The following is a 57278-nucleotide window of genomic DNA, read 5'->3' on the forward strand; positions in this document are numbered from 1 at the left end:
CTGGGGTTTTCAAGCAGACGCTCAATACACTGGCGTCAACCGTTCATCCCAACCATGAGACGGCGGCCACCGGAGGTGCATACGCTCACGATCTCGCCCTGCTGACGCGGATGGATTTACGACCGTGTCGACGAAAACGCGACGCACCTGATTGTGATGAAAATAAGCATCCTGTGGATGTTCTACTGTTCCACGGAGCAGCCATCCAGGACCTTCGCAACCGAGAAAGCGGGTGGACATCGAGGAGGCGCGGCGAGCATGAGGAACCCGCGCACGCAATTCTACACCCAGGCTGGCGAGATAAGACTCGGCGACCACCCCTCGCGAGAAAAGACTGCCACGGATACCACCGAGCAGGCCATCCCACAATCCGCCGCCATCCATATGCAGTGCTTCAAGTTTGATCTCAGTACCCCCGATCGCGAGATTTACCCCGCAGACCACTCCGCGATCCCATTCAGGTCGGATTCTCATCCCAAAAACATAAGGGATCGCGAGGGCACCCAGGTCAATGTATGAGGGACTGAGGATTTCCACCTCCTCCGCATCCCATGGACCTACCCTCCCATCTCGCACAGCAGGACGAATCTGCGAAGGGACAACGTCGAAGGCAGCAAACCGCTCATCCCCGACCGCCTGTTTCACATATTCCGCTTCTGAACCCTGCAGAAATTCCGCGGCGAGCGCGAGGCGATTCGACACGTCAGTGTCCGACATCCCTTCGTATCGATATTCTGACGAGAGAAGGGCGAGCCAATTACTCACGCGCCCCAAACTTCGGCTGCTCGCCTCAACCGCAGCCTCTGCATCAGCAGTGAAAGAGCGTGCAACGAGCATCGCCTCGGCGAGCGGCAACTCCACACCGACCTCGTCGAGCACCGTTTCCAACGGCGCTTGATCCACCCGATCTTCCAGTTCAGCCATCCAGCCACCCAGGTCCACCGCGAACAAGGAAGCCGGAGGGAGTTGACCCTCGTCTGCCCGCCGAGACTTCCTCTCCTCCTCCAGCGGAAGGAATCGATCAGACTCGTATTTACGCCAGAGCTCCCACGCATCACCCAGCATCGCGGCTTTCATCTCCGTCTCAATCTTCTCATTATGTTGTAACCAATCACGCCTGCTGTCATGGCGACAGGGGTAACCGGCTCGGCACCCTCCAGACCACCTACCACAGGAGAAACGTCCTGCACGGTGCTAGATACTCGACCAGGTGCTCCCGAAATCGCACTTACGCGTTCATCTCGTCGGTCACGTACTTCTTCAACCCTTACCCTGCGCTCGCCGCGTCGCCGGATATTCGTCCCACCATCAGGGCCATCGTTCAGACGGTCAGTGGTTCAGGTCATCGCCGCAGGTTTGCGCGTTGCCGCCGCTGACGCCACTGGGGGATCCCCTGCCGCAGTCCAGGCCCAGGCCGACGGGACTCCTACAAGATCGTGTTACGAGCTCATAGCCTTCCCAGTAGCACGGCGACTTCGTCAGCTCAGTTCGGTCGGCCAGCGCAAGACGACCGCTCCCCCAGTGGCGTAATCTGCATCCCGCAGATCGACCACTGTATTGGTAAAGAAGAAATGAATCCTTCCATCGATGACATCCGACGAGACTCCGATCCCGGACTCAATACCTCTCAGAATCCACCCAGGGCCATCACAGCCGACGAATCTGAACACCTGCGGCTCTTGACCCTTGAGTCCAGGAAGAGTTGCTGTAACCTCTGGACCTAGAGCCTGGATCGCCTCTGCGGCCTCTCCTCCCTTAGCTGCGGCGCTCTCGATGATGCCCTGTCTGGATGAATTCCATGTCCTGCTTGATGAGCCGACCTGGAATGCCTGCACAACAAATCTCATGCCAGCCAGTTTTGCCACTGCACCTACAATCATGCCATCTACCCGGTACGGCAGGATGTCGACTCCGGGTATACGCGGCACCAGCAACGAGCCAAGGTTAAGACGTTCGACATCTGGTCTCCAAGATTCCGAGACATCCCAAGGTCCATATTCGCTGCTGCGGATTCGAGGCTCCACCAGGAGGCCACTTTCCAGAATTTCACGACACTTGACTTCCGCCCTCTCCAGCAGGTCATCAAGCTCTGCCGAAGAAATCTTTCGGATACTGACGACTCCTCCGAGGAGGCGGAATGCCGCATCCCAGGTAATCCCTTCCGGGCCGCCCAGGCGGCTCGATCGGACCACATCCGCAAGCAGCAGCCCTTCGATGTCGACGCCCTCAAGGTCCTCCAGCCCTCGTGTATGGGCGACTACCTCATTCAGCAGTCTGCCCACGCTGCCGTCTTCGGGGATACTTCCTAACGCATCCACGACGGCCACATGGATGGCGACCAGTGTGAGCAGTTCAGGCGTGGTGCGGTCCCATGCCGCCGGGCGCACATCCCGTGGGGATATGCGCGACAGATCGCCTTCAACCTCAAGGCGCCCCAGTATCTCCTTGACCTGCGCTACCGATTCTGACATGGGAGATCCCCTCAGAGGCTCCGCCGCTTTATCTCTCCTACAGAGCACATCGTAGGCCACAATGGCCGTTGTAACGAGCGATCCATCGGGATCCGCTGCTGATACGCCGTTATCGACAACGTCACCCACTCGCTGCCCGAGGTTGGGAGACTCTTCTACGGCGTCTCTTCGGAGCACTGCTCGTCGCTGCCTCTCTTCCTGAGCCTGAGCAACTTCTTCTGCGGCTTCACCAGGAGTAAGGGAGGAATCCCCAGAAGAATCTGGGATCTCTTCAGGGCAATTACTACTGTTGTGAACGAGAACCGCGGCCAGCCCCGCCAGCACATAGTACGTGTGCTACGCGAAGTCTTCGACCTGCTTTTTCACAGGTGAAGTGCGGTTTGCTGGTTTTGCCGTCGCTACTGCCGTCCGGCGGTTCAGCCCAGGTACGGCTTCTCGCGGTGTTCCAGGAAGTGCTGGAGCCTGAGTCGTTGGGTGTGGTGCATCGGCAACTGCTCGATCTCGTCCGGCGGCACGAACCGGAGCTCGGTGGACTCGTCGGAGATTGCCAGTTGGCCCCCTGTGATGCGGGCGTTGAAGCAGACGTTGAACTGTCTGCGGACCTCACCGTCGGTGTAGGCGATGATGTGTTTCGGGTCGGTGTAGGTGCCGACCAGGCCGGTGATCTGGACGTCGAGGCCGGTTTCTTCTTTGACCTCGCGGACGGCGGTGCCGGGCAGGGAGTCGGTGAGGTCCATGCCGCCGCCGGGCAGTGCCCAGAGGTCGTTGTCGCGGCGGCGCTGGAGGAGGATGCGCCCGTGATCGTCGGTGACGACGGCGGATGCGGCGACGACCATGCTGTTCGGCTGGGGCGCGTTCGGGTCGTCGTAGTACTCGGTGCGGGCCACGGTCAGCCGTCCTCTCATGCGGGCGTTGCCGTCGCCCACACAGCGTCGAAGCTCTCGGCGTAGGTGTCGAACATGCCGCCTGCCTCGTGTCGGCGAAGATGCCATACGGGGGCGGCGTAGGCGTTGACGCCTCAGACGTGGGCGTTGACGAGTTGCTGGTCGTCGGCGCGGTAGAAGGAGTTGTAGAGCGTAGTTGCGTGGGTGCGGACTTCGAGGCCGGGGGTGCCGGCGAGCGGCCTGTAGCGCATGAGTGCGAGGCCTCAGCGGGATTCGATGCCGTGGCCGAACCGCTCCTCCTGACCGCGGGCTTGGACGTTGTCGCTGTCGGGGTCCCCGATCGCGATGCGGACGGTGTGGCCGCCTGGAGGGCGGTGGCACGACGTGGGATACGCCCGAGGTTCACCCAGCGCTCGACCGACTTGGGGTCGACCTCGACCTCCTGGGCAAGAGTCGCGTATGTCCAGCCTCAGGCTGCCATGACGGCTCGTACTCTCTCGTTCGGCACGAGTCTCCCTCTACATCTCAGGACGGCACCAGGGACGTTCTGCACGGTGCGGGACGTCCCGGATGGGGGTTGGGTGGAGGTTCCTTCGTCCCGGTGACCGGCGTGAGGATCGGTGCCGACCCTGCGGCACCGACGGACCCAAGGGCACGCACCATGCCGCCGAGGAGCGTCACCGTGCGAATGAGCGCCACCCCATGTGTTCCCGCCCTGCGACTGGACGCCCGGTCGCGCGCCGCCTCGCCGGGGTGGTCACGATGACGGCCCCTACCTCTGGTACCGGCGGGCACACCATCTTGCCCGATGTCGGCGCCCTGGTGGTCGACCGACGGAACGGCAAGGTGGGCGCGGTGATGGGGCACGTGGGGCCGTACGCACAGCCGGGAGTGGGACGTGCCGCCCGTACCCGCCCACGCCCTTACCGACTCGAACAGGAAGCCGTCCCATGACCACGCCCCGAGACATCAGTTTCTCCCGCCGCGTACGCGCCAACGGCGACGCAACCGTCTACCAGCGCCAGAACCGCCGCTGGGAAGCTGCCGGATACGTCCTCGCCCACGGCAATGAGGTCTCGTTCGGCGGTGGCGGGCGCCAGCGCCAGCGCGTTGCAGCGGACCGGTTGACACCTCCGAGGTCCGCTGCAACGTTACGAACGGGACAGTGAAGCCTGCGGCGCAGGCCGCGCCGGGGGGCGCACTGCGGACTCTGGGGGAGATTCATGAGGGCTGTGAAACGCCTGCTTGCCACGGTGGCCGGACTGGTGCTGGTGTCGGGTGCCCTGACCGGTACGACCGCCGCCGCTGCCACCGCGTCCGAGGGGGCGACGGCGGGTGTCCAGGGGGCGTGCTACGACGGGGCGGGGAGCTTCAGCAAGGGTTCGGGCGGCCATCTGGCTCCCGGCTACGTCCTGACGACGTCGAGCAACTGCAACGACATCAACCTGTACATGACCAGCGGTAACCGTTACGTCAAGGTGTGCTTTTACCCCAGCTCCGGCAAGGACTACTGCCAGAGCAGCTACAAGTACGCCAAGCTGGGCGCGTGGAAGGTGATCGCGACCGACGTGAAGGACAGCACCAAGTACAGGTTCTTCTTCAGTTCCACCGGGTCGGCTTCCGGCTGGTACGCGGACTGAGCAGCGGGTAACTGCCGGGCGCCCGACGCCGGCCGGTGCGGGTCGAGCCTGGCTCGGCCCGCACCGTTCGCCGTTCGGGCGGGTGGTGCGGGCTCCGGGGCGGCGGGTACGTTCCTCGTGTGGGTGACCGGGGTGGGCCTCAGGGGCCGGAACGCGCCGCGGGGGGTCTGGAAATGGCCAGGGTGGCCGAGGTCCTCGTCGGCTCTCCGGCCGGTACGGACGGACGGCCCGGTGCGGGCGGGCGGCGCGGGTCCGGGTACCGGGTCGGCGACCGGTTCGTCCTGACCGCCGGGCATCTCGTGGCCTCGCCGGTGGGCTCCCTGCGCGTCCGCTTCCACGCCGACCGGCCCGGGGAGTGGACCACCGGGGCCGCCGTCCGCCTCTGTTCCGAGGCCGCCGACCTCGCCCTGCTGGAGCTCGCGGCGCCGCGGGGCACGGCCGTCTACCCGCCGCGGTACGCGGCCGTCCCCGACGCGGACGTGGTGCTGCCGTTCACCGCGGTCGGCTTTCCGCTCTTCAAGCTCCGCGAGGACGGCGGCGGTTCACCCGGCCGGTACCGCGACACCTTTCACGCCTCCGGCACCGTCGCCGCGCTCTCCAACCGGCGCGAGGGGACCCTCGAACTCGCCGTCCAGCAGCCCGCCGAGCCGGTCGGGTCGGACCGCTCCCCCTGGCAGGGCATGTCCGGCGCCGCCGTCTGGTCGGACGACGCCGTGGTCGGCGTGGTCGCCGCCCACCACCGCGCGGACGGCCCCGGCCGGCTCGCCGCCACCCGGGTCGAGCGCTGGTACGAGGTGCTGTCCCCCGCCGACCTGGACGTCCTGCGCGGCTGCGCCGGCCTGCCGCCGCGGGAGGAGCTGGCCGGGGGCGGCGGGCGGGCGGCGGTGGCGTCGCTGGTGGGGCTGCCGCCCGGCCTGGCCATGGGCGACCTGAAGGACCTCGTCGCGGCGCTGGCCGAACTGCCCACGCTGCGCCGGCCCGGCGGCCTGGAGACGGTGCTGGACGACGTCGACCCGCGGATCGACGGCAACCGCGTCCGCGCCACGACGCTGCGGGCCGAGCTCTACGGCGTGCTCCGCGCCTGTCTGCGCTACCCCGGCACGCTCGACGAGTTCCTGGCCGCGTTACGGGTGTGGGAGGAGGGGTCCGCGGAGATGGCCCGGGTGTCCGCGGAGGCCGCCGCTCTGGCCCGACGGCACAGGTGACGTGTTTGCCGACTGGCTGACCCGCGGGGTTTCGACGCCTGCCCGGCTGGGTCATCATTGGCTAAGGCAACGGCGCCGCGTACATGCCACCACACGACCGGGAGGGGATTTGCAGCCATGGAGTCGGAGATTCCTGACGCAGAGTCCGCGGTCCTGGACCTCTCGGGGGTCTCTCTCGAATCGCTGCGCGCTATGCAAGGGCCGGCCATCGCGGCGTCTCTGGAGCGGCTGATGCACCACATCGACCACCCTCCGGCGGTGCTGGCGGGCGGCTACGGAGGCGACCGCGCGCGTATCGACTGAGGCCGGGGTGGGGACCGCCGACGGCCGACATGGGGAGACCTGGTGCCCGCAGAGGAAAGTGCACCGCAGGACCGTGCGGCCTTCCACCGGCTCCCGGAGGCCGCCCTGGATGCCCTCATCAGGGGCGACGGTGACCGTGAGGTCGTCGGAGAGCTGCGCAACGCGGAGCTGAGCCGCCGGAAGTTGCTGCTCCGTGCGCTGCTGGACCAGAGCGGCGGACAGGCTTCGGCCGACGCGTGGGCCCTGCTGGAGGAGGCGCAGCGGCGGGCGCCGGAGGTGGTCGACGACCTGCTGTTGGCTCCCGGTACGGGCATCTGGCTTTCCACCGCGCTGCGCCGGCTGCGCGGTCAGCCGGCGGAGGACGCGCCGGCCTGGGTGACCGCCGGGCACCTGTCCGCCGTGGCCGCGGCCGCGGCCGGGCGGGCGGGGGTCGGCTTCACCGCCACGGTGCCGGTGCGCCGGGGGTACGTTCCCCTGCCCACGCTGGGCTGCGCCGTGCTGCCCGCGGACGCGGACGGGTGGGGCACGGCCCGGGTCACGGGCCGGGAAGGCGGCGGCCTGAAGTTATCCGGCCACCGGGGAGAGGCCGTCGTCGCGGCCGGCGGGGACCGGCGGAGCGCGGAGTGGCTGCCCACGCGGCGTCTCACGGTGGGACCGCCCGGGCGCGAACTCGCCCTGACGCTGGAGGAGTGCGACCCCTACCGCACGTACCTCGGCACCAGCCCGCCGCGCGTTCTGCCGGACGCCGAGGCGGCGCAGTGGGAGGCGTGCGCCGGCGAGGCGTGGAGCATCCTGTTACGCGACGAACCGGTCGCCGCCGACGGGATGCGCCGCGGCCTGCTCTCGATCACGCCGACGGGGCCGAGAGAAAGGTTTCGGCCCTACAGCAGTTCCACGGGTGAAGCCTTCGGCGGTATGAACGCCTCCCTGCCGGACGGCGCTTCGCACTTCGCCGCGACGCTGGTGCACGAGTTCCAGCACATCAAGCTCGGCGCGCTGCTGCACCTGTACCCGCTGCTCCGGCCGGCCGCGCCCGGCGACGGGGCGGAGCCCGAGCTGTTCCACGCCCCCTGGCGGGACGACCCGCGCCCCCTGGAGGGCCTGGTGCAGGGCATCTACGCGTTCTTCGGCGTGGCGCGCTTCTGGCGCACCCACCGGCACGCCGTCGACCCGGCGGACGCGCCGGTGGCCCACTTCGAGTACGTCTTCTGGCGCGACGAGGTACGGGCCACGCTGGCGGCGGTACGGGGCCACGAGCGGTTCACGCCGCTGGGATCCCGCCTGATCGCCACGCTCGGCGAGCGCTGCGACCGGTGGGCGGCGGCCGACGACGTACCCGCGGAGGTGTCCCGGCTGGCCGAGGAGGCGGCGTCGGACCACCTGGCCCGCTGGCGCGAGCACCACCTGCGGCCGCCCGCGCGGGCCGTGGACGAGGCGGCGCGCGCCTGGATCCGGGGAGCCCGGCGGCCACCGTCCGCGCTCGCCGCCGAGCCCGCGACGGTGCCCGACCCCGCGGTGGCGTTCCTCGACGTGGCGGGCGTCCTCGCCCGGCACTCCCTCGGCAAGACGGGCGGGGACCGGACGGGCCCGGCCGAGGACGTGAGCGGAGCGGGTGCCGCCGACGTGCTGCTGGCCCGGGGGGACCGGACGGCGGCGGAGCACGCCCTGCGGGCACGGCTGCGCGACGCGCACGTTCCCGTCGGGACCTGGGCGGTCCTGGGCCGGGCGCTGGCCGGCGACCCGGCGCACCGGGCCGCGTCCCGGGTCCTGCGGCGGTTCCCCGAACGGGCGCGGGCGCTGCACGAGGCCCTCCGGGCGGCGGGAGAGGTATCGGCGGATCCCGTGGCACTCGCCGGCTGGCTGGGCGCCGGGGGCACGGCGGACTGACCGCGGCCGAGGGCCGCGGCGGACGGACCGGGCCGCCCCGGCCGGCCGCGCGCGGGCCGGCCGGGGCGAGGCGGGCGGCTCCCGCCCCGCCGTCGTCCCGGGTTTACAGCGGTGCCGGGTCGATGTCGCAGTCCGCCCGCAGCCCCGCGGTGAACGCCAGGATCGCCGGGTGCGTCGTGGGAACCTCACCTTCCAGCGGCTCGGGAGCCGCAAGCGCCCGCCGGAGCCGTTCCAGGGTGTCCTGGCGCAGCGCGGTGGCCTCTTCGACGTCACCGCTCGCCGCGAGGTCCAGCGAGAGGTTGCCCGCGCAGGCCAGGGTGGTGGGATGGTCTGTGCCGAAGACCTCCTGGCACCGGCTCAGGGTCGGGCGCCCCCAGCGGAGGGCTTCCTCGTGGTCGCCGAGCGCCGCCATGTCGCTGGCGAGGTTCACCGCGGCCACCAGGGTGTGCGGGTGGTCGTCCCCGAGGACGTCGGTCAGGGTGCGGATCGCGTGCTCGTCGAGGCGGCGGGCCTCCTCCGGGCGGCCGAGGAGGCGTTCGGAGAGGGCGAGGTCGACGTCGGCGGCCAGGGCGTACGGGTGCTCTGCGGAGTACACGTGCCGGTAGCCCTCGCACGCCTTGGCGCCGCGGACCCGGGCGGCGTCCAGGTCGCCGGTCTGGCGCAGGGCGATGGACAGGCTCAGGGCGGCGGCCAGCGACCGGGGGTGGTCCTCGCCGTACCGGCGGGTGAAGCCCTCGTGGGCCTCGATGGCCAGCTCCAGCGAGCGGGCGTGGTCACCCGCCTTCCGGGTGGTGATGCTCAGCTCGCGCAGCGCGTGGAAGGTGAAGGGGTTGCGGCTGCCGAGGATGTCCTGCCGGGCGGCCACGGCCGTTTCCTGCAACGGCAGCGCGCCGACGTAGTCGCCGCTCTCCCGTACGTCGATGGCCACGGAGACCTCGGTCGCGAGGCTGCGCGGGTCGTCGCGCCCGAAGAGCCGCTGCCGCAGCAGCCAGGTCTGGCGGTCCAGCTCCAGCGCGCCCTGGAAGTCGCCCATGAGGCGCAGGCTCACGGCGTAGTTGTGGGCGACGTTGAGCGTGGTGGGGTCCTCCTCGCCGAACGCCTGGAGGGCCCGTTCGTGGGCGGCCTTGTCGATCTCGGCGCCTTCCGCGAAGCGTCCCTCCGCGCGCCGGACGGCCGCCTCCAGCTGGAGGGCTTCGAGCGCGTCCTCGCTGTCCGCGGGCTGGGTACGGTCGTAGGTCTGCCGCAGCTGGCCCACCAGCCGGGCCGCGTCCCCGTACCGTCCGACGGCCCAGTACATGAAGCCCAGGTGCTGGCCCATCAGCAGGGACAGCGAGTCCTCCGCCGAGAACAGCTCCGTCCAGGCGCTCCACGCCTCCTCGGAGAACTCGACCGCGGCGTCGTGGTCGCCCCAGCGGTAGAGGTACCGGGCGACGTTCAGCACCAGCTGGCGTACCCACGGCTGGTCCGACCTGACGGCGTCGGAGGCGATGACATGCGTGTACAGCTCCGCATACCTCGGCCAGTTCGACGGGTCGTTCGGTTCCTTGGGGTCTGCGGTGGCCATCAAGGAGTGAGCGCCTTGGCGCATGCGGTTCTGCTCCTCCGGACTCATGCGGTTCACCAGTACGAGCTGCACGAGTCGGTGCATCTCGATGGAGTTCGTGCGGTGGTCGATGCGGGCGAGTGAGTAGCGGTTGATCTCCCGTATGGCGCGGGCGAGCTTCATCGGGTCGTTGAGGGCGGAGTCCAGCTCGGGGTAGATGCTCTGCGGGCCCGGGCCCTTGAGGACCGAGCGGGAGATCGGGTCGGGGGCGAAGTAGGAGCACAGCTCCAGCAGCCGGAGGGCCGTCGGGCTGCGCTGCTCCAGGTGGTCGAGCGAGACGTTCCAGGCGGCGGCGACCGGCAGCTGGTAGTCCGGCGGCGGGGCGGTCTCCAGGAGTTCGTTCTTCTTGTCCTCGAACAGCCGCAGGTACTCGGAGGTCGGCATGCCGGTCTCGGTGCGCCAGGCGGCCGCCTGCACCAGGGCCAGCGGCAGGTCGCCCAGCGCCGCGGCCAGCGCTTCGGCCTCCTCGTCCGCCAGCTCCGGGCCCGACCGGCTCAGCAGCTTCTTGCTCTCCTCGCGGGTGAAGACGTCCACGTCGAGGGAGCCGCCCACCAGGCTCCAGCGGCGGTTGCGGGAGGTGACCACGATGGTCCCGGTGCCGCCGGTGGGGAAGTAGGGGCGTACCTGCTCGGGGCTGTCCGCGTTGTCGAAGATCAGCAGCCAGCGGGCGTACGGCTTGCCCTCGCGCAGCGCCTCCCGGACGACGGGGGCGGCGACGTTGACCTCGGAGGTGGTCTCCAGGCCCAGCCGTTTGGCGAGTTCCACCAGGGACTGGCCGATCTGGCCCGGCCGCTCCGAGGGAATCCACCACACGATGTCGTACTCGTCCTGGTGGCGGTAGGCGTACTCGATCGCCAGCTGGGTCTTGCCGACGCCGCCCATCCCGTGAATGGCCTCGGGCAGGACCGTCGTCGTCCCCTCCTGCAGCCGCTGTTCGAGCAGCGCCAGAAGTTCGTCCCGGCCGGTGAAGTTCTGGTTCCGCGGCGGCAGGTTTCCCCAGATCCGCGGCCGTCCGGCGCGCTCTGTGTCCAGGGTGCGCTGGGACGTGGTCGACATGGACGGTGCTCCTTCGCCTGCTGCGGATACGGGTGGTGCTGTCGGCGATGCGGTGGGCGGAGCCTCGGGGGAACGGGCCGCTTTCCACTGATCGTGCCATTTCAGGGCTTTCCGCAGAATCGCGGCGCGCTGAGGGAATGAGCCGGACAGGGCGGACAGGGCGGCCAGCTCCACCCGAAGGAACGCGGCACTCCGCCTGGTGACGGCCGGGACCGCCGACTCGTCCAGCGGGGCGGCGAGCGGCGGCAGCAGCGTGGCGCTGCCCGGGTCCGACGCCAGGACCGCGTGGACGTCACGCAGGGTACGGGCGGTGGCGCTGCGCCGCCCGAGGGCGAGCAGCTGCTCGCGGGTGCCGGGGGTGAACTCGTACGCGAGGGCCCCCGGGGCGTCGTCGTGCACTCCGGTGGGGCGCACCAGCCCGCTCATGAAGAACTCGGCGGCGTGCACCGGCCCCGCGACGGGCGTGGACTCCACCACCCGGCGGATGACCGGCAGGCTCAGCGGTGCCGCGGCCAGCCGGGTGGCCAGCCGGAACGCGGTGGGCGAGGCGGCGGCACGGAAGTCGAAGACCCGGTCCGCGGCGGGCTGCTGCCGTGTCCCGTCGGGGGGTTCGGCCAGCCAGGGCAGCGGCCGGGCGAGGTCCGGCCGGTTCTTCCAGCGGTGGGCCAGGAAGGCCGGCAGGTCGACCCAGCGGTGTGCGTCGCCGGACAGCAGGTGCGCCAGGGCCCGCGCGCCGTGGTGGGTGAGGGAGAGCACGGGCATGACGGACGGTTCGCCCTCGGCGTCGTCGTCCGGGTGGCCCGGTGATGCGGCGGGGACGTCCCGCTCGCGCCACTCCCAGGTGCCGTTGGCGGCCCAGGCGTGGTCCGCCCGGACCCGGAGGCGGGAGACGGTGAGGCCGGTGCGGTACCACAGCGGGGGCGGGAGCAGCTCGATCACGGCGACGGGCAGCTTCCGTCCCCACTCCCGCAGCAGTTCCTGCACGACGCCCAGGTGCCAGCCGGCGGCCAGGCCGTCGGTGGCGACCAGGACCACGGTCCGGGCCCCCGCCGGGCGCGCCGGGTCGAGCGGTACGTCGGTGTGCACCCTCGCGGGCGCCGTCTCGTCGGTACGGAGCAGGCGCAGGCTCCGTACCTCGGCGAAGCTGTCCGTCAGCACCCGCCGCAGCTGAGCCAGCTGCCGGCCCCACACCTGCACCGTGACGTGGGCGTCGACGACCAGCAGCACCCGGTGCGGTGCGCCGCCGTCCCCGGCGGGCCAGCTGTCCCACAGCGGAGTCAGATCCGGTCCGTCCGCCCACGTGCCGCCCGGACCGGCCGGGTCCGCCGCGGGCCCGGACCGCTCACCCTGCGCGTCGTCATCGGGCATGGGCAGCACCGCCCTCACGGCACCTTGGTCGCGGGGCACCGGTGCCCGGCCGCCCCTCGTCGGGGCGGTGGCGCATGTCTGCCGACGTACTCCACGTCACCGCGTGCCCTCTCCTTCCCTGCCTTCATGCCTCACCGCCTCCGGTCGGGGCCGCCCGTGTCGGGACGGCTCGAAGGTCCGGGTATGCGTTCGGGGTCGTCCAGCAGCACGGCCAGATGACGCCCGACGTGGCCGTCCCAGTTCTCCCGGCCGAGCGAGAGCGCCTGTCTGCGCCAGACGCGGGTGCGCTCCAGCAGGCCGGCGAGACTGCGCTCCTGGAGGATGTCGGCCGCCGCCTCCCGGAAGGCGGGATCGGATGCGCCGCGCTGCCAGAGCATCGCCGGGATGCCCGCCCGCAGGGCCGCGGTGAACTCGTCCTGCGCGGTCTCCGAGTCGCTGCCGGGGACCTCGTTCAGTACGAGGCAGACGATCTGGTCGTCCTCCTGGAGCTCCCGTTCGAGGTGGAACGCCGACTGGCCGGGTCTGCTCCAGTGCGACCGGCTCTCGGCCGGCGTGTCCCGCAGCTGCCGCCAGCGGTTGTTCCACGGCCGGTACCAGGGCTTGCGCAGCCGGTCGAGGGACCGCAGCACCACGGTGTAGTACATGACCAACGGGGTCGGCTGCCGCGCGTCGGACTCCTTGTTCCACCACTCCACGGGCTCCCGGAGGAGTTCCCACGGAAGGATGAACTCGATGACCACCGGCTGCCGGAGGTCCGCCCAGCGCGCCTCGGCCTGTTCGACGAGCCGCTCCACCTCGACCTCAAGGTCGTTGCGGCGCACGTTCAGGGTCTCGCCGGGGACGGGGTGCCAGCCGTCCGCGTCGGCCTGGCGCCAGTGCGACAGGTAGAAGCGGTCGGGGTCCACGCCGTCCGGCTCGCACTGGATGAGCAGGTACGCCGGGTGGAGGGAGGGTTCGGCGGACGGCGACGTACGGACGCGCTGCTTGGTGGCGGCCCAGTCGGCCTGGACGTCGAGGAGCCCCCTGGCCCGGGACTGCCGGCGGGCCCAGCGGCGCAGCTCCTCCGCCTCGCCGTGGCGCCCCTCCTCCACCAGGAGGTCCGCGGCCAGGTCCAGGTACGCCAGGCAGGGCGGCAGTTCGTCCTCGGTGGTGTTGTCGCCGGCCAGCCGCAGGAACACGTCCCAGCCGGTCTTGCACCACGCCTCCAGTTCCTGCGTGCGGGAGTGGCTGGCCCGGCGGGCGAGGGTGAGCAGGGCGTCCGAGGGGAGCTTCTGCAGCACGGGCCGCAGGGGGTGCAGGTCGTCGAAGCGGAAGAAGACCGCCGCCTCCCACTCGTCCAGCAGCCGCGCCAGCTCGTCCATGAGCACGGACTGCTGTTCCACGTAGCCGAGGCAGCGCGCGAGGCCCTGCAGCCCTTCGTCGACGTCCGCGCAGATCCCGACGAGCCGTAACAGCCAGACGCGCAACGGCTGGTCGGGGCGGGGCGGCTCCAGGGGCGTCTGGAGCTCCGCGGCGACGGCCTGGAGGACCATCTCCATGCTGGCCGGGCGCCGCATGGTCTCGGCCTCCTGGAGCACGTCGACCATGGAGGCCAATAACTCGTTGCGAACCCGTGCAGGACTGCGTCCCTCCACGCCTGTGCCCCCAGTTGCTCTCGCCTTCGTCCGCGCGCCGTGGGAACAGGGTACGGCCAGCAGTCCCGGCGAGCCATCGTGAGGACGGGCGCGGACGGTCGTCTTTCGGCTACTTTCACGGCGCTTCACCGGGCCCCCCTCTCTCCGTGTGCGGGCGATGCTATCGGGGATGCGCGGCGCCACGCGGTCCGTTGCGGAGCCGCTGACAAGTACCTGCCCGCCCGCGCTCGGGCCGAAGCCGCGCGGGATGCGTGCCCGGGTGCGGAGGGTGGTGACCGGGACGTCGCGTACGCCCCCTCAGGCGGCCGCGGCCATGTCGGCGAGCGTGTCGTCGAGCGGGGTGGGGCTGAGGTCGAAGGTGCGCTCGGTGTGGCTGGAGTCGAGGACGAACGGGCGGCGGAACTGGTATTGGACCTCGGGCAGTTCCCGTACCAGCGGCGAGAAAAGGCCGCCGGCGCGGAGCATCCAGCCGGGCATCGTCCGCAGCTTCGGCGGCCGCGCCCCGGCCACCCGCGCCAGCCGCGCGGCCAGGTCCCGTACGGACTCCGGCGGCGGCGTGGGGGCGTGCCAGACGCCGCCCCGGGCGGTCCCGTCCCCGGCCACGGCGACCAGGGCCCGGGCGGCGTCCCGGGTGGCCGTCCAGCTGTGCGGGGCGTCCAGGTCCGCCGGCACCAGCGCCGTCCGGCCCGTCAGCACCCGGGGCGCGACGCTCGCGGTGAAGACGGAGAGCGCGCCGACGCCGATGAAGTCGGAGGCGCGGACCGTGGCGACGCGCACCCTGCCGGCCTCGTGCGCGGCGAGCGTCTGCCGCCAGACCTCGGCGCGGACGCGGCCCTTGACGCTGTTGGGGGCCGGCGGCAGATCCTCGGTCATGGGGCCGTCGACCTGTCCGTACGCGTAGGCGTTGTCCAGGAGTACGTAGTCGGCGCCGGTCCGCTCGGCCGCGGTGAGCTGCGCCGCGGCCAGCGGCGGGAACGCCTCGGCCCAGGTGTGGTAGGGCGGGGCGGCGCAGTTGAGCAGGGTGGCGGCGCCGTCGGCGACCTCGGTGAGCCGGTCGGCGTCGGCGGCGTCGGCGGCGACCCGTTCCACGCCCGGGTGCCCGGGGCCGGAACCGCTGCGGGTGACGAGGCGGACCCGGTGGCCGCCGTCCGCGAGCAGGCGCGCGGCGGCGCTTCCGGTGGCTCCGGCACCCACCACGATCACAAGGGACATGGTCAACTCCTCGAATGTCGCCTGACTTCCGGTACGGATCCCGTGCGGTCCCCGTCGCTACTGCGGCCAGCCCGCGGACGGCGGCGCGGTGTCCTCCCCCGCGTACCGCTCGGCGCAGCGCCTGCGCACTTCGGTCTCGACGAGTTTCCGGGCCGCCGCGGCGCCGTGGGAGCGCCGTTCCCGCTCGGCCAGTTCGACGACGTCGAGCAGGATCGTGTTCTGTCCGTCGGACAGGCCCTTCTGCTGGTAGTCCGACTGGCTGCCGCCTCCGGGCTTGAGCTGGTCGTGGGCCCAGTACGTGAGGAGCCGGACGCAGACGGCCTCGCGCGAGGTGGCGCTCGGGGAAGGGGAGTCCGGCCGCCCGCCGCGGCCGTCCGCCGCGTGAGAGCCGCCGTCGCAGGCGGTCAGGGCCGCGGCGAGCAGCGCGGCGGCCCCGATCAGCGGCCACGCCCCCGGGCCCGGCCCCCGTCGCGCACGCGATCGCGTGCGCTCGCGCGTCGTCGCCCCACCCATGGCGACGACCGTACGCGAACGCGGCGGCCGCGGCCCTGTGTATCCGCTTTGTATGGCCGCCTCCTTCAATCGCCGGGACACCGACGACAAGGGGAGAACCATGCGCAGACGTTTCCGCCGAGTGCTCGCCTCCGTCGGCGTGGCCGCCGCCGTGGCCGTGGCGGCCCCGGTCGCCGTCGCCGCGCCGCAGGCGGCCGCGTCGTCAGAGGGCGCGGTGCCGCTGGCCCGGCCGGCGTTCAGGATGCCCTTCCTTTGCGGGCAGGTCTGGCGCGGCAACAACTGGCGCGGGCACAGCCCGGCGCACTCAATCGACTGGAACCACTACAACGCCCAGGGCGTCCCCGACGACCGCGGCCGCCGCGTCCTCGCCAGCGCGGGCGGCAAGGTCGTCGCGTCGTACTACTCCCGGAGCAACGGCTACGGCAACACCATCGTCATCGCGCACGGCGACGGCTGGCGGACCCGGTACGCGCACCTGAAGGAACGCACCGTCCAGCGCGGCACGCACGTGCGGCGCGGCCGGGTGATCGGGCGGGTCGGCGCCACCTCGGCGATCTACAACATCAGCCCGCACCTGCACTACGAGCAGCTCCACAGCGGCTCCGTCGTCGTCGCCGTCGTCCAGGGCGTCCGGTGGTACGACTACCTGGACCGGCGGCTGAAGAGCACGAACCGCTGCTGACGCGCGTACGGCAGAGGTACCCGCGTCCGGCACGCGCACGCGCGCCGCGGGTGCGGCCGCTCCTCGCCGCGCCCGCGCTACGCGCGTCACCCCTGGCCGGAGTGGAGCGACCGCAGCTTCGCGTGCACCGACTCGGCCCGGTCGTGCACCTCCAGCCGGCGCCAGGTGGACAGCGAGCGGTGGAAGTAGTCCCGCGCGGTCTGCACCCGGCCCGTCGCCCGGTGCAGCTCGCCGAGGAGGCAGGCGAGGCTGGCCTCCGCGCGCCGGTCGCCCAGCTGCCGCTGCACGGCCAGCGCGTCGGCCAGCAGCGCGGACGCCTGGCCCGCGTTGCCGCGGCGCAGGCACAGCTCGCCGATGCTCTCCTGCACGTACGCGGCGCAGTGCGTGTCGGCGAGGTCGCCGAAGATGGCCAGGGCCCGCTCCAGCTCCGCCTGCGCGAGGTCCGGTTCGCCGCGCAGGTCGTGCAGGACGGCGATGCGGCGGCGCACCTGCGCCTCGCGGTGCCGGTCGCCGAGGTCCCGGGCCAGCGCCAGCGCGCCGTCCAGCCAGGACGCCGCGGCCCACGGGTTCTTGCGCTCCAGCCATACGGAGGCGATGGCGTTGCGCGCGACGGCCTCGCCGTGCCGGTCGCCGACTTGCTGGAACCCGCGCAGCGCGTCGGTGAACGTCGCCAGCGCGGCGTCGAGGTCGCCCAGGATCCGATGGACGGATCCCTCGCCGGCCGCCGCGACCGCCTCGCCGGCGGGGTGGCCCGCGGCCCCGAAGATCGCGCGGGCCCAGGCGAAGGAGGCGCGGGCGTCGGCGTAGCGGTCGCGGTAGAGGTGCAGTTGGCCGATGTTGCGGAGCAGCGCGGCGGCCCGCGCGTCGGACGGGGCGGGGAGGGCGTCGAGCACCAGCTGGTGGGTGCGCAGCCAGTCGCCGTAGTAGCCGCGCAGGTCGAAGAAGCTCGCCAGCTCCAGCGCGAGGTCGGCGGCCCGGGCGACGCGGCCGAGCCGCAGCGCGGACTCCACCGTGGCGACGAGGGTGGGGCGTTCGGTCTCGAACCACTCGACGGGGCGGGCGCGCACGGCCCGGGTGATCTCCGCGCCCGGTCCGCCCGTCGGGGCCGGTTCGCCGGGCGCGCCGCTCCCGCCGGTCACGCCGAGGAACCGGGTGGGCATCGCCGCGTTCGCGGAGCGGGCGAGTGCGGTGAGGGCGTCGACGATGCGGAGTTGCTGCCGGCGGCGCACGGTGAACGTGTCCGCGTCGGCCAGTTCGCGCGCGTAGCAGCGGAGCAGGTCGTGCATGCGGTAGCGCTGCATCCCGAGCGCGTCGGTCCCGACGGCCTCGATCAGGTGCCGGTCGGCCAGCGTGGCGAGCGCTTCGGCGGCGTTGTCGGCGTCGGCGGCGTCGGCGGCGGCGTCGGCGGTCGCGGCGGTGTCCGCGTCCGCGGCGCCGCCCATGGCGACGGCGACGAGCCAGCCGCCCACCGGCCCGGCCGGCAGCCGGCCGAAGGCCCGGAAGGCCGTGGCCGCCGCCTCCGGCAGGTGCCGGTAGCTCAGCTCCGCGCTCGCCCGCACCTCCAGCTCGCCCGCCTGGAGCTGGTCGAGCCGTCCGCGCTCGTCCTGGAGCAGGTCGGCCAGCGTCGTCGCGGTCCAGGCCCGCCGGTTCGCCAGCCGCGAGCCGGCGATCCGTACGGCCAGCGGCAGCGAGCCGCAGCCGGCCAGCACCCGGTCCGCGCCGGCCGCGTCGCCGTCCAGCCGGTCCGGCCCGGCGATCGCGCCGAGCAGGGCCCGCGCCTCGTCCTGCCGCAGCTCGCCGAGCGAGAAGTGGTGCGCCGGCAGGTCGGGCATCCGGTGGCGGGAGCTGACGAGCACGGCCGAGCCGCCGGTGCCGGGCAGCAGGGGGCGTACCTGCGCGGCGTCGGCGGCGTCGTCGAGCACGATGAGGAAGCGGCGCTGCGCCAGCCGGGAGCGCAGCAGCGCGGCCCGTTCGCTCCGCTCGGCGGGGACGGTGCTGTCGACGACGCCGAGGCCGCGCAGCATCTCGGCCAGCACGTCGGCGGGGTCGCGCGGCCGGTCTCCCAGCCCGCCGAGGTCGACGAAGAGCTGGCCGTCGGGGAACGCCGCCCGGGCCCGGTGCGCCACGTGCACCGCCAGCGCGGACTTCCCCGACCCCGGCGGGCCCGACACCGCCACGACGACGGGCCGCCGGTCGGCCGCCGCCAGCAGCTTCTCCAGCGCGGCGGTCTCCGCCGCGCGGCCGGTGAAGTCCGGTACGTCCATGGGTAACTGGCACACGGGCGGGAGCGCCGCCGCGCGCCGCAGGCCCCCGTACCCGGACACCTCCTCGCCGACGGCCCGCAGCGGCCTGCTCGGCTCGGTGCCGAGTTCGGCGGCGAGGACGCGCTCGGCCTCGGCGTAGGCGGACCGCGCCTCGGTGGTACGGCCCGAGTCGTGCAGGGCGCGTACGAGCATCCGCCACAGGTCCTCGCGCAGCGGGTCCTCGCTGAGCCGGGTGCGCAGCTCGGCGAGGAGCAGCGCGTAGTCCCGCAGCCGGAGCCGGACCCCGAGGCACTCGTCGACCGCGGTCCCGCGCAGCTCTTCCAGCCTGGTGACGGCCGGGTCCCAGACCACGCTGGCCGGTACGTCCTGGAGCACGCCGCCGCGCCAGAGGCCGAGGGCGGACTCGTAGCCGTGCAGCGCGGCGACGTCGTCGCCGCGGTCGCGGGCGGCGCGGGCCCGGTCCAGGCGCCGCTCGAAGAGCAGGACGTCGACGTCGCCGGGCGCGCTGTCGAACGCGTAGCCGGACTGTTCGGTCCGCAGCCCCGCGGGGGAGATGCCGGCGGCGGACAGCGTCCGGCGGAGGGTGCGGACGTAGGTGCGGACGTTGGCGACGGCCGACGGGGGCGCCCCGCCCGGCCAGAGCACCTCGGTCAGCACGTCCACGGAGACGAAGCGGCCGGGCTGCAGCAGCAGGGCGGCCAGCACGGCCCGCGGCTTCGGCCCGCCGATCCGGATCGGGACACCCGCCGCCCACACGCGCAGCGGCCCCAGGAGTCCGAAGGTCGGCTCCCCCATCCACGTACCTCCGTGTCGGCGGCGTGTCGCCGGCGGCGCGCCCCCGGTCCGGAGTCGCACCACCGACGGCCTCGACAGTCATGGACATGACCCACGGTGTCAACCCCGCCCCGAACCGCCGGACCGGGGCCGGAGGCGGGGACTGGGGCCTGCGGAAGGGGATGCGGGCGTCAGCCGGGGACGCGGTCGAGAAAGCCGAGCACGGTACGGATCCGGCCGTCCTCGGCCAGCGTCACGACGTCGAACCCCTGCACCGGCGCCGACCCGTCGGGCGCGACCAGCTCCCAGGTGAAGCGGGCGGTGTCGTGGTGGCCGTCGACCGCCCCGAGGAGCCGGAACTCGAAGCCCGGGAACTGCTCCTGCGCCCCGGCGATCGCGGCGGCGAGCCCGGCGTGGCCGCCGACCTCGGCCAGCGGGTCGGTGTAGGTGGCGTCCTCGGTCCAGGCGGCGGCGACCGCCTTGTCCCGGGCGGCGGGGTCGGCGGCGTTCCAGGCGGCGAAGTAGCGGCTGACGGCGGTCTCGTAGACGGACATGCGGGTGACCTCCTGAAAGGCGACTGCTGATCGGTGACTCCACCTTGCGGGGCACCCGGGTGCGGCGTCGATTACCGCGGAGGTAAGGCGGGCCGGCGGCCCCGTCCGGCGCCGGCCCGCCGCTACCGGGTGAGCGGGGCGGGGCGGTCGAGGCGGGTGAGCTTGTGCGGGTTGCGGACGAGGTAGATCCGGCTGACCTTCCCGTCGGCCGGCTCCAGGCTCACCGCGGCCGGCTCGCCGGCGAGGTCGAGCCGGACCGCGGGGGCGCCGTTGAGCAGGACGGCGGCCGTCGCCAGCGGCACCCGGTGCGCGGCCGCGAGCACCTCCGCCACCGGCCCGGCCCCGTGGACCGGGGCCGCCGCGGCGGCCACGACCCCGCCGCCGTCCGCGATCAGGACCACGTCCGGCGCCAGGACGTCCAGGAGGTCCTGCACCTCCCCGGTGCGCAGGGCGGCCAGGAACCGCTCCAGCACCCGCCGCTGCTCGGCCCTGCTCACCCGCACCCGCGGCCGGCGGGCCGCCACGTGCAGGCGGGCCCGCCGGGCGATCTGCCGCACGGTGGCCGGCGGCTTGCCGACGGCGCCGGCGATCTCGGCGAACGGCACGTCGAAGACCTCGCGGAGCACGAACACGGCCCGCTCGGTGGGCCCGAGCGTCTCCAGCACGGTGAGCACCGCCATCGACACGCTCTCCGCGAGCACGACGTCCTCGGCGACGTCGGGCGTGGTCAGCAACGGCTCCGGCAGCCACTCGCCGACGTAGTCCTCGCGCCGGCGCGCCAGCGCCCGCAGCCGGTTGACCGCCTGGCGGGTGACGATCCGTACGAGGTACGCGCGCGGGTCCCGCACCCGCGACCGGTCCACGCCGTCCCACCGCAGCCAGGACTCCTGCAGGACGTCCTCCGCGTCCGCCGCCGACCCGAGGATCTCGTAGGCGACGGTGAACAGCAGGCCGCGGTAGGTGACGTAGGGGTCGTCGGCCGGGTTCGTCATGCGGCGGCGGGGGTCTCCCCGCGCCCGGTGCCGCCGGGGCGCGCGGCGAGCGGGATCTCGCAGGCGTCGGAATAGCCCTGCGAGGCGATCCCGTGCGCCACGTTGGACCGGGTCGCCAGGTTGACGTAGCCGATGAAGAGGGTCAGCTCGACCAGCGCCGCCGGGCCGAGCTGCGCCAGCAGGGACGCCGACTGCTCGTCGGTGACGGCCGGCGGCGTGGCCGACATGTCCTCCGCGTACGCCAGCACCTCCCGCTCCAGCGGCGAGAACACGTCCGACTCCCGCCACCGCGGCACCTGGCTCGCCTTGGCCAGGTCCAGGTGCTCGTTCTGCGCCTGGAAGTAGCCGGCGTCGAGGCACCAGCCGCAGCCGATCTGCGCGGCCACCGCCATGTGCGCGAACGACTTCAGGCTCGCGTCGGCGGCGTTCCACCCGGCCACCCTCGCGGAGAACTCCAGGTTGGACGTGGCCACGTCGGGGCTGTTGAACAGCACTTCGACGGGCTCGGGCAGGGCGGCGAACCGCTGCGCCATGGCCTCCTTCAGCTCGGCGGGAACGTCTGCCTTCGGAACGCGTACGGTCACGGTCTCTCCCTCGTCGGTTGATCCGGTTCCCCTACAGACACCGCTCGCGGCCCGGGCGTGACATCCGAGGCACCCTTCTCCGGGCCGCGGGCGCCCGGGAGGTCCCGCGGCCTCCGCGTTCCCGCCGGGGTCCGCCGCGGAGTCCGCCCCGCCGTGGCGCGGCGGGGTCGTCCCGGTCGCCTGCGGAGCCGCACGTACGGCTCAGGCGCCCTCTCCGGTTTCCCGTCCGCCTTCCAGGCCGGCGACCTGGGCCGCGGCCCTGTCGGCCGCCCGGCGGGACTCCCGGGCGGCGCGGGCGGTGCCGGTCAGGGTGCGCCGGGCCCGGGCGAGGGCCTCGCGGGCCTCGGCCTCGGTCTTCTCGGCGGCGCGCAGCCGGTCGGTCAGTTCGCCGACGCGGTCGGCCGCCTCCGTCAGCCGGGCCTCGGCCTCGTCCCGCCGGGACTCGTCGCGGCGCCGGGCCTTGTCGCGGTCGCGGGCCTCGCGCTCGGCGGCCTTGGCTTCCCTGCGGGCCCGGGCCAGCTCCTCGGCGCGGGCCTTGCCGGAGTCCGGGACGGCCTTGAGGTGCCGCTTGCGGGCGGGACGGGCAGGGCGGGCGGCGGGGGCGGCGGCCGCGGCGGCGCCGGTGCCCGGGAAGCCGGTCCGGGCGGTGAGGGGCTTGGCGAGGTGGCCCGTGGCCCAGGCGCGGGCGGCGTCCGGGTCGGCGAGTACGGCGTGGAGGGTCCCCTCGACCTCGTGCTGGACGGCGTCGCCGACCGGCTGCCCGGCCTCGGCGGCGAGCCGGCGGGCCTCGCGGGCGAGCTCGGCGACCAGCACGTTGCGCTGCCGGGTCAGCTCGCGCAGCTCCTCGCCGGCGAGCCCCTCCTGCGCCGCGCGCAGGCCCTCCCCCAGCCGGCGCAGCGCGTCGACCTGCTCGGGCGCGGCGCGCACCAGCAGGTTGCCGGCCCACGCGGCGAGCGTCGGCCGGCGCAGCGCGGCGATCTCCTTGGCGAGCGCGGGCTCCTTGGCCGTGCGCGCCGCGGCGACGTGCCGGCCGCGGGCGGCGACGAACTCGCCGGGCGGCAGCGCGTACAGCTCGTCCGCGACGCTCTCCAGGTCCATCGCTGACCCATTCTCCTCCCCCGTCGCCTCCCGGGCTTCTAAAGAAGCCTTTCTAAAGCTATCTTTAGAAGCATGCCGGACCCCATCGAGCGCCCCGACCGCGTCGACCTCACCGACGCCCGCGCCCTGCGCGCGTACGCCCACCCCACCCGCATGGAGCTGGTCGGCCTGCTCCGCAGGCACGGGCCGCTCACCGCCACCGGGGCGGCGGAGCTGACCGGCGAGTCGGTCGCCGGGTGCTCGTACCACCTGCGGATGCTCGCGAAGTACGGGCTGGTCGAGCAGGCCGGCGGCGGGCGCGGGCGGGAGAAGCCGTGGCGGGCCACGGCGCGTACGACGCACTGGGAGGCCGTGTACGACGACCCCGCAGCGACGGAGGCGGTCGGGGACCTGACGATGGCGCAGGTGGAGGCGTACGTGCGGAAGCTGGGCGCCGCGCTCGCCGCCCGCGAGCGGCTGCCGCGGGAGTGGCAGGCGGCGGAGTTCTCCGGCGACTGGAGCCTGTACCTGACGCCCGCGGAGCTGACCGGGCTCACCGAGGAGATCACCCGGCTCATGGCCCGCTACGACGACCGCTTCGAGGACCCCGCGCGCCGCCCCGAGGGTGCCCGGCTGGTCAGCATGCTCCGCCTGGCGTTCGTCGACCCGCCCCACCCGGCGGACGAGCCGGACGCGCCCGACGCGGCCGACCGAGCGGACCCGCCCGCGCCGCCCGGGCCCACCGGCCCCGGGTCCCCGCCGAGCCCGTCATGACCCTCGCCGGCCGCCTCCCCGCCGTCCCGGAGCTGCTGCGCGACCGCCCCTTCCGCCGCTACTGGACCGCCCAGAGCGTCTCCGTCCTCGGCGACGAGGTCCACCGCATCGCCCTCCCCCTCGCCGCCGTCCTCCTCCTCGGCGCCGGCGCGGGCGACATGGGCCTGCTCACCGCCGCCGCGCTGCTGCCCGCGCTGCTGTTCTCGATCCCCGCCGGCGCCTGGGCCGACCGCCGGCACAGCCGCCGCCGGGTGATGATCGCCGCCGACCTGGGCCGGCTGGCGGCCGTCGCCTCCATCCCCGTCGCGTACGCCCTCGACGCGCTCACGCTCACCCACCTGTACGCGGCCGCCTTCGCCGTCGGCACCCTGGGCGCGCTCTTCAACGTCTGCGCCGGCACCGTGTACGTCGCGCTCCTGCCCGTCGAGCGCTACGTCCAGGGCAGCTCGCTGCTCAACGGCAGCCGGGCGTTCGCGTTCACCGCCGGGCCGGGGGTGGGCGGCGGTCTGGTGCAGCTGGTCACGGCGCCGTTCGCGCTGCTGCTCGACGCGCTCAGCTATCTCGTCTCGGCGCTCCTCCTGGGCCGGATATCCCCCGCCGAGCCGCCCCCCGCCGCCCGCGGGAAGAGGCACGCGACGGCCGGCATCCGGTGGGTCCTCCGTACGCCTGCGGTGCGCGCCTGTGTCGCCGCGACCGCGACGCTCAACTTCTTCAACTTCATCTTCCAGGCCCTCTTCGTGCTCTACGCGACCGAGGAGCTGGGCCTCGGCCCCGGGCTCCTCGGCCTCGCCCTCGGCGCCGGCGGGGTCGGCGGCCTGCTCGGCGCGGCCCTCGCCGGCCGCGTGGTGGCGCGGTTCGGGGTGGGACCGTCGATGACCGCGGGGTTCGCCGGCTTCAGCGTGCCGCTGACGCTGGTCCCGCTGGCCGGCGGGCCCACGCCGGCGGTCGTCGGGATGCTGCTGGCCGCCGAGTTCGCTTCCTCGTTCGGCGTGATGATCCTCGACATCTCCGCCAACTCCTACTTCGCCGCGGCCATCCCCGACGCCCTGCGCTCCCGCGTCATGGGCGCCTTCCAGACCGTCAACTTCGGCGTCCGCCCGCTCGGCGCGCTCGCCGGTGGGGCGCTCGGGAGCGCCCTCGGGCTGCGCCCGACGCTGTGGGTGGCGACGGCCGGCGCGGCGCTGTCCGTGCTGTGGCTGCTGCCCTCCCCGGTGCCCCGCACCCGGCGGCTGCCGGACCGCGCCGCGGCGGGCGGGGGCTGAGCTGAACACCCCCGCTCCGAACGGGGCCGTCGCGGCCCGTCACCGGGCCGGACCGGCTGGGTGCGGACCTAGAGGGAGCGCTCGCAGACGGACGCGGGCCAGCGGCCCGCCATCACCCTGCTGAGCATGTCGCGCAACGTCTCGCGCTCACTGTCCGTCAGCGTGCCGAAGAAGCTCGACTCGACCTCCGTGGCCACCTTCTCCGCCGCCGCCAGCGCCTTCCGGCCGGCCGGGGTGACGTGGAGTTGATAGCGGCGCCGGTCGGCGGGGTTGCGCTTGCGCTCGACGTGCTGGTTGCGCTCCATCTCGTCGATCACCGTGACCACCGTGGTGGGGTCGAGATTGAGCAGCTGGCTCAGGTCCTTCTGGGACAGCTCGGGCCCGCTGGCCATCGTGGCCAGCAGAAGGAAGTAGCGGCTGCGCATGGCGACGCCGGCCACCAGGTGCTTCTCGACGTCCTCGTCCAGAAGCATGGCCGCCTTGTGGAGCAGGTACCCGGGGCGCTCGGCGACCCGGAAGTCGCTCCGGGGCCGCTGTGCCTGCTCCTGCCCGGCGGTGCGGTAGCGCGCCACAGGCCGTACTCCCCTCAACTGATTGGAATCTCCACGATCGAAGATACCAAAGGATTCTCGCAGGTAAACACCCTCGCCGATCTTGCGGAGCGCACCGGACGCACGCCCGGCACGCCCCGGACCATACCCATTTGACGGACGGACTATCGACGATCTATTTTTCCATCAATCGACTCACCACTCGATTGACAGTTCCGTCGATTGGAGAACCCACGCATGCCCGAGGAACGCACGCCGTCGCCCACGAGGTGGTGGACGCTCGCCACCGTCTCGCTGGGCACGTTCATGCTGATGCTCGATCTGAGCGTGGTGGCCATCGCGCTGCCGCAGATCCACGACGATCTGGACAGCAGCTTCGCGGACCTGCAGTGGGTGTTCGACGCCTACGCCCTCACGCTGGCGATCTTCCTGGTGGCCGCGGGCACACTGGCCGACCGGCACGGCCGCAAGCGTCTCTTCCAGATCGGCTTCACCGTCTTCACCGCGGCGTCGCTCGCCTGCGGGCTGGCCGGTGACGCAACGGCGCTGAGCTCCTTCCGCGCCGTCCAGGGGGTCGGTGCCGCGATCATGTTCGCGGTCGGTCCCGCCATGCTCGGCCACGAGTTCCGCGGCAAGGAACGGGCAACCGCCTTCACCGTCTTCGGCGTGGCGATCGGCCTCGCGGTCGGCACCGGCCCGCTCATCGGCGGCTCGCTGATCGAGGCCATGTCGTGGCGCTGGATCTTCTACATCAACGTTCCGATCGGCATCATCGCCCTGCTCGTCGGCGCGCTGCGGGTGCGTGAATCGCTCAACCCCCGCGCACACCCGACCGACTGGGCCGGCCTCACCACCTTCAGCATCACGCTCGCCGCGCTCGTCTTCGCGATCATCCGGGCGCCCGAAGAGGGCTGGACCAGCGCTCCCACGGTCACCCTGTACACGATCAGCGCGGCCTTCCTCGTGGTGTTCCTGTCGATCGAGCGGCGCATGGGCGAGCGCGCGATGATCGACCTCGCCTACTTCCGCAACCCCACTTTCGTGGGCATCTCCCTGGTCGCCATGATCGGCAACGCCGCGGCCCTGCCGTCGGTGTTCTTCGAAACCAGCTACCTGGAGAACGTGCTGCACCACGACGCCTGGGAGACCGGCCTGCGCTTCCTGCCGCTGACGGGCGCGATGTTCCTGGCCGGTGCGCTGATCGGCGCCATGATCGGGAAGGTGCCGTTCCGGGTACTGCTGGGCGGCTCCACCCTGGTCATGGCCATCGGCCTGGTGTTCCTCGTCAGGGCGGAGGCCGACTCGGCCTGGACCGTCCTCCTCCCGAGCCTGATCATCGCCGGTTTCGGCATGGGCGCCTTCAACCCGGCCCGGGCCGCACTGGCCATCGGGGTGGCGGAGCCGGCCAAGTCGGGCCTGGCTTCCGGCATCAACGAGACGTTCCAGCAGATCGGGATCGCGGTCGGGATCGCGGGCGTCGGCGCCTTCTTCCAGCACACCGTGACCGAGGAGTTCGCGGCCTCCGCGGTCGGCGAGCGGATGGGGTCCGACGCCGCGGAAGAGGCCGCCCACGGCATCAGCGCCGGCAGTATCGACACCGTCGCCGAGGAGGCGGGCGCGATGCAGGACCCCGTGCGGGAGGCGGGACTCGATGCCTTCATGTCGGCGTTCCAGGACGCCATGGTCCTCTGCGCCGGCCTCGGGTTCCTCGCCGCGCTGATCGGCTTCCTCCTGCTCCGTACAAAAGACCTGCACTCCAGCGCGCTGTCGACCGTTCCGCCCGAGGTCGACGAGGACGGCAACGCCCTCCGGCCGGACGAGCCCAGCGGTGACGTCGCGGTGGGCGCGACGACCTGATCCCCCCTCGGCGAGCGCCGCGGCGGTCGGACGGCCCCGCGCTGCGGCGTCACCCGACCGGCCCGGACGTACGACTCCACGAGGAAGGGAACGGAAACCCATGACGGACGCCGTGCGTCTGCCCGCGCCTGTCCTGTGCGGCCTCGGCACCTGGCTGCCCCCGCGTGTGATCACCAATGACGATCTCAGCAGGGAGCTGGACACCTCCGACGAGTGGATCAGGACCCGCACCGGCATCGGCAGGCGGCATGTGGTCCAGCCGGGCACGGCGACGTCGGACCTGGCGGTGGAGGCGGGGCGGCGGGCGCTGAAGTCGGCCGGCGTGGCCGCGGTGGACACGGTGATCGTGGCCACCACCACGCCCGACCGGACCTGCCCGGCCACGGCCCCGCTGGTCGCCCACGAGTTAGGGCTGGGCACGGTCCCCGCCTTCGACGTCGGCGCCGTGTGCACCGGTTTCCTCTACGGTCTGGCGGCCGCGGCCGGTCTGCTGGCAACCGGTTCCGCCGGCACCGTCATGGTCATCGGGGCGGACACCTACTCCCGCATTCTCGACCCCGGGGACCGCTCCACGCGCGCCCTGTTCGGCGACGGTGCCGGGGCGGTCGTCCTGCGCGCCGGGGACGCGGGGGAGCCGGGCGCCTGGGGCCGGGCGGCGCTCGGCAGCGACGGCAGCGGCAGCGACATGATCATGGTCCCTTCGGGAGGTTCGCGCGACCCGATCCGCCCGGAGACCGCGGACAGCGCCGACCCCTACTTCCGCATGCAGGGAAAGAAGGTCATGCGCAACGCGGTCGAGCGGATGGCGGAGGCGTCGCTGACCGTGGCGCACCGGTTCGGCTGGGGCGTCGACGACATCGACCTGTTCGTGGCCCACCAGGCGAACATCCGCATCGTGCACGCGGTCGCCGACCGGCTCGGACTCGGGCGGGAACGCTGTCACGTCCACCTCGACCGGGTGGGCAACACGGCGGCGGCCTCCATTCCGCTCGCCCTCGCCGACGCCGCCGCGGCGGGCCGTCTGCACGCCGGCGACCGCGTGGTGACCACCGCCTTCGGCGGCGGCCTCACCTGGGGCGCCGCCGCACTCCACTGGCCGGACCTCAGTCCTGCCTGACAAGCCGACTCACCGAACTGAACGATTCGAACCCTCATCGACATCGAGATCTGGAGTAGTCGCCATGAATGACGTGTACGAGCGCTTTGTGAACCTGCTGGGCGGATTCGGCGTCCAAGCCGACGAGGTGCGGCCCGAGAGAACCTTCAACGACCTCGACTTCGACTCCCTGGCACTGGTGGAGATCGCTCTCGTCGTCCAGTCGGAGTTCGGCGTGTCCGTCGACGACGACGAGCTCACGGCCGAGGCCACCGTCGCCCGGGCCACCGAAGTGATAAAGGCGAAGCTGGTGGCGGTCTGATGTCAGCCGTCGCACCATCGGGTAGAGCGCCTTTCGACGCCGCGGTCACCGGCATCGGCATGGTGACGGCGGCGGGCGTGGGCACCGCGGCGACCTGGGAAGCGGTCAAGGAGGCCGCGGCCACGGCGGCACGTGAGGTACCGGAACTGGCCGGTATGCCGGTCAGCTTCGCCTGCACCGTCCCGGACTTCGACGCCGCCGCCCATGTCGGGCGGCGCAAGGCGTGGCGGCTCGACCGCAGCAACCAGCTGGCCGTCGCCGCCGCGGCCGAGGCCGTGGCGGACTCGGGCCTGGACCCCTCCGACTGGGACGGCGCCCGGGTCGGGGTCGTGCTGGGCTGCGGTCTGGGCGGCGCGACGAGCTGGGAGAAGCAGTACGACGCACTGCGCGACGGCGGCCCGGCCGCGGTCTCGGCGACGCTCATTCCGATGCTGGTACCCAATATGTCGTCCGGCTACGTGGCCATGGAGATCGGCGCCCGGGGGCCCAACCTGGTCACCGCCACCGCGTGCGCGTCGGGCACCACCGCCGTGGGCACGGCGCGGGAACTCCTGCGCAGCGGGGTCTGCGACGTGGTCGTCACCGGTGGCACGGAGTCCTGCGTCGTGCCGTCCATCTCCACCGGGTTCAGCCAGATGGGCGCGCTGTCCGGGCGCCGCGAGGACATCACCGGGGCATCGCGCCCGTTCGACGTCGATCGCGACGGCTTCGTCCTCGCCGAGGGTGCGGCCGTGCTCGTCCTGGAGCGGCAGGCGGATGCGGAGGCACGGAAGGCCGGCATCCGCGCGCGGGTCAGCGGCTACGGAGCGTCGGCGGACGCGTACAACGCCACCGCGCCCGACCCGGAGGGCAGCGGTGCCGAACTCGCGCTGCGAGCCGCCCTCGCGGACGCGGACCTGGCGCCCCGGGACATCCGTCATGTCAACGCGCACGGCACCTCGACACCGCTGAACGACCGGATGGAGAGCCGGCTCATCCGGCGGGTGCTCGGGGACCGCCCGAGCGTCACCTCGGTCAAGGGGGTCCTGGGCCACTCCCTGGGTGCCGCGGGTGCCATCGAGGCGGCGGTGACGGTGCTCAGCGTTGAGCACGCATACGTGCCACCGACCGCCAACCTGGACAGCCAGGATCCCGAGATCGGCCTCGACGTCGTGGCCAAGGAGGGGCGGGAGGCCCCGGCCGGACCCGCGGTCAGCAACTCCTTCGGCTTCGGAGGCCAGAACGCCGTGCTCGTGTTCACCGCGGCCTGAGGGCCACGGTGAATTCACCGTTCTCCTCTGTCGACTCACACACCCGGCCGCGCCACCGGCGGCCGCACCGCTGTCCGGCGGGACAAGCGGAATGCAATTCCCGGAGATTACCGGTGGCGAACTCTGTTCGAATGACCTAGCATTGATGCGCATGAAGGGGGAACTTCGCGCATTCTAGAGGATGTTCCGTGCCCACGGAATAATCTGCTCCGCACATCGTCTCCGCGGCCTTGGCGTGGATCTGGTGCAGCCGATCTGGCGCTACCCCGCAGGCCGCCCTCTCGGGCACACCACGGATTCGTGTTGCCCCACACCACACCCCGGACGCGATCGCCGCGTCCCCAGCGGTGTTGAATTGGAGTCCATGATGACGAGCGCCGCCGTCCTGGCGGAAGAGTTCGAGCACTGGCTGGGCGATCCCACCGGAATAGACAATACCACTTCCTTCGCCCTCGGTCTGGAACTCGATGAACGTGACGAACTGCCGACCGCCGGCATCGAGCAGGTGCGTGCGTTCGGTTTCCACCGGTACTTCGTGCCGGAACGGCTCGGTGGCGAACTCCGCACCGCCGAGGACATCTTCATGCTCACCCGGGTGCTGGCACGCAGGGACATGAACATCGCGGTCAGCGAAAGCACCCAGGTGTGGAACATGCTGACGTGGATCGGCGGTGACGCCGGTCAGCAGGCGGCGTACGCGGCCACCGCGCTTCGGGGCGGTGTCGTCCCCTGCCTGGCCTACTCGGAACCACGCCACGGCGCCGACCTGGCCGCCAACGAGTTCCTCGCCGAGCCGCACGGTGGGCAGTACGTCCTGTCCGGCCAGAAGTGGCCGATCAACCGCGGCCGCACCGCCACCCACGTGGTCCTGCTCGGCACCACCGGAAACGACGCCACACCGGCGAAACGCCGGCAGTCCCTGTTCGTGGTGGACAGGTCGCGGACCACGTCGGGAAGGATCACCGGAATCCCCCGGGTACCCACCTACGGCCTGCGCGGCTGCGACATCAGTGGAGTCGCCTTCGACGGTGTGCGGGTCGGCCCGAACAGCCGGCTCGGCGCCGAGGGAGAAGGGCTCGAACTCGCCCTGCGCGGGCTTCTGATCACCAGGACCTTCTGCACCGCGCTGTCTCTCGGCACCGGTGACACCATGCTGAGGACGGTGTGCGGATTCCTGTCCGACAGGATTCTCTACGACGGCCCCGCCAGCGATATCCCGTATCTGTCCGAGGGCCTGGCCAACGCCTACCTGAGCATCCTGGCAGCAGAGTGCGTGGGTCTCGTGGCGATGCGCGGACTCCACCTGTATCCCGGCGAGTTCAGCGTCTGGGGGAACGTGGCGAAGGTAGCGGTGGCCCGCCTCGTCGACTTCAACGGCAAGGCGCTCGCCCGCGCCCTGGGCGCCCGCTCCTACCTGCGCGCAATCGAACACGAGGGCATCTTCCAGAAGATGCTGCGCGACAACGCCGTCGTCTCGGTCTTCGACGGCAGCGAACCGGTCTGCCTCGACAGCGTTGCACTCCAGTTGCACGCCATGGCGAAGGCCCGCCTCCGGGAGCGGGACGAGGACTGGCGCCCGCTGTACGACCTGCGGGCCGAGCTGCCGGAATTCGACCCGGCCCGCGGGAGCGTGTTCGGCCGCGGCCGGGACGCGGTGTTCGCCAGCCTGCCCGCGCTGACCGACCGCCTCGCCGGGCTGTCGCCTTCCGCCGGCTGCGACGCGAGGCGGCTCACCGACCTCAAGGCCCGGGCCGAGCAGTTGCGTCAGGCCGTGGAGGCGCTGTTCGTGCAGGTCGCCGAGACACCGCCGCGGCCGGCCCGGACAGCCGGGCCCACCGCTTCCGCCAAGGCGACGCCGACCCGGCTGCTGCGGCTGGCCGAGGACGTGTGTGCCCTGCACACGAAGACCGCCGCGCTCGGCGTGTGGCTGTTCAACCGCGACCACCTCGGCGGGTTCTTCGCCGAAGGCTCCTGGCTGGCGGCTGTCCTGGCCCGCCCGCAGGTCCACGCGTACGAGACGGGCGATCTCGAACCGGAGACGGCGCGGAAACTCTTCACCCGGCTTCATGCCCAGCGCACCGACAACGAGTTCTTCTCCGTTCGCACCGTGCGCCAGGCGGCGCCCGGTGCCCGCGAGGCCCGCGTGGACCACGCGCCCACCCCCGTCCGCTGAAGTCTCCACCGCCCCCACCGACGGTTTTCACCTCCCATGAGCAGGAGCGACATGACGATCGACGACATCCGGAACATGCTCGTGAAGTCGATGGCCGCCGAGGCCGGCTTACCACCCGCCGAGTTCGCCACCGACGTGCCGTTCACCGCGTACGGTCTCGACTCCATGGCGGCGCTGTCCGTCGGCATGGACATCGAGGACACCTGCGGCCTCACCGACCTCCCGGCGAGCCTGCTGTGGGACCACCCGACGGTGGACTCCCTCGCCGAGGCGCTGTGGCAGCTGATGAACGCCACCCCCGTGGCCGCGACGACGGACGGCCAGTGATGACGACGGAGACGACGGCACCCACCGGCGACTCTGCCGCCCCGCGCGCAGCGGTGAACGCGCAGCAGGCCGGGCTCTGGTTCATCCACCAGACGGAGCCGGAGTGCTCCGCCTACCACGTCGTGTTCGCCGCGGAGGTCACCGCGGACGCGGAGTTCGGGGCCTCGGCCCTGGCCGTTCTGGACGACCTGATCCGCGAGCACGCAGCGCTGCGCGGGTACTTCCGCCCCGGCGCCGATGGCGGGCCGGAACAACTGATCGCGGACTCCCTGCGGCCCGACATCCGGCTCGCCGACGCCCGCCACCTGGCTCCCGGGGAGCTGCGCGACCAGATGAGGGCGGACAGCCGGACCCCGTTCGACCTGTCGCAGCCGCCGCTGTGGCGCGTCCGCCTGTATCGCACCGCGGAGCACACCTGGGCGTTGACGGTCGTGGTACACCACATCGTCTGCGACTTCTGGTCGCTGGGGCTGCTGCTCGCCGAAGTGCGCAGCCGTCTGGAAGGCACGCCGAACCGGTTCACGCCGGACGGCGGCGCCTTCACCGCCTACGCCGAAGAGCAGCACGCCTTCCTGGAGAGCGAGCGGGCCGCCGCGCTGCTCGCCCGGGAGCGCGCGCGGCTGGCGGACCTGCCGGCGGGTCTGGACCTCCACGGCGACCGCCCGCGCCCTCCGGCACCGGCCTACGACGGTGCCTCGGTTGCCTTCACGCTGCCGGCCGCGGTGACGGACGCGGTGCGACGGCTGGCGCGCGACAACGCGGTGACGCCGTACATAGCGCTGCTGACCGCCTACTTCGTCCTCCTGCACCGGCTGACCGGCCAGTCGGACCTCCTGGTCGGTACGCCGACCTCCGGCCGGCTCCGGCGGGGCCACCGCGACGCCGTCGGCAACTTCGTCAACACGGTCGTCGTACGCGGCGAGGTCGACGAGCGGTCGACGTACCGCGAGCTGCTCGCCTCCTCCCGGGAGCGGGTGGTGGAGGCGACGCGGGCGCAGCAGCTCCCCTTCCCCTGGCTGGTGGGCGAGCTGGCACCACCGCGGGACCCCAGCCGGACCCCGCTGTACCAGGCCGGATTCGCCTGGGACCGGCTGCCGTTCCTGGGCGGCATGGACCAGTTCTTCCTGCTGGAGCCGAGCGCCACCGCCGAGCTCTCCGTCGCCGGTGCCCTCCTGCGCCCGTACCCTCTGCCGCAGCAGGAGGGCCAGACCGACCTGTGGATCGAGATGGGCGGCGAGCGGGACGGGGCGTACACGGGTGTGCTGCGCTACAACACCGACATCTTCGACGCGGGTACGGCGCGTGACCTGGCGGCGGCGTACGTCGGCACCGTGGCGGCGCTGGCCGGGAACCCGGACGAGCCGCTGCGGAGCCTCGTCCGCGGCGACGAGCGGCAGCTGAGGCGGCTCGCGGACTGGGGTTCCGGACCGGTCAGGGAGATCCCCGCGGCCCGGCTCCCCGAACTCTTCGGGGCCCAGGTCTCGCGTACGCCCGAAGCGGTCGCCCTGGTCGCCGACGGCGCGCGGTGGACCTACGCCCGGCTCCGGTCGGAGGCCGGCGCCGTCGCGGCCGCCCTGCGAACGGCCGGCATCACCGCCGGCGACCGCGTCGCGGTGCTGGCCAAGCGGGGCGCGCCGCTGGTAGCCGCCCTGCTCGGCGTGCTCGAAGCGGGCGCCGCCTACGTGCCGCTGGACCCCCAGCTCCCCGCCGACCGGCTGACCTACATGGCCGAGGACGCTCGCGTGCGGCTGCTGCTGAGCGAGGACTCCCTGCGGGAGAGCTGGCTGCCCGGCCTTGCCGTACTGCGGTTGGACGATCTGGACGCGGGCGCCTCCGTCCCCGGCGCACCGCCGCCCCGGGACGGTGGGAACCCGCCGCCGGACGCCGCGGACCTGGCCTACATCCTCTACACCTCCGGCTCCACCGGGCGGCCGAAGGGGGTGGCGATCCCCCACCGTGCCCTGGTGAACCTGCTCCTGGGGATGCGGGACGAGACCGGGTTCGCGGCCTCGGACGGGCTGCTCGCGGTCACGACGATCTCGTTCGACATCGCCGGCCTGGAGCTGTTCATGCCCCTGGTGGCCGGGGGCCGGGTGATCGTGTGCGACAGCGCGACGGCTTCCGACGGCGCGCTGCTGGCGGCCCGGGTGGCGGACTCCGGCGCCACCTGGATGCAGGCGACGCCGACCACCTGGCGCATGCTCCGGGACGCCGGCTGGACCGGCGGCGAACGGCTGAACGTGCTCTGCGGGGGCGAGGAACTCCCCCGGGAACTCGCGGAGTTCCTGGCGCCACGGGTGGCCGGTCTGCGCAACGTCTACGGGCCCACCGAGACGACGATCTGGTCCACGGCAGGCGTGGTGAGCCCCGCCGACGGCATCGACATCGGCGCGCCACTCGCCAATACGCGGCTGTACGTGCTCGATCCGCAGGGGCGCGCCGTGGAGCCGGGGTTCCCCGGCGAGCTGTGGATCGGCGGCGAGGGGCTGGCCCTCGGCTACTGGGACCGCGCCGAACTGACGGCGGAACGCTTCGTCACCGGGCTGCCCGCCGCCCCGAAGCAGCGGCTCTACCGCACCGGCGACCGGGCGCGGTGGACGAGCGAGGGGCGGCTGCTGCACCTCGGCCGCCTGGACAACCAGGTCAAGCTGCGCGGCTACCGCATCGAGCTCGCCGAGGTCGAAGCCGTGCTGGAGGCGGTGGAGGGGGTCTCGGCGGCGGTCGTGGCCGTACGGGACGACCACCTCGTCGGCTACCTGGTGGCCGACCTCGGCGCCGAGCTGAGCGTGGCCCACGTCAAGTCGCAGGCGGCCCGGTCGCTGCCCCCGTACATGGTGCCCGGCATCGTGGTCACCCTGGCCGAGCTGCCGCTGACGGCCAACAAGAAGATCGACCGCAAGCGGCTGCCCGCCCCCGCCGTCACCTCGGCGGCCCTCTTCGAGAAGCCGCGCGACGCCACGGAGATCACGCTGGCACGGCTGTGGACCGAGATCCTCGGCATCCCGGACGTCGGCGTCCACGACAACTTCTTCGACGTCGGCGGCCACTCCCTGCTCGCGGTCCGGCTCGGCAAGGCCATCCGCGACGAGTGGGGCGTGGACATTCCGAACGCGGTCATGCTGCGGCAGGGCACCGTCGCCGAGCTGGCGGCCGTCGTGCGCCGCGGAGGCCGGGAGACCTCCCGCACCCCGCTCGTCACGATGCGGGACGGCGAAGCGGGCCGACGCCCGCTCTTCCTGTTCCACCCCTTCGGCGGCACGGTCTTCTGCTACGTCGAGCTGACCCGCCATCTCCCGCGGGACCGGCCGGTGCTGGCGCTGGAGGCCCCCGGCATCGAGAACGAGGGCGAAGCCGAGGTCAGCGTGGAGGCCATGGCGACGCGCTACCTCGCACACGTTCGGGAGGCCCAGCCCACGGGGCCGTACCTGCTCGGCGGCTGGTGCTTCGGCGGTGTGATCGCCTACGAGGTGGCGGCGCAGCTCCGCGCGGCCGGTGAGGAGATCGAACTCGTCGCCGCCATCGACAGCCGCGCGCCGATCGAGGAGAACATCCCGGAGTCCCCGGACGACGCCACGCTTCTGTCGTGGTTCGCCCGCGACCTCGCGGTGCCGTACGGGAAGACCCTCGACATCCCCGCGGCACACCTGCGGGAACTCGGCGGCGACACCGCCTTCGACCACATCCTCCAGCAGGCGGCCGCCATCGGAGTGCTCGCGGAGGACGCGGACCGCGCCCAGATCCTGCGCTACTTCGAGGCGTACCTCGCCAACGGCATCGCACTGCAGACCTACCTGCCCGAGCCGAACGACCTCGACCTGCTGCTGATCCGGGCGGCGGACGAGGGAGACGACTACGGGCCGAAGCTCGGCTGGGAAGCCCTGATCAAGGGCTCGCTCCAGCTCGTCGACGTCCCCGGGGACCACAACTCGGTGATGTATCCGCCGCACGCCGCCGTCGCCGCCCGGGCGATGGCGCCACACATGGGAGCAGACCACCACGATGATCAAGGCTGAGTACGCATTCGACCTGCCGGTGCCGCCCCGGGACGCGTTCGCCGTCCTCTCCGACCCGGCTCGCGATCCGGAGTGGCAGTCGGCATGCGTGGAAACGCGCCTGCTGAACGGGGCCGCGCAACCGGGCTGCCGGTACGAGATCACCTTCCGGTTACTCGGCAGGCACATGGTCTTCACCGTCGAGATCGACGAGTTCGAGCCGGGCAGGCGGTCGAGGTTCCACACGCTGTCCGGCCCGTTCAGCTACATCGGCACGTACGCCTACGCCGAGCGAGCGGAGGGCGGCACCCGCGTGCACTGGACGTTCGAGGTCGAACCCGGCGACTACTTCGGCGTCATGCCCGGGGCGCTGCTCCGGAAAGTGCTCGTCAACCAGGTGCAGAAGGACTCCGGCAAGCTGGCCGGCGAGCTTGCGCACGAAGCCGGGACCCGGCCCTGAGCGCAGGTCGCACGCCTGGGGCAGCAGGACCCACCCGGACCACAGCCAGATCGGAGAAGCCATGTCGGGGGAGATCCACCAGGAGACGAGCAGGACGCATCCCGGGGCACGGAAGCGGAGGAAGGTGGTGGTCACCGGCCTCGGGGCGACCACCGCGCTCGGCGGCGACGTCACCAGCACCTGGGACGCGATGCTGCGCGGCGAGAACGGCATCCGCCGTCTCGACGACGACCCCGCCATGCGGGACATGCCGCGCCAGATCGGCGGACGGGTGCGGGTGGAGCCCGGGCCCGGCCTGGAGCCGCTGCAACGGGTGCGGTTGAGCCGTACCGCGCAGCTGGCCGTGACGGCCGCGGGGGAAGCCTGGCAGGACGCCGGGCTCGCGGGTTTCGCGGGAGATCCGGAGCGCGTCGCGGTGGTCGTCGCCGCCGCGGTGGCGGACATGACGGCGCTCATCGACGGCTGGGAGGCGCTGAAGAACCGGGGCTGGAACCGGGTCCCGCCGCTGACCGCCCCCCTGTCCATGGGCAACGCCTCCGCGGCGGCCGTGAGCGTGCTCCTCGACGCGCGGGCGGGCGCCAACACCACGGTGAGCGCCTGCTCGTCCGGCACCCAGGCGGTCGCCACGGCGGCGGATCTGATCCGCCGCGGCGTCGTGGACGTCGTGGCGGCCGGTGGTGCGGAAGCGCCCCTGCACCCGATGGTCCTCGGGGCGTTCGCGGCGATGCAGGCGCTGTCGAAGCGGGTGGACGATCCCGCATCGGCGTCCCGCCCGTACGACCGGGACCGGGACGGGATGGTGCTCGGCGAGGGGGCGGGCGTCCTGATCATGGAATCCGAGGAGCACGCCCGGGCGCGGGGTGCCCGCTGCTACGCCGAGGTCGTCGGCATCGGCAGCTCCTCCGACGCCTACCACCTGGTGCAGCCGGAGCCCAGCGGAAAGGGCACCGCCAAGGCCATCCTGCACTCGCTCGCCGACGCCGGCCTGGCCCCCGCCGACGTCGCACACGTGAACGGCAACGGTGTGGCCACCGGCGCGGGAGACGCGTCCGAGGCCCGCGGGATACGGGACGTCTTCGAGGGCACCGCGCGGCCCCCGGCGGTCTCGGCGAACAAGTCGATGATCGGGCACACCCTCGGCGCGGCGGGCGCGATCGAGTCGATCGCCACCGTCCTCTCGCTCCACCACGGCACGGTGCCCCCTACCCGCAACTTCACGGCGGCGGAGCGGGGCCTGTTTCTCCATGTCGTCCACGACGCCCCGTGGCAGCTGGGCGACGGGGAGGCCGTGGCGGTGAAGAACTCCTCCGGATTCGGCGGCCACAACGTGGCCCGTGCTTCCGCGGCGCGCCGGTCCGGTCCGGCTCCTGACCCGTCGGCGGGATCGCGCGCCCGGATCGCGGGGGGCGCGGCGATCCCGCCGGCCGGTGCGGGCGGACGGTGACTACGCTGATCACCGATGTTCAGTCCCGAGGGCCCGACCCTTCTTGAGCTGACCGTGCAGGCCCTGTCCTCCACGGAGCGCGGTTATGACCTGCTCGCGCCGAAGTTCGACCACTCCCCGTTCCGCACCCCCGAGCGCGTGCTGGACGCGTTCGCCGCGGCCGTCGAGCCGCTGGGGCCGTTCGCGGACGGCCTCGACGTGTGCACGGGGACGGGCGCGGGCGCCGGGGTGCTGCGGCGGCTGTGCACGGAGCGGGTGGTCGGCGTCGACTTCAGCGCCGGGATGCTCGCCGAGGCGCGCCGGGCGTACGCGGGCGTGGCCGGGCCGCCGGCGGTGCGCTGGGTGCGGGCGGACACGCTGGCCCTGCCGTTCGGGCCGGCCTTCGACCTGGCGGTGAGCTTCGGCGCCTTCGGCCACTTCCTGCCCGCGGAGCGCCCGGCGCTCTTCGCCCAGGTGTTCCGTTCGCTGCGCCCCGGCGGGTACTTCGCCTTCCCGGTCCCCGCGCCGCCGCCGGTGGGGTCGCGGGGATACTGGGCGCTGTGGGGGTTCGACACCGTGATGCGGGTACGGAACGCGCTGTGGCGCCCGCGGTTCGTCATGTACTACCGCACCTTCCGCCTGCCGGACGTGCGCGCGGATCTGGAGCGCGCCGGCTTCGCGGTGCGCACGGCGGCGCTGCCGGAGCTGAGGCGGCGGCCGGACGGCAGCCCACGCGCCCGCGCGGTGCTCGCGCGGCGGCCCTGAGGCGCCGGGGGTAACTGCCCCGTACCAGAGGCATATTCAAGGTGAACAATCGCTTTCCCTGTACACGTTGACGCCCTCGATGCCAGACTGAAGGGCGCGGCCTGATCATCCCTGGGAGCCCGATGTACGCGCCACGCCTGTCGGAGACGAACTCACTGCCGGCCCCGTCGCGAGGCGGGCCCACCGTGCGCCGCATCATCCTCGGCAACCAGCTGCGGCGGCTGCGGGAGCTGCGCGGCATCACCTTCCAGGTCGCGGCGCGCACCATCGGCGCCTCGCAGCCCAAGCTGAGCCGGCTGGAGCTGGGCCGGGGCGGCTGCAAGGAACACGACATCGCCGCCCTGCTGACGCTGTACGGGGTGGAGGACGAGACCGAGCGCGAGCACTACCTCGCGCTGGCCCGCGGCGCCAACACCACCGGCTGGTGGCACCAGTACAGCGACGTCACGCCCACCTGGATGGAGACGTTCCTCGGTCTCGAAGAGGCCGCCTCGCTCATCCGCTCCTACCAGGCCCAGCGCATCCCCGGCCTGTTGCAGACCGCCGACTACGCGCGCGCGTTCGCGCAGGTCGCGTACCCGAGCGCGGACGAGGCGGCCATAGAGCGCCACGTCGACCTGCGGCTGCGCCGCCAGGAGATCCTGGGCCACGCCGAGCAGCCCGCGCGCTACTGGGTGGTCCTCGACGAGGCGGCGCTGCGCCGCCCGCTCGGCGGGCGGCGGGTGATGCGCGCGCAGATCAAGCACCTGCTGGGGATCCTGGAGCTGTCGAACATCACGGTCCAGGTGGCCCGGCTGGCCACCGGCCGCTTCGCCGCCGTCGTCAGCCCGCTGACGATCCTCCGCTTCGCGGAGCCGGACCTGCCGGACGTCGCGTACATCGAGCAGCTGACCAGCGCCCTCTATCTCGACAAGCGCAACGACGTCGAGCGCTATCTGCTGACGATGGACGGGCTGTGCGCGGCGGCGGAGAAGCAGGACGGGAGCCGGCAGCTGCTGGAGGAGCTGCTCGCCGAGTACTGAGCCGCGGCGGCCGGGCGGCTCAGGCCGCCGGTGCGCCGAACCAGCGGCGCAGGTGGTCGCGCAGGCCGGCGGGGTCCTCCCCGGCCCAGGCGACGTGGCCGTCGGGGCGCAGCAGGACGGCGGGCGCGGCCAGGCCGCCCCTATCGCGCGCGTCGCCCGCCTCGACGGTGTCGGCGACGTGGTCGACGCGGTCCGTCCAGCCCGCCGCCGAGAGCCGGCCGGTCTGGTCGAGCAGGAGTCCGCGGCCGGCCCGGGTCAGCTCGTAGAGCCGGCCGTTGCGGCTGAGCCGCAGGTCGCGCAGCCGGCGGCCGACGAGGGCGGGGCCGTCGCCGAGGTCGTAGCGGACGGCGGTGGCCATGATCTTCTCGATGAGGCGCAGGTTGACCTCCTCGACGTCCATCAGCTCGGTGAGGAGCCGGCGTACGGACCGCGCGCCGGGCTCGGTGGACATCAGCAGCGTCTGCGCCCGGGTGTTGTCCAGCACGTCGGCGGCAACCGGGTGGCGTTCGGCGTGGTAGCTGTCCAGCAGGCCGTCCGGCGCCCAGCCGGCGACCTCGGCCGCCGGTGGGGGCACCCCCGCCAATGAGGGCGTAGCCGGCGGGGGATTCCAGCCGAGGTTGAACGCGTCCTGCACGCCGAGGTTGAGGCCCTGCCTGCCCACCGGCGGGTGGACGTGCGCCGCGTCGCCGGCGAGGAGGACGCGGCCGGTGCGGTAGCGCTCGGCCTGCCGGGTGGCGTCGCCAGTGGGGGCACCCCCGCCAATGAGGGCGTAGCCGGCGGGGGAGGGAGAGCCAGGTCGGCGCGTGCGCACCGAAGTCGGTGCCGGCGACGGCCCGGAGCCGGGCCCGCAGCTCGTCGAGGCCGGGCCCGGCGCCGCGGTCGGCGGTGAGCCCGGCGGCGGGCACGATGACGCGGTACGTACCGTCCGGGAACGGCACGATGCCGAACCGCAGCTGGGTTCTGCGGACCTCGGCCACCGTGGCCATGACCTCCTCCCGCGGCGCGGTCAGCCGGACGTCGGCGATCAGCGTCTCGATCCGGGCGGGCTCGCCGGGAAAGCCGACGCCGAGGAGTTTGCGCACGGTGCTGCGGCCGCCGTCGCAGCCGACGAGGTAGCGGGCGGTCAGCTCGCCGGCGGCGGAGCGTACGGTCACGCCGTCCGCGTCCTGGGTCAGCCCGGTCAGTTCGGTGCCGCGGCGGATCTCGGCGCCGAGGGCGCGGGCGTGTGCGTCGAGCAGCTCCTCGATCTCCGGCTGCGGGATGCCGAGGACGTACCCGTGCGCCGTGCCCGGGTGCGCCGGCACCGGCTTGGCGATGCCGGCGAAGAACCCGCCCAGCGGGTGCCGCCTGCCCCGCGCGAGGAACCGCTCCAGCAGGCCGCGCTGGTCCAGCAGCTCGATGCTGCGCGCGTGCAGCCCGAGCGCGCGCACGACCTTCGCCGGCTCGGCCTCCTTCTCCAGCACGACCACGCGCACGCCGTGCAGCCGCAGCTCGGCCGCCAGCGTCAGACCGGTCGGCCCGGCGCCGGCGATGATCACGTCGATCCTGAATCCCCCCTGTTTGTGCAGGTCAATGGCCTTGGCGGGAGATTCTGCAACGTGCCCCCGGCCTTGCCGCAAGCCCCGGGGTGCGCTATAAGTTGAGAGTGGCAGGGAGCGCGGCGCTCCTTGCCGTTCGTCGTTTCGGGGGCCGCTCGGGCTACAGGCGCGGGCTGCCGACGATCTCCAGCACCTCGGCCACCGGCCGGCGCGGCGAGACCGGCCCCTCCGGGCCGTAGCCGATGCGCAGGACCATCTGGACCTGGCCGACGGCGGTCAGCGGGTCCCGTACAAGGGCGCGCAGGTCGTCCCACTCCAGGGCCTGACTGGTCAGCGACGCCACCAGCCCGGCGCGGGTGGCCGTGAGCAGCACGCGCTCCAGCGCCTGACCGGCGCGCAGCCAGTCGGCGGGGGTGTCGCGGGGGGTGCCCAGCAGGGCGATGTTCGGCGCGGTCTCGAAGGACGTGCCGCCGCGCCCCGGCACCGGGGTGCGGCCGGCGAAGTCGCGGACCGGGGCGGCGCCGCCGTGGCGCCGGGGGCCGAAGGCGTAGCCGGGGACGCCCTCGCCGCCGGCGGGGGCGGACCCGGGGTGCGTCCAGCGGGCCAGCTCCGCGGCGCGGTCCGGGTCCTCGGCGTCGCGCACCTCGGCGTCCTGCACCAGGGGCAGCAGCGACGCCGCGTGCCAGGCGTCGGGGAACACCAGCGCCGCGCCCTCGGCCCGGGCCGCCTCGACGAGGGCGGCCACGTCGCCGGGCGGCACCGGGTCCTCCGCGAACGGCCAGCGGCTGGAGTGCCGGCGGCCGATCTGCGGCTCCAGGGCGGCCAGCTCCGTGTCCGGCCCGCCGTCCGGGCCCGTGTCCCTCCCGGTGTCCGGGCCCGTGTCGGTGAGCCGGACGGCGGCGAGCAGCAGCGGCTCCTCCGGGGCGGGGAACAGCGTGGTCGCGGTCCGCCAGCCGGCGGCGGCCGCGGCCGCGCGCAGGTTGCACAGGGCGGCGCCGCAGCCCACGTGCAGGGCGCGCCGGTCCGGGTCGGAGGCGGGCATGGCGCGCTCCGGGTCGGCGCGGAGTTCGAAGGTCTGGTGCCCGAGGTGGCAGCGGAAGCGCCACGGCTGCGCGTTGTGCATGGACGGTGCCGCGGTCGCGGCCCGTACCAGGTCCGCGGCCTCGGTGGCGTCGAGTAGGCGGGCGGCCATACCCCCAGCGTACGGCGGCCGCCCCGGCCTCACGAGTCGGGACCGGGGCGGCGCCGCGCTCAGTCCCCGAGCGCCCCCGACAGCGCGCCGAGCAGCGCCCGGGTGCACACCTCCTGCACCTCGGCCCGCGTCGGCTCCCCGCGCTCCAGCCAGTCCAGGACGGCGGCCGTGACGAACGCCAGCCAGCCGTGCACGGCGAGCCGCAGCGCCGCGGGCGTCGTCCCGTCGAGCAGGCCGGCGGCGGCCTGGGCGTCGAGCACCGTGACCATCCGCCGCTTCTGCTCGGCCAGCAGGTGCTCGTGGATCTCCCGGATCTCCCGGTCCCCGGCGGCCGAGGCGCGGTGGAAGGCGCGCAGGCCGAGCGCGTGCTCCTCGGCGTACTCCAGGTACGCCTCCAGGCCGCGCTGCACCTGCTGGTCGACGGGGGTGGCGGGGTCCGGCTCGGTCATGCGCAGCAGGCGTTCGCCCTCGTGCCTGACCACGGCGGCGTAGAACTGCCGCTTGGTCGGGAAGTAGTGGTAGAGCAGCCCGCGGGAGACGCCCGCGCGCTCGGCGACCTCCTCGATCCACACGTCGTCGAAGGGCCGTTCGGCGAACAGCTCGGCGCCGATCCGCAGCAGCTGCCGGCGCCGCTCCTCGGTTCCCATGCGGGTACGCGCCCGCCCCGTCCGCGTACCACGAGCGTCGGAACGAGCCATCGCGCCACCTTACTTGACACCGGTTCAGCGGTGTCGCAGGCTGCTTACTGAATCCGATTCAATAAGGGAGGCGCACGATGGCGAAGCCGTCCTTACGGAGCCGCCGGGGAGGCTGGCCGGAGCTGTCCCGCATCCCCCACCCGCGCCGCCGCGTGCCGGTGGTGGGCGACGTGCTCGGCATCGACCCCGGCACGCCCGTGCAGGACTCGCTGCGGATGGCCCGGGAGCTGGGGCCGATCTTCCGGCGCAAGGTCTTCGGCCTGGAGATCGTGGTGGTCTCCGGCGCGGACCTGGCCGCCGAGCTGGCGGACGAGTCGCGCTTCACCAAGCGCGTCGTGCTCGCCGTGCACAACCTGCGCGAGATCGGCGGCGACGGCCTGTTCACCGCCCACAGCCACGAGCCCCACTGGCAGCTGGGCCACGACATACTCGCGCCCGGGTTCACCCGCGAGGCGATGGAGCGCTACCACCCGGTGATGCTCGCCATGGCGCACCGGCTGACCGCGGGCTGGGACGCGCACGCCGCCGCCGGGACCGCCGCCGACGTGTCCGCCGACATGACGAGGCTGACCCTGGAGACCATCGCGAACACCGGCTTCGGCTACGACTTCGGGTCCTTCGACCGCACCGGGCAGCACCCCTTCGTCGCCGCCATGGTCCGCGCGCTGCGCCGCGCCCAGGGCCCCACCGTGCCCCGCCCGATCGACCCGGAGAAGTCCCGCAGGCTCGGCCGCAGGGGCGCCGCCGACGCCGCGTACCTCGCCGCCGTCGTGGACGAGGTCGTCCGGGAGCGCACCGAACGCCCCGACCCCGGTGCGCAGGACCTCCTGTCCCTGATGCTGCACACCCGCCACCCGCGCACCGGTGAGCGGCTGTCGCCGGAGAACATCCGCCACCAGATCCTCACGTTCCTGGTCGCGGGGCACGAGACGACGTCGGGCGCGCTGTCCTTCGCGCTGTACTACCTCGCCCGCCACCCCGGCGTCATGGCCCGGGCCCGCGCGGAGGTGGACGAGGTGTGGGGGCCCGCCGGGGAGCCGTCGTACCGGCAGGTGGGCAAGCTGCGCTACCTGCGCCGGGTGCTGGACGAGTCGCTGCGGTTGTGGCCGACCGCGCCCGGGTACACCCGCGCCGCCCGTACGGACACGGTGCTGGGCGGCGTGCACCCGATGCGCGCGGGCGCGTGGGCCATCGTGCTCACCCCGGCGCTGCACCGCGACCCCGCCGTCTGGGGCCCGGACCCGGAGCGCTTCGACCCGGACCGCTTCCTGCCGGAGCGGGTGCGGGCCCGGCCGGCGCACGTGTTCAAACCGTTCGGCACCGGTGAGCGGGCGTGCATCGGGCGGCAGTTCGCGCTGCACGAGGCGACGCTGGTGCTGGGGCTGCTGCTGCGCCGGTACGAGCTGCGCGGCGACCCCGGGTACCGGCTGGAGATAGCCGAGCGGCTCACGCTGATGCCGACCGGTTTCCGGCTGACGCCGGTGCGGCGCCGGCCCGCCGCGCCCGCGGCACCGCCGGGCTCGGCGGATGCGGCGGGCGCTGCGGGCACGGCGGAGCCGGCGGGGTCAGCGGGCTGACGCGTCCTCCCCGTCCCGCCCGCCGGCGTTGACGCGCTCGTGGTCCGGTTCGGTGACGCCGCCCGGCATGGGCGGTGCGGTGGTCGGTTCCCCCGTCCCGGTCCCGGGCCCGTCGGTCGGCTCCCCGGTCGGCGAGTCCGTCGGCGCGTCGGTCGGGGTGTCGGTCGGGGTGTCCGTCGGCCCGGGGCTCTTCGTGGTCCCGCCGCCCGGGCTGCGGCCCGGCTCCGGCGACGGCGGGGCGAACGGGTTCGGCGGCGGCTGCGGCAGCTTCCTGTCCTGCCCGGACCGCGCGCCGACCGGCCGCTCGAACCAGAGGTTCGTCGTCACGTCCACGATCACCAGGTGCGACAGCGCCTCCTTCGCGGGCGTGACGACGACGGTCCGCGACGGCCGGTAGCCGCGCCAGCCCGTACCGCCGTAGCGGCCGTCCGCGCTCAGCTCCTCGGGCGCCGTCAGGGGGGCGCCGCTCGCGCACCGCACCCGCGGTACGCCCCGGTCGTCGACCAGCACCGCCGAGCCGGACTGCAGCACCGCCTGGTACGCGCGCGCCTCGCCGTCCGCGAAGCCGTGGCCGGTGAGGCGGGTGTCGGCGCGCAGCAGCACGGAGGTGAGCCCGCGCAGATAGTCCGGCAGGCCCGCCTCCTCGACCCCCAGGGCCCCGGCGAACGCCGTCACCTTCTCCTCGTCCCGGTCGAGCAGCTCGATCTGCTTGTCGACGTCGCAGCTGGCGACGTTCCGCACCCCCGCGTACAGCCCGGCCGTCGCGCCCGACACCTGCTGGTACGTGCCCGGCTTGGCCGGCGGCGCGCCCCCGGGCGGCGGGGCGGTGCGCGCGGGCGACGGGTCGGCCCCGTCGGGGGTCGCGGTGGTCGCGGTGAAGGGGTCGGTCCCGGACTCGGCGACGGGCTGCATCACCAGCTCCGCCGGCGGGTCGACGGCGGCGGCCCGGCCGCCCTGCCCGGGCGCGGCGCAGGCGCCCGCGGTGACCGACAGGGCGAGGGCCGCGGCGGCGGCGCCGGCGAGGTGCGCGGCGCGCGGCGGTCGCGGCGTGGGGCGCGCGGGGCGCGGGGCGCGGCGCGCGGATCGCAGACGGGGCACGAGGGTCTCCCTATCGGGGCCGGATGGACACCTTCCGACGCCATTGTCTGAATTGTTACCAAGGTGTGCGCAAGCTGAGAGCCGCCATTGGCGCGACCCCGCCCGCCCGCCGCGGCCGCCGGCGCCGCGGTTACCGTTGAGGTGGGAAAACGGCGGGTGAGGGGCCTGCCGGCGACCGCCGCGAGCGGAGGGAGCACCGCACATGACCGAACGCAAACCGCCGGGTGTGAGCTTCGAGTCCTGGGTGGACCGGCAGATCCGCGAGGCGTCGGAGCGCGGCGAGTTCGACGACCTCCCCGGCCGGGGCAAGCCCCTCGCGCACCTCGACCAGCCGTACGACGAGCTGTGGTGGGTCAAGGCGAAGATGGCCCGCGAGCAGCTCTCCGCGCTGCCGCCCTCGCTGGCCGTCCGCAAGGCGGCCGAGGCCGCGCTCGACGCCGTGACCAGGGCACGGAGCGAGCGGGAGGTGCGCGAGATCGTCGCGGAGGTCAACGAGAAGATCCGCGCCGCGCACCGCGGGCCCGCCGTCGGACCGCCGCTGAAGCTGGCCCCGCTGGACGCCGACGCGTTGGTACGCGAGTGGCGCGAGGGGCGCGGGTAGCCGCCGCGGAACAACCGGAAGAACGGACTCCGGCGCCCCCCAACGCACGCGGGGGCGTCAGCCGTTGGTGGTAATGTCCCCTCGCCACGTCATGCCGTACGCACACGGGGGGACCCCGCGCGGCGACACGCCGTCCCGACCAGACGGCACCCCCGGCGAGCGCCCGGGCCGGACCCGGCACGGGCGCCGTCGCACCGCCCCGGGACGCTGCGTGCCGTCCCCGTCCCCGTCCCCGCCTCCGGACGGCGCTGACCGCCGGCACCTGCCGTCCGAGAGGGGGAAGCAGGTTGACCACCCGACGCCGGTTCCTCGCCGCGTCCGCCGCCGGCTTCGGCATCGCGGCGGTGCGGCCCGCCCCGCTCGCCGCGGCCCCGGGCAGCCCCCGCGGCGAGCGGCCCAACATCGTCCTGATCGTCGCCGACGACCTCGGCTACGGCGAACTCGGCTCGTACGGCCAGCAGGTCATCCACACCCCGCACCTGGACCGGCTCGCCGCCGAGGGCATGCGGTTCACCGCGGCGTACGCCTCCGCGCCGGTCTGCGCGCCGTCCCGCGCCTCGCTGCTCACGGGCCTGCACAGCGGGCACGCCCGGGTCCGGGAGAACCCGATGCGCGGCATCCAGCCCTCGATCGGCCCCGCCGACACCACCGTCGCCGAGCTGCTGCGGGCGCGCGGCTACCGCACCGGGTGCATCGGCAAGTGGGGCTTCGGCCCGAACGAGCCGGACCAGCAGAGCCACCCCAACCACCGCGGTTTCGAGGAGTTCTACGGCTATCTGACCCACCGGCACGCGCACCGGTACTTCCCGCGGTACCTCTGGCACAACGGGCGCCGCGTGCCGCTCGCGGGCAACGGCGCGGGCGGGCGCGGCACGTACGCCCCCGAGCAGTTTGCCGCCCGCGCCCTGGAGTTCATCCGCACGCGCGCGGAGGAGCCGTTCTTCCTCTACCTCTCCCCCAACGTGCCGCACGCCCCCAGCGCCGTGCCGGACACCGGCGAGTACAGCGACATGGACTGGAAGCCGGCGGACAAGGGGCACGCCGCGCAGGTCGCGCACTTCGACGCGATGGTCGGCGCGGTGATCCGGGAGCTGTACGCGCACCGCGTCGCCGAGGACACCGTGGTGCTGGTCACCAGCGACAACGGCCGGCACGAGGAGGGCGGCGTGACGCCCGCGCTCTTCCAGCGCGAGCACCCGCTGCGCGGCTACAAGCGGAACCTGTACGAGGGCGGCATCCGGGTCCCGCTCATCGCCTGGTCCCCGTACCGCATCCGGCCGCGCACCGTGGACCGGCCCACGCCCCACATCGACCTGCTGCCCACCCTCGCGGAGCTGGGCGGCGCCCCCGCGCCCCGGGACATCGACGGGCTGTCCCTCGCGCCGCTGCTCACCGGCACCGGCCCGGCGCCCGAGCACCGGTTCCTGTACTGGTACCGCAACGAGCGGGCCTCGACGCCGCTGGCCCGCGCCGCCGACCGGGACCGGATCCGGCGGATCTCGGAGGCGGTACGGGCCGGGGACTGGAAGGCGGTGCGCTTCGCGCCCGGCAAGGACCGCACGGTGCCGGACCACCGCTGGCAGGTGGAGCTGTACAACCTGGCGGACGACCCCGGCGAGACCGTCGACCGCGCCGCGGAGCACCCGGACATCGCCGCCCGGCTGGTCGGGATCGCGCGCCGGGAGTGGCGCGACACGTACGCGCGCGTGCCCTACGGCGTGACGGTCGAGGCCCCGCCCTACGCCGCGCCGGGCCGGGCGCTGACCGTCACGGCCACCCTGCACAACGGGTCGGACGTGCCGTGGACCGGGGCGCGGGTGGAGCTGGACGTCCCCGAGGGCTGGCAGGCGCGCGCCGCGACCCGCCGGACGCGCGGCCGGCTGGCGCCGGGCAGCGAGGTGGTCACCCGCTGGCGGGTGACCCCGCCGAAGGACGTGCCCGCCGGGCGCTGGGTCCTGCGGGCGCGGGCCGCCACGCGGGCCGGGGGTGAGCCGCTGACGTACCGTACGCGGCACGCGCTGCTCACGCCGCCGGCGCGGGGCGGCTACTTCGGCGAGCTGCCCTGGCTGACTTGAGCGGGCCGCGCGGCCCGCGCGGCCCGCGCCGTACGCGGGGGCGGGCGCGGGCCCGTACGGTCAGGGGCGGGGGATGTTGCGGAGGTTGGAGCGGGCGAGGTCGAGCATGGTGCCGACGCCGCCCTCCAGGACCGTGCGCCCGGCGGCCAGCGCGAAGCCGCGCACCTGCTCCAGCGTGATGCGCGAGGGGATGGACAGCGCGTTGGAGTCGGTGACCAGCTCGACCAGCGCGGGGCCCTTGGCCGCCAGCGCCTCCCGCAGCGCGCCCTCGATCTCGCCCGGCTTCTCCACCCGCCAGGCGGGGATGCCGATCCCGCGGGAGACGGCGGAGAAGTCGACCTTGCTGTGGTCGGTGCCGTAGGCGGGCAGGCCGTCGACCAGCATCTCCAGCTTGACCATGCCCAGCGAGGAGTTGTTGAAGACGACGGTCTTGACCGGCAGGTCGTGCTGCCTGACCGTGATCAGCTCGCCGAGCAGCATGCCCAGGCCGCCGTCGCCGGAGAGCGAGATGACCTGGCGGCCGCGGTCGGCGGCGGCGGCGCCGATGGCGTGCGGGAGGGCGTTGGCCATGGAGCCGTGGGTGAAGGAGCCGATGACGCGGCGGCGCCCGTTGGGGGTGAGGTAGCGGGCGGCCCAGACGTTGTTCATGCCGGTGTCGACGGTGAACACCGCGTCGTCCGCGGCCAGCCGGTCCAGCACCCGGGCGGCGTACTCGGGGTGGATCGGCACGTGCTTGTCGACCTTGGTGGTGTACGCCTCGACGACCTTGGTCAGCGCCCGCTCGTGCTTGCGCAGCATGCCGTCGAGGAACCGCCGCTCGCTCTTCTCCCGCAACAGCGGTTGCAGCGCGTCGAGGGTGGAGGCGACGTCGCCGTGCACGGCGACCTCCAGGGGCGTGCGGCGGCCGAGGCGGGTGGCGTCGACGTCGATCTGCACGGTCTTGCTCTGCGGCAGGAAGGCGTCGTACGGGAAGTCGGTGCCGAGCATGACGACGAGGTCGGCCTCGTGCAGCGCGTCGTAGCAGGCGCCGTAGCCGAGGAGGCCGATCATGCCGACGTCGTACGGGTTGTCGTACTGGATCCACTCCTTGCCGCGCAGCGTGTGCCCGACGGGCGCCTTGACGGTCTCGGCGAGCCGCATCACCTGCGCGTGCGCGTGGCGCACGCCCGCGCCGGCGAAGAGCGCGACGCGGTCGGCGGCGTTGACGGCGTCGGCCAGCTCGCGCACGGTCTGCGGGTCGGGGACGATCGAGGCCGGGCGGACGCAGGGGACGGTATGGCCGGTGGGGTTCGCGGCCTGCTTGTCGGCGATGTCGCCGGGCAGCACCAGCACCGCGACCTCGTTCGCGCCGACGGCGTGCTGGGCGGCGATCCGGGCGATGCGGGGCATCTGCTCGGGCTGGGAGATCATCTGGCAGTAGCCGGACGCCTGGTCGAAGAGCTTCTCCGGGTGGGTCTCCTGGAAGAAGCCGCTGCCGATCTGGGTGGCGGGGATGTGGGAGGCGATGGCGAGGACGGGGGCGCCGCTGCGCTGCGCGTCGAACAGGCCCTGGATGAGGTGGGTGTTGCCGGGGCCGCAGGAGCCGGCGCAGGCGGCCAGCTGCCCGGTGACCTGCGCCTCCGCGGCGGCGGCGAAGGCGCCGGCCTCCTCGTTCTGCACGTGCACCCACTCGATGGCGCCGTCGCTGCGGCGGATGGCGTCGACCAGCGGGTTGAGGCTGTCGCCGACGACGCCGTAGATGCGCTTCACCCCGTACTGGAGCAGGACCTCCACGAGCTGGTCGGCAACCTTGGCACTGCTCATCGCGCTCTCCTCGCGTCGGCTTCGGGGCGTCCGGGGCACCGTGTCCGATCGTAAGCGATCACCGCGGAGGGGGGTCGCGGCGGCTGGCCGCGGCGGCTGGCCGCGGTCTCGGCGGAGGGGCTATAGTCCGAAACTAGCACCGCTAGTTTCGATGGGGAGGCCCGCCCGTGCGCACCGTCCACTTCGCCGCCGCCCGCCGCACGCCGATCGGAAAGCTGCGCGGTTCGCTCTCCGCCGTACGCCCCGACGACCTCGCCGCCGGGGTGCTCCGCGGTCTGCTCGACGGCGTCCCGGCGCTCGACCCGGCGCGCATCGACGACGTCTACTGGGGCGCCGCCAACCAGGCCGGCGAGGACAACCGCAACGTCGCCCGGATGGCCGCCCTCCTCGCCGGCCTGCCCGACTCCGTCCCCGGCGCCACCCTCAACCGGCTCTGCGCCTCCGGCCTGGAGGCCGTCACGACCGCCGCCCGCGCCATCGCCGCCGGGGAGGCGGACGTCGTGCTGGCCGGCGGCTCGGAGTCGATGAGCCGCGCGCCGTTCGTGCTGCCGCGGCCGGACGAGGCGCTGCCGCGCGCCCTGGCGACGGCCGACACCCGGCTGGGCTGGCGGCTCGTCAACCCGCGGATGCGCGAGCTGCACGGGCTGCTCGCGATGGGCGAGACCGCGGAGGAGGTCGCCGCGCGGCACGGCGTGGGGCGGGCGCGGCAGGACGAGTTCGCGCTGCGCAGCCACCGGCGGGCCGCGGCGGCCCGGGCGGCGGGGCACTTCGACGCCGAGCTGCTGCCGGTCGTACCCCCCGGGGACGGGGCGGAGGTGACGGCGGACGAGTGCATCCGCGAGGACACCTCGGCGGAGCGGCTGGCGCAGCTGAAGCCGGTGTTCCGGGCGGACGGCAGCGTGACCGCGGGCAACTCCTCGCCGATGAACGACGGGGCGGCGGCGCTGCTGCTGGTCAGCGAGGACGCGCTGGCGGACCTGGGCCTGGCCTCGCTCGGCCGGTACGCGGCCGGCGCGTCCGCCGGCGTCCACCCCGACGTCATGGGCGTCGGCCCGGTGCCCGCCACCCGCAAGGCGCTGGACCGGCTGGGCTGGTCGGTGGCCGACATCGAGACGACGGAGCTGAACGAGGCGTTCGCGGCCCAGTCGCTCGCGTGCGTGGACGAGCTGGGTCTCGACCCGGAGACGGTCAACCCGGACGGCGGCGCCATCGCGCTGGGTCACCCGCTGGGCTGCTCGGGCGCGCGGATCCTGACGACCCTGCTGCACCGCATGGCGCGTACGGGCGCGCGGCGGGGGCTGGCGACGATGTGCGTCGGGGTGGGGCAGGGCTCGGCGGTGCTGGTGGAACGGGCCTGAGCAGCGGGGCCCGCGCGACCGGGCTGCGCGACGGGCCTACTCCTCCGCCCCCTTCGCCGCCCAGGTCTCCCACTCCGACGGCGGGTTGCCGAGGACCTCGGCGCGGCGCCGGACGACCGCCTCCTCCTCGGCGTGCATCGCGTGCGCCAGCCGGCCGGTGCCCTCCCCGGACTCGGCGAGCGCGCGGATGACCGCGTCCCGGGTGCCCTCGATGCGCGGCGCGATGCGCTCCAGGTCGCGCAGCGCGGCGTACCAGTCGCCGGGGATCGGCGCCGGGCCGCCCTCGTCGCGGGAGTTCACGCCCGTACGCAGCATGCCGAGGGCCCACAGACAGCTGTCGACGATCTCCGCCAGCAGCCGGGCCTCGCGGGTCAGCGCCCCGGTCTCCGCGGGGGTCAGCCGGACCGTGAACTCCAGTCCGTCGTCCCCCTCCGGCGCGCGGTAGACGACCGTCATCCTGACCCCCTCGCGGCAAGCCGGGCAGTGCGGTGGTTGCACTCTATGCACCCCGCCGTGCCCCGGGAAGCCGCCGGGCACGGCTGAAGCACAATGGCGGGATGGATCTCCGCATCTTCACAGAACCCCAGCAGGGCGCCTCGTACGACACCCTCCTCACCGTGGCCCGCGCCACCGAGGACCTCGGCTTCGACGCATTCTTCCGCTCCGACCACTATCTGAAGATGGGCGACGTGAGCGGCCTGCCCGGCCCCACCGACGCCTGGGTGACGCTGGCGGGCCTGGCCCGCGAGACGCGCCGCATCCGGCTCGGCACGCTGATGACCGCCGCCACCTTCCGGCTGCCGGGCCCGCTGGCCATCCAGGTCGCGCAGGTGGACCAGATGTCGGGCGGGCGGGTCGAGCTGGGCATCGGCGCGGGGTGGTTCGAGGAGGAGCACACCGCGTACGGGATCCCGTTCCCGACCGCGAAGTTCGGGCGGCTGGAGGAGCAGCTGGCGATCGTGACCGGGCTGTGGGGTACGCCGACGGGCGAGACCTTCTCCTACGCCGGGACGCACTACGAGCTGACGGACTCCCCCGCCCTGCCCAAGCCGGTGCAGGCGCCGTTGCCGGTGCTGATCGGCGGCATGGGCGCGCGGCGGACGCCGGCGCTGGCCGCCCGCTACGCGGCGGAGTTCAACGTGCCGTTCAGCTCGGCGGCCGACACCGAGCGGCAGTTCGCCCGGGTCCGCGAGGCGGCCGAGGCCGCCGGCCGGGCACCGTCCGACCTGGTGTACTCCAACGCGCTCGTCGCCTGCGTCGGCAAGGACGACGCCGAGGTGGCCCGGCGGGCGGAGGCGATCGGCCGGAAGGTGCCGGAGCTGAAGGAGAACGGGCTGGCCGGCACCCCGGCGGAGGTGGTGGAGAAGCTGGGGCGCTACGGGGCCGCCGGCTCGCAGCGGTTCTACCTCCAGATCCTCGACCTGTCGGACCTGGACCACCTGGAGCTGATCGCCGCGGAGGTGCTGCGGCAGCTGTCCTGAGCCCGAACGCCCCGGCGCGGGCGCCGACACGGTACGCCCCGGCGCCCGCGCCGGGGCGTAAAACCGTTCGCGGGCGGGGCCGGCGCCCGGCGAGGATGGCCGGATGGAGCGCGGCGAGCTGCTGGTCGAGGAGCACACCATCCTGGCGGTGGTGGCGGGTTCACGCGCCTTCGACCTGGCCACGGCGGCGTCCGACACGGACCGCCGCGGGGTGTACGTCGCGCCGACCGAGTGGTTCTGGCGGCTGGAGAAGCCGCCGGCGCACTGGGAGGGGCCGCGGCCCGAGCAGTTCAGCTGGGAGGTGGAGCGCTGCTGCGCGCTCGCCCTCGACGGCAACCCGAACCTGCTGGAGGTGCTCCACTCCCCACTGGTCGAGCGCAGCACCCCGCTCGGCGCGGAGCTGCGCGAGCTGGCCCCGGCGTTCCTGTCCCGGGAGGTCCACCGCACCTTCGGCCGCTACGCGTACGGCCAGCTCACCCGGGCCCGCGCCCGCCGGGAGCGCACCGGCGAGGTGCGGTGGAAGCAGGTGGTGCACCTGCTGCGGCTGCTGCTGAGCGGGGCGGCGCTGCTGCGCACGGGTGAGCTGTGCGTCGACGTCGGCCCGTACCGCGAGCGGCTGCTGGCGGTCGGGCGCGGCGAGCTGAGCTGGGACGAGGTCACGGCATGGACGGCGGAGCTGTCCCGGCGCCTCGACGGGGCCCTTGCGGCGAGCCCGCTGCCGGAGTCCCCGGACCGGCCCCGCGTGGAGTCCTGGCTCGCGTCCGTACGCCACCGCGGGCTGGCGGCCGCCGTATGAGCGCAGCCGTGCGCGCGGCGCGCGCCGGCGGTCCGGTTTTACCGACGCGCTGAGGCCGCCGCGGCCGCCGGCGGCCGGACGGCCCGTCACCGCGTTCTTCGACGCCCCGCCGACGCGCGGCCGTCACGTCTCCGCCACCCGCCGGACACGGCTCTGCGGCACCCCGCCGGCCCGGCGCACCGGCCGCCCCCAAGCCCGGGCCGCGCGCGGCCGGTCGGGCGCCGTGACCGGCTCCGGCCGGTTGACACCGCATAACGCTTCCCGCCGACCTCTTGACCTCCCTCCCGGGGGACTTCTATGTTCACCGCCAAGAGGTAGAACGTAGGACCTCCCACGACCTCGCCCATCCCCGGGACAGGGACGGGCGCGGCGACATCCCCTGTTTTTCCCTCCTGGAGGCACCGTGAGCGACGTTTCACCAGAGCCGGGCGTCGACCGCCGGCGAGTGCTGCAGTACGGCGGGGCGCTGGGCGCCTTCGGCGTCATGGCGCCGGCGCTGGCCGCCTGCTCCGGAGGTCCGGAGTCGACCTCCGACACCGGCGGGGGCGACAGCTCCGACTCCGTCACCGCCGTCATCGGGTACGGCAACGACCAGAGCTGGGACCCCACGCTGACCGCGTCCGCGTTCTCGATGGCCAGCAACCACCACATCTTCGAGGGGCTGCTCGACTCCGACCCCCTCACCCGCGAGCCCTACCCGGCGCTGGCGACCGAGGCGCCCGCCGACCCCGGGGCCGGGACCTGGTCGTTCACCCTCCGCGACGGCGCGACGTGGCACGACGGCAAGCCGGTCACCGCCGACGACGTGGTGTTCACCTTCGACCGGATACTCGACGGCAAGACCCAGACGCTCGTCCACGGCTTCTTCGCCGCCTGGCTGAAGGAGGTGAAGAAGACCGGCGAGAACTCCGTCGACCTGGTGCTGAACTTCCCCTTCCCGGACGGGCTGTCCCGGCTGTCCCTGGCGAAGATCCTGCCCAAGCACATCCTGAGCAGGTCCGGCGCCTGGCGGGACCTCGACACCGGGCTGCCCGAGGCGACCGTCGGCACCGGCCCGTACCGGATGACGGCGAACAACCCGCTGGCGAACACCTCCTTCGAGGCGTTCCCGGACTACAACGGCCCGCGGAAGGCCAACTTCAAGGAGATGAACTGGCTGTCCATCGTGGACGCCGCCCCCCGGGTCGCGAAGATCTCCGGGGGCAACGCCGGCGCGCAGATCGCCGACAACATCCCGTACGCCAACGTCAAGCAGCTGGAGCAGGACGGCCTCACCGTCGAGGGCGGGGCCGGCATGAACCACATGTTCCTGCTCTTCAACACCGACCGGGCGCCCTTCGACGACGTCCGCGTGCGCCAGGCGCTGTTCTACGCCATCGACACCGACAAACTGATCGAGGCGGGGCTGAGGGGCTACGGCAAGGCGTCCAGCTCCTTCCTCGACGAGGGCAACCCCACCTACCGCAAGGCGAAGACGGTCTACGACTACGACCCGGACAAGGCCAAGGCGCTGCTGGAGGACGCCGGGGTCAGCGGGCTGAAGGTCACGCTCATGGCGTCGACCGTCAGCTGGATCGCGGACTGCATCCCCACCATCAAGGAGTCCTGGGACGCCATCGGGGTGGAGACCACCCTCGACCCGCAGGAGACCTCCGCGCTCTTCACCAAGCTGGACCAGAAGGAGAACTTCCAGGTCGTCGCCTCCGCCTCGAACCCCAACCAGCTGGGCATCGACGCGGACCTGATCCTCCGCTACAACTACACGGCGGACAACGTCTGGATGGACTACTCCCGCTGGGCCGACGCCCCGGAGGCCAAGGAGCTGTTCCGGCTCATGGACGCGGCCACGCGCGAGCCGGACCAGGCGAAGAAGAAGCAGATGACGCAGGAGTACCTGGACGTCATCGCGGAGAACGCGGTCATCTACCCGGTGGTCCACACCGAGCTGATCACCGCCTGGGACCCCGACGAGATCACCGGGATCCAGCCGCAGCCCTACCCGGGCATCAACCTGCTCAAGGCCAAGCCCGCGTAGGGCGCGCTCTCCGTCCCGGTCCGTCAAGGCTAGGAGCTCACGTACGTGGCCCAGATCGCCAGGATGCTGCTACGCCGCATCGCCCTGCTCGTCCCGCTGATGCTCGGGATCGTGCTGTTCGTCTTCCTCGTCATGCGCTTCTCGGACATCGACCCGGCGGTGGCGCACTTCCAGGGCGCCAACCCCACCGACGAGCAACTGGACGCGTTCCGCGAGGAGAACGGGCTCAACGACCCGCTGCCGGTCCGCTACGCCGCGTTCGTCGGCGACCTGCTGCGGGGCGACATGGGCCTCAGCGTGCTCAACGGCAGGCCGGTGCTCGACCAGGTGACGACCGCGATGCCGCTGACGCTGCAGCTGACCTTCCTGGGGCTGGCCATCGGCATCGTGCTGTCGCTGGTCTTCGGGATCACCGCCGCGATCTACCGCGACCGGCTGCCCGACCAGCTGATCCGTGTCGGGACGCTGATCGGCGTCGCCGCCCCCGGGTTCTGGGTCGCGCTGCTGCTGATCCAGTACCTCGCGGTGGACGCCGGCTGGTTCCCGAGCGGCGGCTACGTCAACCCTTCGGACTCCCTCACGGGCTGGCTGAAGACCATGACGCTGCCGGCCATCGCGCTGTCGCTGAGCGTCGCCGCGGGGCTCACCCGCGTCGTCCGCACCGCGGTGGTGGAGGAGTTGGACAAGGACTACGTGCGCACGGCGATCGGCAGCGGCCTGCCGCCGCTCGTCGTGGTCGGCCGCAACGTCCTGCGCAACGCGCTCATCAACCCGCTGACGGTCCTCGGGCTGCGGGTGGGGTATCTGCTGGGCGGCGCCGTCGTCACCGAGACGATCTTCTCGCTGCCCGGCATGGGCACGTTGATGATCAACGCGGTGAAGAACGGCGACCCCGCCGTCGTGCAGGGCGTGGTGATCACCGCGGCCCTCGCCTTCGTCGTGGTCAACCTCGCCATCGACATCCTCTATCTGCTGGTCAACCCCCGTCTGAGGAGTGCCACCTGATGCTCGTGACCCTCGGGGGCCGCAAGCAGCTCGCGGAGCGGCTG

Annotated in this window: 44 protein-coding genes and 3 pseudogenes (1 of these 47 running past the window's edge); 27 read left to right on the forward strand and 20 right to left on the reverse strand. The window is 73.2% G+C overall.

Annotated elements, in window-relative coordinates:
* Nucleotides 1–21: 21 nt before the first annotated feature.
* The 4 genes and pseudogenes from ACHZ99_RS00005 to ACHZ99_RS00020 all read right to left on the reverse strand — a co-directional run bounded on the left by ACHZ99_RS00005 (nucleotide 22) and on the right by ACHZ99_RS00020 (nucleotide 3863).
* Nucleotides 22–1077 (reverse strand): DUF3710 domain-containing protein, encoded by a 1056-nt coding sequence (locus ACHZ99_RS00005; RefSeq protein ID WP_420302178.1) that lies wholly within the window; start codon nucleotides 1075–1077, stop codon nucleotides 22–24.
* Nucleotides 1078–1478: 401 nt separating this feature from the next.
* Nucleotides 1479–2471, reverse strand: coding sequence for a DUF3710 domain-containing protein (locus ACHZ99_RS00010; protein ID WP_420302179.1), 993 nt, complete (start codon nucleotides 2469–2471; stop codon nucleotides 1479–1481).
* Nucleotides 2472–2887: 416 nt separating this feature from the next.
* On the reverse strand, nucleotides 2888–3358 hold the full coding sequence (locus ACHZ99_RS00015) for an NUDIX domain-containing protein (RefSeq protein WP_420302180.1): 471 nt from the start codon (nucleotides 3356–3358) through the stop codon (nucleotides 2888–2890).
* A gap of 14 nt (nucleotides 3359–3372) precedes the next feature.
* Nucleotides 3373–3863, reverse strand: a pseudogene (locus ACHZ99_RS00020) (helix-turn-helix domain-containing protein).
* Nucleotides 3864–4305: 442 nt separating this feature from the next.
* Here ACHZ99_RS00020 and ACHZ99_RS00025 point away from each other — a divergent pair.
* From ACHZ99_RS00025 to ACHZ99_RS00040, 4 genes and pseudogenes are all read left to right on the forward strand, one after another.
* Nucleotides 4306–4425 (forward strand): annotated as a pseudogene (locus tag ACHZ99_RS00025) (site-specific integrase); the annotation flags it as partial.
* 162 nt (nucleotides 4426–4587) lie between these two features.
* Nucleotides 4588–4995 (forward strand): hypothetical protein, encoded by a 408-nt coding sequence (locus tag ACHZ99_RS00030; protein ID WP_420302181.1) that lies wholly within the window; start codon nucleotides 4588–4590, stop codon nucleotides 4993–4995.
* A gap of 173 nt (nucleotides 4996–5168) precedes the next feature.
* The gene (locus ACHZ99_RS00035) at nucleotides 5169–6200 is read left to right on the forward strand and encodes an effector-associated domain 2-containing protein (RefSeq protein WP_420302182.1); all 1032 of its coding nucleotides are present in this window, start codon (nucleotides 5169–5171) and stop codon (nucleotides 6198–6200) included.
* A gap of 345 nt (nucleotides 6201–6545) precedes the next feature.
* The gene (locus ACHZ99_RS00040) at nucleotides 6546–8390 is read left to right on the forward strand and encodes an HEXXH motif domain-containing protein (RefSeq protein WP_420302183.1); all 1845 of its coding nucleotides are present in this window, start codon (nucleotides 6546–6548) and stop codon (nucleotides 8388–8390) included.
* Nucleotides 8391–8493: 103 nt separating this feature from the next.
* Here the strand turns inward: ACHZ99_RS00040 and fxsT are convergent, their stop codons facing one another.
* From fxsT to ACHZ99_RS00060, 4 genes are all read right to left on the reverse strand, one after another.
* Nucleotides 8494–12417, reverse strand: a complete 3924-nt coding sequence (fxsT, locus tag ACHZ99_RS00045) for an FxSxx-COOH system tetratricopeptide repeat protein (RefSeq protein WP_420302184.1) — start codon at nucleotides 12415–12417, stop codon at nucleotides 8494–8496.
* Nucleotides 12418–12548: 131 nt separating this feature from the next.
* On the reverse strand, nucleotides 12549–14003 hold the full coding sequence (locus ACHZ99_RS00050; RefSeq protein WP_420302185.1) for an effector-associated domain 2-containing protein: 1455 nt from the start codon (nucleotides 14001–14003) through the stop codon (nucleotides 12549–12551).
* 345 nt (nucleotides 14004–14348) lie between these two features.
* Nucleotides 14349–15263, reverse strand: coding sequence for an NAD-dependent epimerase/dehydratase family protein (locus tag ACHZ99_RS00055; protein WP_420302186.1), 915 nt, complete (start codon nucleotides 15261–15263; stop codon nucleotides 14349–14351).
* 57 nt (nucleotides 15264–15320) lie between these two features.
* Nucleotides 15321–15776, reverse strand: a complete 456-nt coding sequence (locus ACHZ99_RS00060; protein WP_420302187.1) for a hypothetical protein — start codon at nucleotides 15774–15776, stop codon at nucleotides 15321–15323.
* Between the two features lie 100 nt (nucleotides 15777–15876).
* Between ACHZ99_RS00060 and ACHZ99_RS00065 the strand changes: the two genes are divergently transcribed.
* Nucleotides 15877–16458 (forward strand): M23 family metallopeptidase, encoded by a 582-nt coding sequence (locus ACHZ99_RS00065; RefSeq protein ID WP_420302188.1) that lies wholly within the window; start codon nucleotides 15877–15879, stop codon nucleotides 16456–16458.
* Between the two features lie 86 nt (nucleotides 16459–16544).
* On the opposite strand, the gene ACHZ99_RS00070 is transcribed toward ACHZ99_RS00065, so the two are convergent.
* The 5 genes from ACHZ99_RS00070 to ACHZ99_RS00090 all read right to left on the reverse strand — a co-directional run bounded on the left by ACHZ99_RS00070 (nucleotide 16545) and on the right by ACHZ99_RS00090 (nucleotide 22724).
* A complete protein-coding gene (locus tag ACHZ99_RS00070; protein ID WP_420302189.1) occupies nucleotides 16545–19517 on the reverse strand; it encodes an AfsR/SARP family transcriptional regulator in 2973 nt (990 codons plus the stop codon).
* Nucleotides 19518–19687: 170 nt separating this feature from the next.
* The gene (locus ACHZ99_RS00075) at nucleotides 19688–20050 is read right to left on the reverse strand and encodes a nuclear transport factor 2 family protein (protein WP_420302190.1); all 363 of its coding nucleotides are present in this window, start codon (nucleotides 20048–20050) and stop codon (nucleotides 19688–19690) included.
* 122 nt (nucleotides 20051–20172) lie between these two features.
* Nucleotides 20173–21042, reverse strand: coding sequence for an RNA polymerase sigma-70 factor (locus tag ACHZ99_RS00080; RefSeq protein WP_420302191.1), 870 nt, complete (start codon nucleotides 21040–21042; stop codon nucleotides 20173–20175).
* Nucleotides 21039–21626, reverse strand: coding sequence for a carboxymuconolactone decarboxylase family protein (locus ACHZ99_RS00085; RefSeq protein ID WP_420302192.1), 588 nt, complete (start codon nucleotides 21624–21626; stop codon nucleotides 21039–21041). Before ACHZ99_RS00085 ends, ACHZ99_RS00080 begins: the two co-directional genes overlap by 4 nt.
* A 201-nt stretch (nucleotides 21627–21827) precedes the next feature.
* Nucleotides 21828–22724 carry a hypothetical protein gene (locus ACHZ99_RS00090; protein ID WP_420302193.1) on the reverse strand — a complete coding sequence of 299 codons (897 nt, stop codon included), beginning with the start codon at nucleotides 22722–22724 and terminating at the stop codon, nucleotides 21828–21830.
* Nucleotides 22725–22796: 72 nt separating this feature from the next.
* Here ACHZ99_RS00090 and ACHZ99_RS00095 point away from each other — a divergent pair, with 72 nt between their 5' ends.
* Both ACHZ99_RS00095 and ACHZ99_RS00100 read left to right on the forward strand, forming a co-directional pair.
* Nucleotides 22797–23477 carry a winged helix-turn-helix domain-containing protein gene (locus ACHZ99_RS00095; RefSeq protein ID WP_420302194.1) on the forward strand — a complete coding sequence of 227 codons (681 nt, stop codon included), beginning with the start codon at nucleotides 22797–22799 and terminating at the stop codon, nucleotides 23475–23477.
* The gene (locus ACHZ99_RS00100) at nucleotides 23474–24739 is read left to right on the forward strand and encodes an MFS transporter (protein ID WP_420302195.1); all 1266 of its coding nucleotides are present in this window, start codon (nucleotides 23474–23476) and stop codon (nucleotides 24737–24739) included. The genes ACHZ99_RS00095 and ACHZ99_RS00100 overlap by 4 nt, the downstream gene beginning before the upstream one ends.
* A 68-nt stretch (nucleotides 24740–24807) precedes the next feature.
* Here ACHZ99_RS00100 and ACHZ99_RS00105 read toward each other — a convergent pair whose 3' ends face one another.
* The gene (locus ACHZ99_RS00105; RefSeq protein WP_420302196.1) at nucleotides 24808–25311 is read right to left on the reverse strand and encodes a MarR family winged helix-turn-helix transcriptional regulator; all 504 of its coding nucleotides are present in this window, start codon (nucleotides 25309–25311) and stop codon (nucleotides 24808–24810) included.
* A gap of 216 nt (nucleotides 25312–25527) precedes the next feature.
* Between ACHZ99_RS00105 and ACHZ99_RS00110 the strand changes: the two genes are divergently transcribed.
* From ACHZ99_RS00110 to ACHZ99_RS00160, 11 genes are all read left to right on the forward strand, one after another.
* Nucleotides 25528–27147: an MFS transporter gene (locus tag ACHZ99_RS00110; RefSeq protein WP_420302197.1), complete on the forward strand. Its 1620-nt coding sequence runs from the start codon at nucleotides 25528–25530 to the stop codon at nucleotides 27145–27147.
* A 100-nt stretch (nucleotides 27148–27247) separates the two neighbouring features.
* The gene (locus ACHZ99_RS00115; protein ID WP_420302198.1) at nucleotides 27248–28264 is read left to right on the forward strand and encodes a beta-ketoacyl-ACP synthase III; all 1017 of its coding nucleotides are present in this window, start codon (nucleotides 27248–27250) and stop codon (nucleotides 28262–28264) included.
* 64 nt (nucleotides 28265–28328) lie between these two features.
* Nucleotides 28329–28565, forward strand: coding sequence for an acyl carrier protein (locus tag ACHZ99_RS00120; protein WP_420302199.1), 237 nt, complete (start codon nucleotides 28329–28331; stop codon nucleotides 28563–28565).
* A complete protein-coding gene (locus ACHZ99_RS00125) occupies nucleotides 28565–29815 on the forward strand; it encodes a beta-ketoacyl-[acyl-carrier-protein] synthase family protein (protein WP_420302201.1) in 1251 nt (416 codons plus the stop codon). The genes ACHZ99_RS00120 and ACHZ99_RS00125 overlap by 1 nt, the downstream gene beginning before the upstream one ends.
* A 235-nt stretch (nucleotides 29816–30050) precedes the next feature.
* Nucleotides 30051–31988, forward strand: a complete 1938-nt coding sequence (locus tag ACHZ99_RS00130; RefSeq protein WP_420302202.1) for an acyl-CoA dehydrogenase — start codon at nucleotides 30051–30053, stop codon at nucleotides 31986–31988.
* Between the two features lie 36 nt (nucleotides 31989–32024).
* On the forward strand, nucleotides 32025–32315 hold the full coding sequence (locus ACHZ99_RS00135) for an acyl carrier protein (protein ID WP_420302203.1): 291 nt from the start codon (nucleotides 32025–32027) through the stop codon (nucleotides 32313–32315).
* On the forward strand, nucleotides 32315–36328 hold the full coding sequence (locus ACHZ99_RS00140; RefSeq protein ID WP_420302205.1) for a non-ribosomal peptide synthetase: 4014 nt from the start codon (nucleotides 32315–32317) through the stop codon (nucleotides 36326–36328). Before ACHZ99_RS00135 ends, ACHZ99_RS00140 begins: the two co-directional genes overlap by 1 nt.
* Entirely contained in the window at nucleotides 36315–36767 is a 453-nt protein-coding gene (locus ACHZ99_RS00145; protein ID WP_420302206.1) for an SRPBCC family protein, read from the forward strand. The genes ACHZ99_RS00140 and ACHZ99_RS00145 overlap by 14 nt, the downstream gene beginning before the upstream one ends.
* A 61-nt stretch (nucleotides 36768–36828) precedes the next feature.
* Entirely contained in the window at nucleotides 36829–38211 is a 1383-nt protein-coding gene (locus ACHZ99_RS00150; RefSeq protein WP_420302207.1) for a beta-ketoacyl-[acyl-carrier-protein] synthase family protein, read from the forward strand.
* A 15-nt stretch (nucleotides 38212–38226) separates the two neighbouring features.
* Nucleotides 38227–38955 (forward strand): class I SAM-dependent methyltransferase, encoded by a 729-nt coding sequence (locus ACHZ99_RS00155; RefSeq protein ID WP_420302208.1) that lies wholly within the window; start codon nucleotides 38227–38229, stop codon nucleotides 38953–38955.
* Between the two features lie 185 nt (nucleotides 38956–39140).
* Complete coding sequence (locus ACHZ99_RS00160) at nucleotides 39141–39977, forward strand: helix-turn-helix domain-containing protein (protein WP_420302209.1); 837 nt, start codon at nucleotides 39141–39143, stop codon at nucleotides 39975–39977.
* Between the two features lie 19 nt (nucleotides 39978–39996).
* Here the strand turns inward: ACHZ99_RS00160 and ACHZ99_RS00165 are convergent.
* From ACHZ99_RS00165 to ACHZ99_RS00175, 3 genes and pseudogenes are all read right to left on the reverse strand, one after another.
* A pseudogene (locus tag ACHZ99_RS00165) lies at nucleotides 39997–41521 on the reverse strand (FAD-dependent monooxygenase).
* Between the two features lie 154 nt (nucleotides 41522–41675).
* Nucleotides 41676–42707, reverse strand: coding sequence for an Acg family FMN-binding oxidoreductase (locus ACHZ99_RS00170; protein ID WP_420302210.1), 1032 nt, complete (start codon nucleotides 42705–42707; stop codon nucleotides 41676–41678).
* Nucleotides 42708–42766: 59 nt separating this feature from the next.
* Entirely contained in the window at nucleotides 42767–43405 is a 639-nt protein-coding gene (locus ACHZ99_RS00175; protein ID WP_420302211.1) for a TetR/AcrR family transcriptional regulator, read from the reverse strand.
* A gap of 77 nt (nucleotides 43406–43482) precedes the next feature.
* Here ACHZ99_RS00175 and ACHZ99_RS00180 point away from each other — a divergent pair, with 77 nt between their 5' ends.
* Nucleotides 43483–44982, forward strand: coding sequence for a cytochrome P450 (locus ACHZ99_RS00180; RefSeq protein WP_420302212.1), 1500 nt, complete (start codon nucleotides 43483–43485; stop codon nucleotides 44980–44982).
* Here the strand turns inward: ACHZ99_RS00180 and ACHZ99_RS00185 are convergent.
* A complete protein-coding gene (locus ACHZ99_RS00185) occupies nucleotides 44971–46080 on the reverse strand; it encodes a DUF6777 domain-containing protein (RefSeq protein WP_420302213.1) in 1110 nt (369 codons plus the stop codon). The two genes, ACHZ99_RS00180 and ACHZ99_RS00185, sit on opposite strands and share 12 nt — an antisense overlap.
* A 202-nt stretch (nucleotides 46081–46282) precedes the next feature.
* Here ACHZ99_RS00185 and ACHZ99_RS00190 point away from each other — a divergent pair, with 202 nt between their 5' ends.
* Both ACHZ99_RS00190 and ACHZ99_RS00195 read left to right on the forward strand, forming a co-directional pair.
* The gene (locus ACHZ99_RS00190) at nucleotides 46283–46681 is read left to right on the forward strand and encodes a DUF1992 domain-containing protein (RefSeq protein ID WP_420302214.1); all 399 of its coding nucleotides are present in this window, start codon (nucleotides 46283–46285) and stop codon (nucleotides 46679–46681) included.
* Between the two features lie 287 nt (nucleotides 46682–46968).
* Entirely contained in the window at nucleotides 46969–48756 is a 1788-nt protein-coding gene (locus ACHZ99_RS00195; RefSeq protein ID WP_420302215.1) for a sulfatase-like hydrolase/transferase, read from the forward strand.
* Nucleotides 48757–48816: 60 nt separating this feature from the next.
* Here the strand turns inward: ACHZ99_RS00195 and ACHZ99_RS00200 are convergent, their stop codons facing one another.
* Entirely contained in the window at nucleotides 48817–50559 is a 1743-nt protein-coding gene (locus ACHZ99_RS00200; protein ID WP_420302216.1) for a pyruvate dehydrogenase, read from the reverse strand.
* Between the two features lie 167 nt (nucleotides 50560–50726).
* Here ACHZ99_RS00200 and ACHZ99_RS00205 point away from each other — a divergent pair, with 167 nt between their 5' ends.
* Nucleotides 50727–51917, forward strand: a complete 1191-nt coding sequence (locus tag ACHZ99_RS00205; protein ID WP_420302217.1) for a thiolase family protein — start codon at nucleotides 50727–50729, stop codon at nucleotides 51915–51917.
* Between the two features lie 36 nt (nucleotides 51918–51953).
* Here the strand turns inward: ACHZ99_RS00205 and ACHZ99_RS00210 are convergent, their stop codons facing one another.
* The gene (locus tag ACHZ99_RS00210; RefSeq protein ID WP_420302218.1) at nucleotides 51954–52373 is read right to left on the reverse strand and encodes a hypothetical protein; all 420 of its coding nucleotides are present in this window, start codon (nucleotides 52371–52373) and stop codon (nucleotides 51954–51956) included.
* Between the two features lie 101 nt (nucleotides 52374–52474).
* Here ACHZ99_RS00210 and ACHZ99_RS00215 point away from each other — a divergent pair, with 101 nt between their 5' ends.
* The 5 genes from ACHZ99_RS00215 to ACHZ99_RS00235 form a co-directional block, all read left to right on the forward strand.
* The gene (locus tag ACHZ99_RS00215; RefSeq protein WP_420302219.1) at nucleotides 52475–53398 is read left to right on the forward strand and encodes an LLM class F420-dependent oxidoreductase; all 924 of its coding nucleotides are present in this window, start codon (nucleotides 52475–52477) and stop codon (nucleotides 53396–53398) included.
* Between the two features lie 103 nt (nucleotides 53399–53501).
* Nucleotides 53502–54194 (forward strand): DNA polymerase beta superfamily protein, encoded by a 693-nt coding sequence (locus tag ACHZ99_RS00220; protein WP_420302220.1) that lies wholly within the window; start codon nucleotides 53502–53504, stop codon nucleotides 54192–54194.
* Nucleotides 54195–54678: 484 nt separating this feature from the next.
* Nucleotides 54679–56229 carry an ABC transporter substrate-binding protein gene (locus ACHZ99_RS00225; protein ID WP_420303150.1) on the forward strand — a complete coding sequence of 517 codons (1551 nt, stop codon included), beginning with the start codon at nucleotides 54679–54681 and terminating at the stop codon, nucleotides 56227–56229.
* A gap of 63 nt (nucleotides 56230–56292) precedes the next feature.
* Nucleotides 56293–57234, forward strand: coding sequence for an ABC transporter permease (locus ACHZ99_RS00230; protein ID WP_420303151.1), 942 nt, complete (start codon nucleotides 56293–56295; stop codon nucleotides 57232–57234).
* Nucleotides 57234–57278, forward strand: partial view of a dipeptide/oligopeptide/nickel ABC transporter permease/ATP-binding protein gene (locus ACHZ99_RS00235; RefSeq protein ID WP_420302222.1) — the 5' portion only. It continues 1986 nt past the right edge of the window; 45 of the gene's 2031 nt are visible here — the first part of the coding sequence; the start codon lies at nucleotides 57234–57236; its stop codon lies off the right edge, out of view. The genes ACHZ99_RS00230 and ACHZ99_RS00235 overlap by 1 nt, the downstream gene beginning before the upstream one ends.

The organism is Streptomyces sp. MAR4 CNX-425 (genome assembly GCF_048656465.1).
Lineage (GTDB): Bacteria > Actinomycetota > Actinomycetes > Streptomycetales > Streptomycetaceae > Streptomyces.

Excerpts from the sequence above, each read along its gene's own strand:
- ACHZ99_RS00150 (WP_420302207.1), top strand. The coding sequence starts at position 36,829 with ATGTCGGGGGAGATCCACCAGGAGACGAGCAGGACGCATCCCGGGGCA.
- ACHZ99_RS00210 (WP_420302218.1), bottom strand. The coding sequence starts at position 52,373 with ATGACGGTCGTCTACCGCGCGCCGGAGGGGGACGACGGACTGGAGTTC.
- ACHZ99_RS00110 (WP_420302197.1), top strand. The coding sequence starts at position 25,528 with ATGCCCGAGGAACGCACGCCGTCGCCCACGAGGTGGTGGACGCTCGCC.
- ACHZ99_RS00090 (WP_420302193.1), bottom strand. The coding sequence starts at position 22,724 with ATGGACCTGGAGAGCGTCGCGGACGAGCTGTACGCGCTGCCGCCCGGC.
- ACHZ99_RS00060 (WP_420302187.1), bottom strand. The coding sequence starts at position 15,776 with ATGGGTGGGGCGACGACGCGCGAGCGCACGCGATCGCGTGCGCGACGG.
- ACHZ99_RS00115 (WP_420302198.1), top strand. The coding sequence starts at position 27,248 with ATGACGGACGCCGTGCGTCTGCCCGCGCCTGTCCTGTGCGGCCTCGGC.
- ACHZ99_RS00075 (WP_420302190.1), bottom strand. The coding sequence starts at position 20,050 with ATGTCCGTCTACGAGACCGCCGTCAGCCGCTACTTCGCCGCCTGGAAC.
- ACHZ99_RS00145 (WP_420302206.1), top strand. The coding sequence starts at position 36,315 with ATGATCAAGGCTGAGTACGCATTCGACCTGCCGGTGCCGCCCCGGGAC.
- ACHZ99_RS00010 (WP_420302179.1), bottom strand. The coding sequence starts at position 2,471 with ATGTCAGAATCGGTAGCGCAGGTCAAGGAGATACTGGGGCGCCTTGAG.
- ACHZ99_RS00065 (WP_420302188.1), top strand. The coding sequence starts at position 15,877 with ATGCGCAGACGTTTCCGCCGAGTGCTCGCCTCCGTCGGCGTGGCCGCC.
- ACHZ99_RS00180 (WP_420302212.1), top strand. The coding sequence starts at position 43,483 with ATGGCGAAGCCGTCCTTACGGAGCCGCCGGGGAGGCTGGCCGGAGCTG.
- ACHZ99_RS00175 (WP_420302211.1), bottom strand. The coding sequence starts at position 43,405 with ATGGCTCGTTCCGACGCTCGTGGTACGCGGACGGGGCGGGCGCGTACC.
- ACHZ99_RS00050 (WP_420302185.1), bottom strand. The coding sequence starts at position 14,003 with ATGGTCGACGTGCTCCAGGAGGCCGAGACCATGCGGCGCCCGGCCAGC.
- ACHZ99_RS00100 (WP_420302195.1), top strand. The coding sequence starts at position 23,474 with ATGACCCTCGCCGGCCGCCTCCCCGCCGTCCCGGAGCTGCTGCGCGAC.
- ACHZ99_RS00080 (WP_420302191.1), bottom strand. The coding sequence starts at position 21,042 with ATGACGAACCCGGCCGACGACCCCTACGTCACCTACCGCGGCCTGCTG.
- ACHZ99_RS00135 (WP_420302203.1), top strand. The coding sequence starts at position 32,025 with ATGAGCAGGAGCGACATGACGATCGACGACATCCGGAACATGCTCGTG.
- ACHZ99_RS00140 (WP_420302205.1), top strand. The coding sequence starts at position 32,315 with ATGACGACGGAGACGACGGCACCCACCGGCGACTCTGCCGCCCCGCGC.
- ACHZ99_RS00120 (WP_420302199.1), top strand. The coding sequence starts at position 28,329 with ATGAATGACGTGTACGAGCGCTTTGTGAACCTGCTGGGCGGATTCGGC.
- fxsT (WP_420302184.1), bottom strand. The coding sequence starts at position 12,417 with ATGCCCGATGACGACGCGCAGGGTGAGCGGTCCGGGCCCGCGGCGGAC.
- ACHZ99_RS00230 (WP_420303151.1), top strand. The coding sequence starts at position 56,293 with ATGCTGCTACGCCGCATCGCCCTGCTCGTCCCGCTGATGCTCGGGATC.
- ACHZ99_RS00170 (WP_420302210.1), bottom strand. The coding sequence starts at position 42,707 with ATGGCCGCCCGCCTACTCGACGCCACCGAGGCCGCGGACCTGGTACGG.
- ACHZ99_RS00200 (WP_420302216.1), bottom strand. The coding sequence starts at position 50,559 with ATGAGCAGTGCCAAGGTTGCCGACCAGCTCGTGGAGGTCCTGCTCCAG.
- ACHZ99_RS00070 (WP_420302189.1), bottom strand. The coding sequence starts at position 19,517 with ATGGGGGAGCCGACCTTCGGACTCCTGGGGCCGCTGCGCGTGTGGGCG.
- ACHZ99_RS00125 (WP_420302201.1), top strand. The coding sequence starts at position 28,565 with ATGTCAGCCGTCGCACCATCGGGTAGAGCGCCTTTCGACGCCGCGGTC.
- ACHZ99_RS00055 (WP_420302186.1), bottom strand. The coding sequence starts at position 15,263 with ATGTCCCTTGTGATCGTGGTGGGTGCCGGAGCCACCGGAAGCGCCGCC.
- ACHZ99_RS00225 (WP_420303150.1), top strand. The coding sequence starts at position 54,679 with ATGGCGCCGGCGCTGGCCGCCTGCTCCGGAGGTCCGGAGTCGACCTCC.
- ACHZ99_RS00035 (WP_420302182.1), top strand. The coding sequence starts at position 5,169 with ATGGCCAGGGTGGCCGAGGTCCTCGTCGGCTCTCCGGCCGGTACGGAC.
- ACHZ99_RS00190 (WP_420302214.1), top strand. The coding sequence starts at position 46,283 with ATGACCGAACGCAAACCGCCGGGTGTGAGCTTCGAGTCCTGGGTGGAC.
- ACHZ99_RS00005 (WP_420302178.1), bottom strand. The coding sequence starts at position 1,077 with ATGAAAGCCGCGATGCTGGGTGATGCGTGGGAGCTCTGGCGTAAATAC.
- ACHZ99_RS00215 (WP_420302219.1), top strand. The coding sequence starts at position 52,475 with ATGGATCTCCGCATCTTCACAGAACCCCAGCAGGGCGCCTCGTACGAC.
- ACHZ99_RS00220 (WP_420302220.1), top strand. The coding sequence starts at position 53,502 with ATGGAGCGCGGCGAGCTGCTGGTCGAGGAGCACACCATCCTGGCGGTG.
- ACHZ99_RS00155 (WP_420302208.1), top strand. The coding sequence starts at position 38,227 with ATGTTCAGTCCCGAGGGCCCGACCCTTCTTGAGCTGACCGTGCAGGCC.
- ACHZ99_RS00095 (WP_420302194.1), top strand. The coding sequence starts at position 22,797 with ATGCCGGACCCCATCGAGCGCCCCGACCGCGTCGACCTCACCGACGCC.